This is a genomic window from Bradyrhizobium sp. IC3195 (assembly GCF_020193585.1).
GTDB lineage: Bacteria > Pseudomonadota > Alphaproteobacteria > Rhizobiales > Xanthobacteraceae > Bradyrhizobium > Bradyrhizobium yuanmingense.
In genome coordinates this window covers 1-55893 of sequence record NZ_JADYVG010000009.1, presented here as the reverse complement: position 1 = coordinate 55893, position 55893 = coordinate 1, and the positions used below count along the sequence as shown (strand labels likewise).

Here is a 55893-nt window from a genome sequence, read left to right as displayed (position 1 = left end):
ACCAAAGTCCCCCGGTTGATGTCGTTCGATTCCGACACGATGAAGCCGGCACTAAGCCGCTACATCCTCGAAACAAATCATGAACGGACACTATATGTTCGATATGTGTTCCGCAACTGCTTAATTTATGGTGAACGCGGCCAAGCTCGCGGAATGCGTGTGGCTGGGCGGCTCAGACGGGCAGCCGGAGCACCTCGCAAGGCGTGCCGGCCTCGGCCTTCGGCGCGAACGGTGCGCGCACCAGAAGTACCTGTGCCGCAGCGAGATTCGCAAGAAGGGAGGAGTCCTGATGGCTGACCGGAAGGGCGACGCGCGTGCCGTCGTCGCGCTCCTCCAGCCGCGCGCGCAGATAGTCCTCGCGCTGGTCGTTGGCGGCGAGATCGCGGCCCAGCACGGCGCGCTCGCGCCGATGATGAATCGCTGAACGGCCCGACAGGGCGCGAATCAAGGGGACCATGAACAGGAAGGCGCACACGTAGGACGACACGGGATTGCCGGGCAGGCCAATCACGCGCATCGCGCCTATCCGACCGTGCATCATCGGCTTGCCCGGCCGGATCGCGATCTTCCAGAACGCCATCGCGATGCCTTCGCCCTTGAGCGCCTGCTGGACCAGGTCGTGGTCGCCGACCGAGGCACCGCCGGTCGTGATCAGGATGTCGGCGCCGCTCTCGCGCGCGCGGCGGATGCCGGCGGACGTCGCCTCCAGTGTATCGGCGGCAATTCCGAGGTCGATGGTCTCGGCGCCCTCGCTGCGGGCGAGCGCATGCAGGGCATAGCCGTTGGAATAGACGATCTGGCCGCGACCAGGCGTGGTGCCCGGCATCACGAGCTCGTCGCCGGTGGCGAGAACGGCAACCCTCGGGCGGCGGATGATGGCGAGATGCGGATGATTCATTCCGGCGGCAAGGGCGAGATCGCGCTCGGTGAGGCGGATTCCCTTGCGCAGCAGCACGTCGCCTTCGCGGAAGTCGACGCCTGCAGGGCGGATGTGCCGGCCGAAAATGGCGGCTTCCTTGATCGTCACATGTTTGCCGTCGGCAGCCGTGTCCTCCTGGATCACGACGGCATCGGCGCCGTCGGGAACGACGCCGCCGGTGAAGATCCGCACGGCTTCGCCGGGGCCGACGCTTCCCGCGAGCGGCCGGCCCGCCGCGACCTCGCCGACGACGGTCAACCTCGAATCGTTTGCCGCGTCGGCCGTGCGCACGGCATAGCCGTCCATCGCCGACATCGCCTCCGGCGGCTGCGTGCGCCGCGCCGCGACATCGCGGGCGAGCACACGATGGTAGGCCTCGTCGAGGCAAACCATCTGTTCAGCCAGCGGCTCGACGCCGGCCAACACCGCAGCAAGCGCGTCAGAAACCGGCATCAGGGCCACGGGCGAACTCCGCAACAAATCAGGACTGGGTCGGCAAGTTCTAGCCGAGCGGAGGAGCTGAAGCAAAAGGCCTCCCTTGCCAGCCAGGAACCACACTTCCTTTTGGTCTCGAACCGGCTTATCTTCTGCCAATGACAGAACTGCTCGAAAAGGCGCTGAAGGCCGTGCGGCGGCTTCCTGCGGATAGCCAGGACGAGATTGCACGCGCCATGTTGGCGTTGAGCGACGCCGGAGAGGAGGCTGAGGAAGTCGATCCCGGTCATCTTGCGGCGGTCCTCGAGGGGCTCACGCAGGCGAACCTCCGGCAATTTGCGTCTGACGCCGAGATCGAAGCCGCCTTTCGCCGCTTCGAGCGATGAAGCTCAGATTTACGCAACGCGCGGCCAAGGATCTGATTGAGATTGCCGATTATGTTAGGGAGCACAGCCCCAAAGGCGCATTGCGCGTGCGCGCTGCGATCCTTGAATCCCTTCGAGATCTTGTTCGCTTTCCGCAACTTGGACGACGGCAGGAGGTCGAGGGCGTGCGCAAGCTGGTAACGCGGCGGTACCGTTACCTGGTTTACTACCGGCTGGAGGTAGAGGCCGGCGAAATCGTCGTTCTTGCGATCAAGCATCCCGCACAGGAACGCGAGCACTCTGACGTCTGAGCGGGCTCAACTCCGCCGCGGCATGATGCGGAAGGCGAGACAGACCGGAACGAGGATTGCCATGGCAAGGACGAGAATGACGAGTGCCACGGCCAACATCGGTCAACGCCCCGTCGGATCGCCCGGACTGATGTCCGCGACGTCGGGCGCCTTGGGACCCTGATCCTTGTCCGGCAGCGGGTCCGCCTGGGATTTCAGGTCGGCGGCCTTGCTGATCAGCTTGGCGGAGAGGTCAGAATCCGAGGTGGTTCTGGCGAATTCGAGCAGGAGAGAGGCTTGCTTGGTGAGATAGGTCTTGCCCAGCACGTCGATCAGTCCAATGTAGAAGTCCCAACGGACTCATGAGTCCGAAGGGTGGTATTCCGTTCCCGGAACTCTGTATAAAAATGCACAAAGTGATCAGGTTCCACATTTTCAGCAGTTTTTGTTCCGGCAAGTGAGCGCGCTCCGGGCTTTCCCGCGGCTCAGATCCCCAGTGCTTTCAATGCGTTCCCGACATCACGCGGCGAGGTGACATGCACGGCGGTCAAGCCGCGCGCCCGTGCTCCCTCGATGTTCTCGGCGAGGTCATCGAAGAACACGATGCGCTCGGCCGGCACGCCGATCGCCGCCACGACATGGTCGAAGGCCTCGGCATCCGGTTTGCGCAGGCCGATGCTGGAGGACAGATACAGCTCGCGGAAATGGCCGAGCAGACCGGCATATTCCTTCGAGAAATGGTCGACGTGCGGCCGATTGGTGTTGGAGAAGGCGTAGAGCGGCATCTGCTTCGCCGCGCGCGGCAGCAGCTCGGCGATATCAGGCATCTCGCCGGCGAAAATCGCGTTCCAGCCTTCCAGGAATTGCGCATCCGAGATGCCGATCCCGAGCGAGGACCGCAGCGAGGCGAAATAGTCCGCATCGCTGATCTTGCCCATCTCATGCAACCGGTAGGCCTCGTCGCGCACATAGCGCGCGATGATGGCCTCGGGCTGGCAGCCGGCATGTCCCGCCCAGCAGGCGATCGCCTTGGAGAAGTCGATGTCGAGCACAACGCGCCCGAGGTCGAACAGCAGCGCATCCGCGCTGCCGGGAGAGAGCGATGTCATTGCGTCCTTTTCACTTCGGTATGGCGCGTCAGTAACGATAGGGCTCGTGGTCGAACAGCGGGAACGCGCTGAACACGCTGGGCGCGTTGGTGGCGTCCGCCGGATGCAGGCAGGATTTGTCGAGCTCGGCGAATGAGGTGGCGCCCAGGAGGCCGAGGCAGCGCAGCACCTCGTCTTCGAGCAACTCCAGCATCCGCGCGACGCCGGCTTCGCCGGCTGCCGCCAGCGCCCAGCATTGCAGCCGGCCGATGCCGACGAGGTCGGCGCCCGCCGCGATCGCCTTGACGATGTCGGTGCCGCGGCAAAAGCCGCCGTCGACCATGATCCTGGCGCGGCCCTTCACGGCGTCGACGATCTCCGGCAGCACGTGCATGGCGCCGCGGCCGTGGTCGAGCTGGCGTCCGCCATGGTTGGAGACGTAGATCCACTCGACGCCGTGATCGAGCGCGATCTGCGCATCCTCGGCCGTGGCGATACCCTTGAGGATCAGCGGAATTTTGAACGTGTCCTTGATCATCTTCACGGTCCGCCACTCCAGGCCCTTCTGGAAATCGCCGCCGGTCGCGCGCAGGCGGCTCTCGCGAACGTAGCGCTTGGCGATGTCACGTTCACGACGGCTGTAATGGGCGGTGTCGACGGTCAGGCAGAAGGCGGCATAGGCGTTCTTCTCGGCCCGGTCGACCACGTCGGCGACGAAGGCATCGTCGCCGCGGACATAGAGTTGATAGAGACGCAGTGCATCGGGGGCAGCCTCGGCGGTCGTCTCGAGGCCGGGCTCGGACACCGAGCTCAGCATGTGCGCCGCGCCGAACCTGCCCGCAGCGCGCGCGACGCTCGCCGCGCCATCCGGATCGAAGATCTCGAGTGCGCCGACGGGAGCCAGCACCACCGGCAGACGCAGCTTGCGGCCGAACTGCTCGACGCTGCCATCGATCCTGCGCACGTCGCGCAGCACGCGCGGGCGGAAGGCGATCTCGTCGAGCGCCATGCGGTTGCGCCGCATCGTGGTCTCGGTCTCGGCGGCGCCGATGATGTAGTCCCAGGCATTCTGGTTGAGGTTGGCGCGCGCCTTCCGGATGAACTCGTGCAGGTTCTGGAACGGCTCGTCGCTGGCGCCGAGCTCGACGTTCCGTTCCGGCCGGATGCGGGGCGCTTCATTCATTGTTGTCCTCCCGAGAATTTGAAGTCTTGTCGCCATCGCCTATCGCGTCCGGCCCTCCAAAACCATCCTAAAATCGCATAGCTGCGAAGCGTGGGCGGCCCGGACCGGTGTCGTGTTGCTTCGAAACAGTTTCGGAACGTTGCCAAAAGTTTAGGCCAAGGCGAAGGGATTTCTTCGGTGTACCCGCCAGCGCGGCATCCCGGCCTTGAAGAAACCAGAATGGTATTGTGAGAGATGGACTGGATCGCCATTTGCATGGCGTCTCCCAGCCTCAAGAGAAACGCCAAGCACAAAAGGCACCTTCATGCGGAAAACCCTGCTGTTCCCCCTGGGCGCGCTCACGGGAGCGTGCCTGACCCTTCTGGTAGCGAGCCCGCAGGGCGGCGTATGGGCAGCACGGGCGGCAGTGAGTGCGGGTGATGCTTATTCCCAGCTCAATCTGTTCGGCGCGGTGTTCGAGCGGGTCAAGGCCAGCTATGTCGAGAAGCCGGACAATGCCAAGCTGATCGAGGGGGCGATCACCGGCATGGTGACCTCGCTCGACCCGCATTCGCGCTACATGAACGCCAAGGCCTGGACCGAGATGCAGGAGACCACCTCCGGCGAGTTCGGCGGGCTCGGCATCGAGGTCACGATGGAGGATGGCCTCGTCAAGGTCGTCTCGCCGATCGACGACACGCCGGCTTCGAAGGCCGGCATCATGTCCGGCGACCTCATCGGCAAGATCGACGGCGAGGCCGTGCAGGGCATGACGCTCGAGCAGGCGGTCAACAAGATGAAGGGACCGGTCGACACCAAGACCAAGCTGACCATCATCCGCAAGGGTGCGGATGCGCCGCTCGAGGTTGCGATCACGCGCGAGATCATCCATGTGCGTCCGGTGCGCTTCCGCGTCGAGAACGGCGACATCGGCTATATCCGCATCACCTCGTTCAACGAGCAGACCGCCGACGGCCTGAAGAAGGCGATCGCCTCGGTCTCCAAGCAGGTCCCGCCGGAGAAGCTCGCCGGCTACGTGGTTGATCTGCGCAACAATCCGGGCGGCCTGCTCGACCAGGCCGTGTCGGTGTCGAGCGCCTTCTTGCAGCGCGGCGAGGTCGTTTCGACCCGCGGCCGCAGTCCGGAAGAAACCCAGCGCTTCACCGCCCATGGCGGCGACCTCACCAAAGGCAAGCCGATCGTGGTGCTGATCAACGGCGGCTCGGCCTCGGCCTCGGAGATCGTTGCCGGTGCGCTGCACGACCACAAGCGCGCGACGTTGATCGGCACGCGATCGTTTGGTAAGGGCTCGGTGCAGACCATCATTCCGCTCGGCTCCGGCAATGGCGCGCTGGCGCTGACCACGGCGCGCTACTACACGCCGTCGGGCCGCTCGATTCAGGCCCAAGGCATCGCGCCCGACATCGAGATCCTCCAGGACGTGCCGCCCGAGCTGAAGGGGCGGATGGACACCATGGCGGAATCCCAGATGCGCGGGCATCTGTCGGCCGACGGCACCGAGCAGACCGGATCGCAGTCCTACGTTCCGCCGGAAGAGAAGGACGATAAGGCTCTGCACGCAGCCTACGACTTCCTCCACGGCGTTACGGCAAATGCCGTCGCTGCCAAGCGCGCGACGAAGGCTGCAGTGCCGAACTAGATCTTACGACGTTCCGGATCATGTTTCGCCCGGGAGCGGAGGACCGCTTCCGGGCGATTTCGTTTCCAGCGCCGTTTCGACCTAACCGACCTCGCGGCGGCGGCTCTCGCTGCCTTCGCGCCGGGCGCGCCGGCTGCGGTGCAGCGCGAACAGCTCCAGCATCTTGTCGGCGGGCTTGGCGGCGCTGAACAAATAGCCCTGCATCTCGGAGCAGCCGAGCGTACGCAACAGGCGCTGCTGCTCCTCGGTCTCGACACCCTCGGCCGTCGTTGTCATGCGACGGGCGGCCGCCAGGTTGACGACGGCTTGAACGATGCTGGCGGAGCCGTCGGGACGGGCGATGTCCTCGACGAAGCAGCGGTCGATCTTGATCTTGTCGAACGGGAAGCGGTGCAGATAGCTCAGTGACGAGTAGCCGGTGCCGAAATCGTCGAGCGCGATGCGCACGCCGATGGCGCGGAGCTGGTGCAGGATGGCAAGCGCGGCATCGTCGTCGCGGATCAGGACCGCCTCGGTGATCTCGAGCTCGAGTCGGCTCGCCGGCAGGTTCGACGTGGCGAGCGCCGTCATGATCTTCAGCGCCAGCGTGCCGCTCTTGAACTGCACCGGCGAGACGTTGACGGCGAGACGGATGTCGTCGGGCCAGCTTGCCGCGTCCCGGCACGCGGTCGCCAGCACCCATTCGCCGATCTCGTTGATCAGGCCGGTGTCCTCGGCGATCGGGATGAAATCGGCGGGAGAGACCCAGCCGCGCTCGGGATGGCGCCAGCGCACCAAAGCCTCGCAGCCGGTGATGCGGTCGTCCTTCAGGCCGAGGCAGGGCTGGTAATACACCTCGAGCCCGCCTTCGCGATCTCCTTGCGCGATGGCGTGGCGCAGGTCGCCCTCGAGCTGGCGGCGTTCGCGGACCTTGGCGTCCATGTCCGGCTCGAAGAAGCGGTAGGTGTGGCGTCCGGCGGACTTGGCCGCGTACATTGCCATGTCCGCGTTCTTCAGGATCTGGTCGAGCGCCGTGCCGTGCTCCGGCGCGAGCGCGATACCGATGCTGGCGTCGCTGGTGAGATGATGGCCCATGCAGTCGACCGGCGTGCGGATGGTTTCGAAGACGCGCGCGACGAGCTCGTTGACCTGATCCAACGACGTTACCGCGCCCTGCACGATGGCGAATTCGTCGCCGCCGAGGCGCGCCACGAAATCTGCGGGACCCGCACAGCGGCGGAGGTTGGTCGCGATCGATTTCAACAGCTCGTCGCCGATGAGATGGCCCAGCGCGTCGTTGACGCCCTTGAACTCGTCGATGTCGATGTAGTGCACCGCGGTCTGCTCGCCGTCGCGGGCCGCGGCCAGCTCCTGCCGCAGATGCTCGTGGAACATGGCGCGGTTGGGCAGGTCCGTCAGCGCGTCGTAATGGGCGAGGTGGGTGATGCGCTCCTCGATGCGCCGGCGCTCCGTGATGTCCTCGTGGGTCGCCACCCAGCCGCCATCCGCGAGCGGCTCGTTGAGGATGTGGATCGAGCGGCCGTCGGCGGTATCGACCACCATGGAGTTGCGGAGATGGATGTCCTTCAGGACGCGCGCGGCGTAGGCATCGACGTCGCCGGTAAACGAGCCGGTCGTCTTGCGATGGGCGATGATGTCGCGAAAGCTGCAGCCGGGCTTCACGACATCGGCCGACAAGCCGTACATCTCGATGTAGCGCTGATTGCAGACCACGAGCCGCTGCTCGGAATCGAACAGCAACAGGCCCTGCGTCATGTTGTTGACGGCGCGGTCGAGCCGCTGCTTCTCCAGCGTCAGCTGTTCGCGCGAAAGGCGGTGCTGCTCCAGCAGCTTGCGCACGACGGCAATCAGCACGCCTGCGATCGCGAGCGCGGAAGAGGCTGCGATCGAGATCAGAATGCCGATCTGCTCGCGCCAGTCCGCCAAGGCCGCTGCGCGCGTCGTGGTGGCCATCACCAGGATCGGGAAGTGGGGCAGGGCGCGGGAGGAGATCAGCCGGTCCTGGCCGTCGACGGGGCTGTTGAAGCGGCCGGCGAAATGATCGAGCCCGAACACCCTTTGATGCTCGAACGGTCCGGTCTTGAAGTTTCGCCCCATCAATTCGCCGGACTGCGGATAGCGGGCGAGCAGTGTGCCGTCGCGATGCAGCATCGAGATCGTCGCGCCTTCGCCGAGCACCACGGAGGCGAAGAATTTCTCGAAATTGGCGGGCTCGATCCCGCGTCCGACCACGCCGAGGAACTCGCCGCGTGGCCCGACGACCCTCCGGGCCACCAGAATGGTCCACGCGCCGGAGATGCGGCTGTGCAGCGGCTCGATCAGGACATCAGGCGCATAGGGATCGTACTTGAAGGTGCGGAAGTAGGCGCGATCGGCGACATTCACCTTGGGCGTCGGCCATGCGGTCGACGAATTGATCAGATTGCCTTCGGCATCGATGATGTTGAGGCCGCCCATATAGGGCAGCGCCTCGATCTTCGACCGCAGCATCCGGTGCACGTCCTCGCCCGAGAGGCGCTTGCGATACTCCTCTCCGGAGGTAATTCCGGTGGTGCGGACGTAGTCGACGAAACCCTTCTGGATGACGGCGAAGTCCTGCAATTGCTGATCGAAATGATGAGCAAGCAGCAGCACGGTGTTTTCCAGCTCGCGGCCGGAATTGCGCAGCGCCCGCTCCCGGAAGTTCTGCGCCATCAGGACCGAGCCTATGGCGATGGCCGCGATCAGCAGCGTGCCGCCAACCACAAGCCAGCGGATCGGGCCGCTGCGCACGAAGACCTGGTCAAAGAGACGACTGCCGAATTTCATCTTCATGCTGGATTCGCTGCCGCGCACACGTCAGGATCAATTCAGGACCCTGAGAACATCCGTTGGTTTACGGTGACGGTGTGGAAGTAAAGTTAGGAAGCGCGGTTAACGAGACGTGAATACTCGCGCGCAAAAGCAAACCATGCGCGCGGCGCGAAAGTGGGGCGCTAACGCAAGCCCGCTTCAGGCGCGGTAATGGCCGGATTTGCCGCCGAGCTTCTCGACCAGATGGATGCCCTCGATGCGCACGCCGCGCTCGACGGCCTTGATCATGTCGTAGATGGTGAGGCAGGCGACCGACACCGCCGTGAGCGCCTCCATCTCGACGCCGGTCGGTCCCGTCACCTTCACGGTGGCCCGTATCACGCAGCCCGGCAGCTTGGCGTCAGGCTCGATATCGACAATGACCTTCGACAGGGCGAGCGGATGGCAGAGCGGGATCAGTTCCGAGGTGCGCTTGGCGGCCATGATGCCGGCGATGCGCGCGGTGCCGAGCACGTCGCCTTTCTTGGCGTTGCCGGACACGATCAGATCGAGCGTCGTCTTGGTCATGACGACGCGGCCCTCGGCGACCGCCAGCCGCTCCGTCGCTGGCTTGTCCGAGACGTCGACCATCCGCGCCTCGCCGGAGGCGCCGATATGGGTAAGGGCGGGGCCGGCCTTTGCTTTGGCCTGCTTCGTCTTGGCTGAAATGGTCTTCGCCGGCTTGCGCGCCATGTCAGCGCGTGCCCGCCGCGCGCGCCGTCGCCTCGCGCGCGAGCAGCGCGCGCGTCGCCGCCGTGACGTCGGCCTGCCGCATCAGGCTCTCGCCGACCAGGAACGTCGACATACCGACGCGCTCGAGCCGGGCGAGGTCGGCGGGCGTGAAGATGCCGCTCTCGCCGACCATCAGCCGGTCCGAAGGGATCAGCGGCGCCAAGGCCTCGCTGGTCGCGAGCGTGGTTTCGAAGGTCCGAAGATTACGGTTGTTGACCCCGATCATCGGCGAGCGAAGTCTCAGCGCCCGGTCGAGCTCGGCGCGGTCATGGATCTCGATCAAGACGTCCATGCCGTAGGCGAGGGCGGCGTCTTCGAGGTCTCTTGCCGCGGCGTCATCGAGCGCCGCCATGATGATCAGGATGCAGTCGGCGCCGTGTGCGCGGGCCTCGACCACCTGATAGGGATCGAACAGGAAATCCTTGCGCAGCACGGGGAGCGAGGTTGCTTCGCGCGCGGCTACCATGAAGTCGAGATGGCCCTGGAACGAGGGCGTGTCGGTCAGCACCGACAGGCAGGCAGCGCCGCCGGTTTCATAGGCCTTTGCGAGTGCCGGCGGGTCGAAATCGGCGCGAATGAGTCCCTTGGAGGGCGAGGCCTTCTTGATCTCGGCAATCAGCGCGTAGCCGCCGTTGGCGTGCTTTGCCTTGATCGCGCGCAGGAAGCCGCGCGGCGCGGAGGCGGCCTTGGCCTGCGCCTCGACGGTGGAGAGCGGACGCGCTCGCTTCGCCGCCGCGATCTCCTCTCGCTTGTAGGTCTCGATCTTGGTCAGGATGTCGGACATGCGGGAGTTCAGCTCTTGGAGATCGTGACCAGGTGCTTCAGCTTCGCGTTGGCCGCGCCGCTGTCGATCGAGCGGACGCCGATCGCGACGCCCTCCTTGAGGTCCTTGGCGCGGCCGGCCACGACCAGCGCGGCGGCTGCGTTGAGCAGCGCCACGTCGCGATAGGGGCTCGGCTTGCCGTCGAGCACGCTCTGCAACGCGATCGCGTTGGCATCGGCGTCACCGCCTTTGAGCGCACCGGCCTCGCAACGCGGGAGCCCGGCTTCCTCCGGCGTCACCTCGAAATTCCGGATCTCGCCGTTGTGGAGCGCGGAGACGAAGGTCGGGCCGGTGAGGGTGATCTCGTCGAGACCATCGGACCCGTGCACCACCCAGGCGGAGTCGGAGCCGAGATTCTTCAGCACCTGCGCCAGCGGCTGCACCCATTGCCTGGAGAATACGCCGACCATCTGCCGCTTCACGCCGGCCGGATTGGACAGGGGACCGAGCAGATTGAAGATCGTGCGCGTGGCGAGCTCGACCCGGGTCGGGCCGACGTTCTTCATGGCGGGATGGTGGGCGGGGGCGAACATGAAGCCGATGCCGCATTCGCGCACGCAGCGGCCGACCTGCTCCGGCTTGAGATCGATCTTCACCCCGAGCGAGGCCAGCACGTCGGCGGCGCCCGAGCGCGACGACAGCGCGCGGTTGCCGTGCTTGGCCACGGGCACGCCGGCGCCCGCGACGATGAAGGACGCGCAAGTCGAGACGTTGACCGAGCCGGAGCCGTCGCCGCCGGTGCCGACGATGTCGACCGCCTCCGGCGGCGCCTGTACGGTCAGCATCTTCGCGCGCATCGCCGCGACCGCGCCGGTGATCTCGTCCACGGTCTCGCCGCGCACCCGCAGCGCCATCAAGAGCCCGCCCATCTGCGAGGGCGTGGCCTCGCCGCTCATCATGGCATCGAAGGCGGAAGCGGCTTCGTCACGCGACAGGCTCGCGCCGGTCGCCACTTTTCCAATGATCGATTTCAGGTCGTCCATCGCGTGCTTTCAACTCACTGGTTCGCGCCGGTCACCTGCGCGAAGGCGGCCTGATTAATGGTGGTCCCGATGTCGGTTTCAAGCTTGTTGACGTAGGAAGCGACCTGCTCCTCGGTCTGGGCGCGGTCGAGGCTCTCCTTGAGCTTCTTGACCGCGTCCGAGGCAATGTCGACCGCAGGATCGACGATGTCGGTGACGCGGAAGACGATCACCTCGCTGCCGCCGCTCACGGCCGTCTGTCCGATGCCGTCCTTGGCGGTGCGGAAGGCGGCCGCCACGACGGTGCCGGCCACGCCAGCGGGCGAGTCGTCGCGCTTGAAGCTGGCCGCGGTCTCGACCTTGGCGCCGACAGCGGCGGCCTCGTCGGCGAGCTTGCCGCCCGCATCGAGCTTCTGCACCATCTCGGTCGCCTTGGCCTTCAGCTTGGCCGCGATCTGGTCCTGGCGCCATCGCGCCTCGACCTGATCGCGGACCTCGTCGAGATTGCGGTCCCGCGAGGGGGTGATGGCGAGCACGTCGTACCAGACATAGCCGCCTTTGAACGAGATCGCGTCGTTGTCGACGCCGACATCGGTGGTGAAGGCCTGCGATACCACGTCGAGGCCCTGCGGGATGCTGGCGACCGGCTGGCCGTTCGGGGCGCGACCGGAGCGGTCGACGGCCTCGATGGTCACGGCGGTGAGGCCGAGCTTCTGCGCCGCGTCGATCACGCTGGAGCCGCCGCCACGCTCGTCTTCCATCTTGTCGCGGAGGTCGGCGACCTTGACGCGTGCACGCTCAGTCGCGATCTCGCGCTTGATGTCGCCGGCAAGCTTGGCGTAGTCGGCCTCGGCGCCCGGCTCGATCTTGTCGACCCTGACGATCGCGACGCCGAGCCCGCTCTGGATCGGCTGGCTGATCTCGCCGGCAGGCAGCGCGAACGCGGCATCGCCGACGGCGGGCGCGAGCGAAGACTTAGTCACAAGCCCCAGGTCGACGTCGGAGGCGCTCAGCCCGCGTTCCTTGCCGATGTCCTCGAACGACGTGCCGCCGACGAGGCGCTCGCGAGCGGCCTGCGCTTCGGCAACGTTCGGAAAGACGATCTGCTGGATCTGGCGCTTCTCAGGCGTGCCGAGCCGGTCCTTGCGCTGCTCGAACATCTTCCGGGCATCCTCGTCCGAGACCTCGGTCCATTTGCCGATTTCTTCCGGCGAGACCACGACGAAGGAGATCTTGCGATATTCGGGCGCGCGGAACTGGACCTTGTGATCCTCGAAATAGGCGGCAAGCGCCTCGGGCGAGGGCGGGTCGATCGGACCGGCCTGTCCGGCGTCGAGCCGGACGAATTCAATCGAGCGTTGTTCGTTCTGGTAGCGCGTCAGGACGTCGACCATGGCCTTCGGGGGCTCGAGGCCGGCGCCGACCGTGCCGGTGATCTGCCGGCGCAGCGATACTTTGCGCTGCTCGGCGACATAGCGCTGCTCGGTGTAGCCGAAATTGCGGATCAAGGCTTGGAAGCGATTGGGGTCGAAATTGCCGCCGATACCCTTGAAGTTGGGGTCGTTCATGATGAGCTGGCGGATCTGCTCGTCGGATTGGCCAAGGCCGAGCCGGCGCGCCTCTTCGTCGAGCGCGGCCTCGGCAATGGTCTGCTGCAGCACCTGGCGGTCAAGGCCGAACGCGCGCGCCTGGTCGGGCGTCAACGGACGGCCGAACTGGCGGCTGATCTGTTGCAGGCGGTCGGTGTAGATCTGGCGGAACTCGTTGAGCGAGATCTCGGTGCTGCCGATCTTGGCGACCGTGGACTGGCCGAAGCCCTTGAAGATGTCGGCAATGCCCCAAATGCCGAAACTGATGATCAACACGCCCATCACCACGGCCATAACGATCTTGCCGAGCCAGTTCGATGAGGCCTTGCGTATTCCTCGGAGCATTTGGTCCAACTTGTTTGGTCAGGAGGGGAACGGTGCGCGTCTTAATGCAGATTCCGCAAAAGCGCGTCACCAAATTGATAGATCATCATAAAGTGGTGGCTTTCCCCCCGCAACCTCGCCCCGGGTGACCACTTGAAGCTGCGGCGAAAGGGCCTCTGGTCTCTGGAACTGCGGGAGCACCTCTGCTAGCGCAAGAACAAACCTCTTCTGCTGGACATTGACATGACTGACGCCATCCGACCGCTGATCGCGGGCAATTGGAAAATGAACGGCCTGAAAGCCCAGGCTGCTGAATTCGACGCCATGCTCAACGGCGCGGCAGACGTGGCTGGCAAGGCCGACCTGCTGGTCTGCCCGCCGGCGACCCTGGTTGCGGCGTTCGCCGAGAAGGCGCGCGGCAAGAAGGTCGCGGTCGGGGCCCAGGACTGCCACCCCAAGGCCTTCGGCGCCCACACCGGCGATATCGCCGCCGAAATGCTCGCCGATGCAGGCGCGACCGCCATCATCGTCGGCCATTCCGAGCGCCGCGCCGACCACGGGGAGGGAGACGCGCTGATCCGGCAGAAGGCCGAGGCGGCCTGGCGCGCCGGGGCCGTTGCGATCGTCTGCATCGGCGAAACGCAGGGCCAGCGCGACGCCGGCCAGACCCTGGACATCCTGCGCGGCCAGCTCGACGGCTCGCTGCCAGATGGATCGACGGCGGCCAATCTGGTCGTGGCCTATGAGCCGGTCTGGGCGATCGGCACCGGGCTGACCCCCACAGCCAAGGATGTCGAGCAGATTCATGGGTTTATCCGGGAACTCCTGATCTCCCGGTTCAAGGCTGAGGGCGCCAAGATGCGAATTCTCTACGGCGGCTCGGTCAAGCCCGCGAACGCAGCCGAGCTGATGGCGGTGAAGAACGTCAACGGGGCTCTGGTCGGCGGTGCCAGCCTGAAGGCGACCGATTTCCTTGCGATCGCTAAGGGCTGCCCCTAGCTAAGTCCAAACCGCGGAACCGGGCCCGATCGGGGGTGGCAATGCCACCTCCGATCGTGTAACACCGCGCAACTTCAGGAAAACCCGCGAAGCGCGATCGGCCGCCGTCAGGCGCCGCCCGCTTGTGACGGAAGGATATCATGCAGACCGTTGTCATCGTCATCCACCTCATGATCGTCGCCGTCATGATCGGTGCCGTCCTGCTCCAGAAGTCGGAAGGCGGCGGCCTCGGCATGGGCGGCGGCGCGGGCTTCATGTCGAGCCGCGGCACGGCGAACCTTCTGACGCGGACCACCGCGATCCTGGCCGTCGGCTTCTTCCTCACCAGCCTGTTCCTGTCCTGGTATGCCGGTTACGACCGCAAGCCGTCGTCGATCATCGGCCAGCCCTCGCAGACCCAGCCGGCCGGCGGGTCGCCGATCGCGCCGCCGACCTCGGGCGGCATCCTGGATTCACTGAAGAAGGCCGACGAGCAGCAGCAGGCACCGGCTCCGACCGGTCCTCAGGTGCCGCGCTCGCAATAAAGCAGGGGGGCCATGCAGGGCAGTGGCTACCGTCCTGCATCAACAATCCCCATCAAGGCACTGTCATCACTCTTCGTTTCGGCTCACCCACAGGCCCGCAAAATCTTTGGGGCGGAATACGAATCGCTTTGGCGAATCGTATTTAGGGGATTAGAGGTTAAGTCCCATGGCGCGGTACATATTCATCACCGGCGGCGTGGTTTCTTCGCTCGGCAAGGGTCTGGCTTCGGCGGCACTGGGTGCCCTGCTGCAGGCCCGAGGCTACAAGGTCCGCCTCCGCAAGCTCGACCCCTATCTCAACCTCGATCCCGGAACGATGTCGCCGTATCAGCACGGCGAAGTGTTCGTGACCGATGACGGCGCGGAGACCGATCTCGATCTCGGTCACTACGAGCGCTTCACCGGCCGTCCCGCGACCAAGGCCGACAACATCACCACCGGACGCATCTACCAGGACATCATCTCCAAGGAGCGCCGCGGCGATTATCTCGGCGCGACCATCCAGGTTGTTCCGCACGTCACCAATGCCATCAAGGAATTCGTCCTCGACGGCAATGACGATTACGACTTCGTGCTGGTCGAGATCGGCGGCACCGTCGGCGACATCGAGGGCCTGCCGTTCTTCGAGGCGATCCGCCAGCTCAAGAACGAGCTGCCGCGCGATCACGCCGTCTACATCCATCTGACGCTGCTGCCCTACATTCCCAGCGCCGGCGAATTGAAGACCAAGCCGACGCAGCACTCGGTGAAGGAGCTGCGCTCGATCGGCATCCAGCCGGACATCCTGCTCTGCCGCACCGACCGCGAGATCCCGAAGGAAGAGCGGCGCAAGCTCGGGCTGTTCTGCAACGTGCGCGAAAGCGCCGTGATCGAGGCGCGCGACGTCGACAACATCTACGCGGTCCCCGAGGCCTACCACAATGCGGGCCTCGACGACGAAGTGCTCGCTGCCTTCGGCATCGCCTCGCGGATTCCGCCGGAGCTGCGCAGCTGGCAAGAGATCAACGAGCGCATCCGCAATCCCGAGGGCAACGTCACCATCGCCATCGTCGGCAAGTACACCGGCATGAAGGATGCGTATAAGTCGCTGATCGAGGCGCTCTCGCATGGCGGCATCGCCAACAAGGTGAAGGTCAATCTCGACTGGATCGAGAGCGAGATCTTCGAGAAGGAGGATCCGGCGCCGTTCCTCGAGCACGTCAACGGCATCCTGGTGCCCGGCGGATTCGGCCAGCGCGGCGCAGAGGGCAAGATCAGGGCGGCGCAGTTCGCGCGCGAGCGCGACGTGCCGTATTTCGGCATCTGCTTCGGCATGCAGATGGCGGTGATCGAGGCCGCGCGAAACCTCGTCGGCATCGAGGACGCCAACTCCACCGAGTTCGGCCCGACCAAGGAGCCGCTGGTCGGCCTGATGACGGAATGGCTGCGCGGCAACGAGCTCGAGAAGCGCTCGCAGGCAGGCGACCTCGGCGGCACGATGCGGCTTGGCGCCTATCCTGCAACGCTCAATCGCGGCAGCCGCGTCTCGCAGGTCTATGGCGGCGCGACCGAAATCTCCGAGCGTCACCGCCATCGCTACGAGGTCAACACCGCCTACAAGGACCGCCTCGAGCAGCACGGCTTGAAGTTCTCAGGCCTCTCGCCCGACGGCGTGCTGCCTGAAATCGTCGAGTACGAGGATCACCCCTGGTTCATCGGCGTCCAGTTCCACCCCGAGCTGAAGTCGCGCCCCTTTGAGCCGCATCCGCTGTTCGCTTCGTTCATCGAGGCGGCGGCGAAGCAGAGCCGGCTGGTGTAGCCGGCTCGGTCTGCCCTGACAAAGTCTTGCTCGCACCTCCGGCTACGCGGCCGCGATGTCCATCCTGCGGCAGAAGCAAGATGCCTTGATCGGCACCTCCGCGCGCGACTGGGCGAGGTCAAGTCGCTGCTTGATCAGCGGCCTCTCGGCGCTGTCGCCACGCCGCATGAGACATTCGTGCAAGCCGTGAAGCGACCACAGATTGTCGGGATGCTGGCAGGCCCGGCTCAGCTTTCCATCGAGGCCGAGATCGGAACGGTACACTGCCTCGGCTTCCTCGATCCGTCCCTGCTCCAGCAGCAGCGCGCCGAGTGCGTGACGCGGTGGCTGCATCCATCCCCACGGCTCGTCATAGGGCAAGGCGTCGCTGAGTGCGACCGATCTGCGCAGCTCAGCGAACGCGAAGTCGTAATTGGCTTTGCGATATTCCAGTTCGCCATTCAACATCGCTTCGGCCACGCCGAGCAGGGCGACGACCTTGTTGTTGTGCACGAGCCGGCTCTCCGGCACGCGTGTCTTCGCCTGAGCGAACAACGCTTTCTCGGTTTCGGCCTCAGTGACGTGGCCAAGCGCTGAATGAGCCACCGCCTTGGCGTAGTGGATCATTGCCGTCACGGAGCAGTATAGCTCGCGATCCTCCGGCAGCTGTTGGGCAATGATGTCGTGCCATTTGCCGAAACGCACGAGAACGTGCTGCTTCATCGTCAAGTAGCCTTCCAGGAAGTCCGCCATGGGGGGCGATTGAATGCGCAGCACTGGCTCGGGCACGGTGGCAATGAGTTCCTCGGCCGCTGCGATAGCGGGGGCGTATTGACCCAGGAACATCGCGCCGTAGATGGCGAAGTGGAAGTTGTGGATGACATAGACCAGGTAGACACCCGGATCGTCCGAATAAGCGAGGAATCTGCGGTCGGTCGCCAGCGCCTTCTGATTGTAGAGCAGGACGTCGTTGTACTGCCCGCACAGCACGTCGAGATGCGTCGGCATGTGGATCAGATGGCCGCTATCGGGGGCGATCCCGCGCAGCCGGTCCCCAGCCCGCATCGCCTTTTGCGGGAAGGGCGACATCTCCATGAGGTGGACGTAGAGATGGAGCAGCCCCGGATGATTCCACGCAGCCGGCCATCGATCGAAAGCTTGTTCGAGCACGGCCCTGCATTCCTCGGTGCCAGCGCCCTTGGTGGGTTCTCCAGACTCAAGGTCCCACATCAGCCACGGCGTCTCGTTCATGATCGATTCGGCAAAGATGGCTCGGACCTCGAGATCTTCGGGATACGTGGCGAAGACCTTTCGCATCTCTCGCGTGAAGGCCTTGTCCCACGGCGCCATGTCCTCGATCGCGTCACGCTGCGGATAGCGCGCCGACAAGGCGCGGATCAGCGCTTGCTCGACCGGGCTCGCCCTCTCCGCCTGCGCGAGGGCGTCCTGCGTCGCATCGTATGATCCCGCCAGCGCCAATTGACGGCCTTGTGCGTCATAGCGGACCCAGGGCAGGTTGTAGTTGGGACCCGCGGCGTAGCCGATGCCCCAATGCGCCATCGCGCAGCTGCTATCGAACTCGAGCGCCTTGCGAAAACATTTGATCGCCTCGCCGTGGTTGAATCCGAACACCCAGTTGAGCCCTCGGTCAAACCAGAGCTGCGCATCGGGCGAAGTCGTGGTGATTTTGCGGCTGTAGGGTCCGAGATCAAAATAGGTCATTGCCTTCGCCCCCTTTGATCGCTTCGGTCGTTTTGCCGATTGCTCTCGGGCCGTCGGCGGCTGATGCGCCCTGACCGAGCCTGCACATTATCAAGAGCGCCGGCCCCGCGCTATCGAGCTATGCACGGAACGCCATGAGGGGGCCCCGGGTGAGGCTCAAGACAGAGTTGTGGCCAGCGGGTATAACCGCCGCTCCTGTCAGGGAGGGAGCAAGAATGATCTACGAAATGCGCGTCTATCGTTGCGTGCCCGGCCGCCTACCGGCATTGCTCAAGCGGTTCGAGACCGCCACGCTGAAGATCTGGGAGAAGCATGGCATCAAGCAGGCCGGGTTCTTCACCACCCTGATCGGCGAATCCAACCAGGAGCTGACCTATTTCCTCGCCTGGGACTCGCTTGCCGAGCGCGAGAAGAAGTGGGGCGCGTTCATGACCGATCCGGACTGGATGAAGGCGCGCGCCGAGAGCGAAGCCGACGGCCAGATCGTCGCCAACATCGTCAGCCAGATCCTGGCGCCGACCGCCTTCTCGGCGGTGAAGTAGCAGGCGGCGGGCAGGGAACCCTGGCGCAACCCTGATATTCGGACCGTCCGGGCGGAAGAGGGTTGATCCAACCCTCATGCCGGCTATGGTCGCGCCGAAACGAGGGATGTGCCTTGAGCTCTTCGAATTCAGCGGCGCCGGTCGTCACCATCGGCAGGGTCAAGTTCGGCAATGATTTGCCGATCGCGGTCATTGCCGGGCCCTGCCAGCTCGAGAGCCGCCAGCATGCGCTGGAGGTCGCCTCCGCGCTGAAGGAGATCGCGGAGCGGCTGAACATCGGCCTCGTCTACAAGACCTCGTTCGACAAGGCCAATCGCACCAGCGCGGCGGCGGCGCGCGGGCTGGGTCTTGCGCAGTCGCTGCCGATCTTCGCGGAAATCCGATCCTCGCTCGGCTTGCCTGTTCTGACCGACGTGCACGAAGCCACGCAATGCGCCGAGGTGGCGCAGGCTGTGGACATCCTGCAGATTCCAGCCTTTCTGTGCCGGCAGACCGATCTGCTGCTGGCGGCGGCCGCGACCGGCAAGGTCGTCAACGTCAAGAAAGGTCAGTTCCTGGCACCCTGGGACATGGCCAATGTCGTGACCAAGATCACGAGCGCTGGCAATCCCAACGTGCTCGTCACCGAGCGCGGTGCGTCCTTCGGCTACAACACGCTCGTCTCCGACATGCGCGCGCTGCCGATCCTGGCGCGCACCACCGGCGCGCCCGTGATCTTCGACGCCACCCATTCGGTGCAGCAGCCGGGCGGGAAGGGGATGTCCTCGGGCGGCGAGCGCGAATTCGTCCCGGTGCTGGCGCGTGCAGCTGTCGCGGTCGGCGTTGCCGGCGTCTTCATCGAGACCCATCCCGATCCCGATCGCGCGCCGTCCGACGGTCCCAACATGGTACCGCTGCGCGACTTCGAGGGGCTCATCGCCCGGCTGATGGCGTTCGACGCGCTGGCAAAGAATCCGCGCTGATGCAGCAGAGCGAGGCGCGGCCGCAAGATCACGGCTTGCCGACGGCGCTTTACGTCATCTCAGGCGCAAGCTTCGCCGCTGCCTTATCGGCCCGTGCACTCGATCCGGTGCTGCCGCACGTCGCCGAGGATTTTGGCGTCAGCATCGCGACCGCCGCGGGCTTTGCCGCGGTGTTCGCCTTCACCTTCTCGATCATCCAGCCGATCATCGGGGCCGCCGCCGACCTGTTCGGCAAGACCCGGCTGATGATCGGCTGCCTCGCGCTGCTCGGCTTCGCGAACATCCTAGGCGCATTCTCGCCGTCGTTCTCGGTTCTGTTCGCAACTCGCATCCTCGCGGGCATCGGCTCCGGCGGCGTATTTCCGGTGGCGCTCAGCCTGACCAGCGATCTCGTCGGTCCCGAGAAACGTCAGGTTGCGATCAGCCGCACGCTCGCCGGCGCCATGACGGGCAATCTGCTCGGCGCCTCGGCCTCAGGCCTGATCGGTGATTTCCTCGGCTGGCGCGGCGTGCTGGCGGTGCTCGGTGTCCTCGTGATCATCGCATCGATCGCGGTCGCGGCCGGCTTTCGCGGCGCCAAGGTCAAGCATCCGCCGAAGACGAGCCTCTCGGCGCTGAAGGCCGGCTATCGCACCATCTTCACCAACCCGAATGCCTATGTCTGCTATTCGGCTGTGTTCATCGAAGGCTGCTGCGTGCTCGGGCTGTTTCCCTACATCGCTTCGTTCCTGTTCGAGCTCGGCCAGACCTCGCTGTCGATCGCCGGCATCGTCATCGCCGGCTTTGCGGTCGGCGGCCTGTTCTACACGCTCACGGTGTCGCGCCTGCTGCCTTGGCTCGGCGTGAAGGGCATGATGATCGCAGGGATGACGCTGGTGGCGTCACAGCTCATCGCCGTCGCCTTCGGTCCACGCTGGGAAGTGCAGGCGCTGAATCTTGTCGTGATGGGCTGGGGCTTCTACATCGCCCATGGCTGTCTCCAGGTCTTCGCCAGCGAGCTCTCGGTCGAGGCGCGCGCCACCGCAATGTCGCTGCATTCGTTCTTCTTCTTCATGGGGCAGACGGTGGGGCCGCTCGCCTACGGCTTCGGGCTCCAGCATGCCGGCAAGATGGCGACCCTGTCGGCGAGCGCCGCGATCATGGTGCTGCTCGGCCTCGTCTGCGCGCGGCTGCTCAAGCAGCGGGCGCCGTCAGATGCGCGCGTCTGAGGGCGCGTCCGGACGAAGCGCCCTCTCTAAAAGCTTCGCAAGCAGTCCTTGTGGCGCTCAGGCGCTCGCGTAGGCCTCCTGCCAGAGGTCAAGCACCTCGTGACGCGTAATGCCACGGGTGATGAACACGATGCGCGAACGGCGGTCGGCAGCATGGGGCCATTTTGCAAGCGCCACCGGCGGATGGAAGACGTGGTGGACGCCATGAACCGCGACCGGCGTCTCTTCATCGCGAAGATTCAAGATGCCCTTGACCCGCAAGAGGTCCTCGCCCCGGGTGGCGCGCAGATGCGCGAGCCAGCGCGATACGGCCATCCAGTCAAGGGGATCGTCGAATGCGATCATGAAGTTAAGGATCGATGCATCGTGGCTATGATGCTCGTGATGGGCATGACCGCCATCGTGATGGTGGCCGCTCTCATGTGCAGCCTTGGCGACGTCGGCGAACGCCTGCTCGTTGAGCCAGCGCTCGATATCGGCTGTCTTCTTTTCGGGGTCAATGAGGGCGGCGCCGAACAGTTGAGCCGGATCGACCTCGCCATGCGCCACGTTCTCGATCCTGGCGCTGGGATTGAGCCGACGAAGCCGCAAGTCCAGTGCGTCAGTATCATTGACCAAATCGCGCTTGGTGATCAGCAGCCGGTCAGCGAGCGCGACCTGCTTCACCGCCTCGTATTGGCGGTCGAGCTGCCGCGCTGCATTGACCGCGTCGACGGTGGTCACCACGGTGTCTAGCCGAAGGAAATGCGAGACCAAAGGGTTGTTCAGCAGCAGCTGAGCGATGGGGGCGGGGTCAGCCAACCCCGTTGTCTCAACCAGAATCCTGCGGAACGGCGGGACCTCGCCACGATCGCGGCGCACCAGCAGCGCGCGCAGGGTCTCTTCCAGATCGCTGCGAATAGTGCAGCAAATACAACCACTCGCAAGCACGGCGACTTCGCCGTCCACGCGTTCCACGAGGAGGTGGTCGAGGCTGACCTCGCCATATTCGTTGATGATGACGGCGCTGTCCTTCATCGCGCCGTGGCGCAGCAGGCGGTTGAGCAGTGTGGTCTTGCCGCTGCCAAGAAAGCCGGTGATCAGTGACACCGGAGTCCGCTCGGCGGATTTGTCGCTCTCGAAAAGGCTCATCGGCGTCCTCAACCCTGGTCTTATTTTTGTCGCTGGACAACAGCCTAATGGAGGACGAGCATTCCGAAAACAGGATCTTAAGCCCGATCTCAGCGGGCACAACCCGGGAGGAAACGATGGACGATGCCAAAGGCGATGAAGAGAGGGGCGGTGCCGCGACCGATCGGCGGACCTTGCTGCGCACGGCAGGCCTTGCTGGTGCGGCTGGGGCGGCATTCGCAGGTGCGATGCACGGCAAGTTCTCACTCGCACCGATCACCGCGGCCCAGGCCCAAACGCCGGCGATGCCAAAGGGCGTGGACAAGCCTTGGTGGCCCTCGAAATGGGGCAAGGACGACGAGGCTGGCGCGTCGAACCACATCACGCCGGCGAAGGTTCTCGATGCCGTGAAGTGGATCAAGGATGGCAAGATCTACAAGATCGGCCGCGTTTACGAGCAAGGCATGCCGTTGTTCGGCGCCCGCGCATTTTCGTTGCGCATTCCCGGCGGGCCGACTGGCGGCCCGTTCGGCGACAACAAGCTCGTCTATCACGACGAGTTTCTCGCCACCGAAATCGGCCAGACCGGCACACAATTCGACGGGCTCGGCCATATCGGTATCCAGTTGGGCAAGGACGGCGACAAGAGCGAGATGCGCTTCTACAACGGCTTCACTGCCGCTGAGATCGGCGACGCCTACGGCCTGAAGAAGCTTGGCACCGAGAAGCTCAAGCCGCTGTTCACACGCGCCCACCTGATCGATATGGTCGCGCTGAAGGGCGGCATGATGGATGCGGGCCAGGAGATCACCTCGGCCGATATCAAGGCGGCGCTGGCGAAGCAAAGCATCGCGGAGAGCGACATCAAGCCGGGCGATGCGATCATGTTCCACACCGGCTGGGGCTCCCTGTGGATGAAGAACAATGATCGCTACAATAGCGGCGAGCCTGGGATCGGCCTCGATGCCGCGAAGTGGATCATCGAGAAGGATCTCGCGCTGACTGCGGCCGACACCTGGGCGGTCGAAGTGGTGCCCAATCCCGACAAGTCGCTCGCTTTCGCGGTTCATTCCGAATTGCAGACCAAGCACGGCATTCTCAACCACGAGAACCTGATCTTCGACGAGTTGATTGCCGACAAGAAGTACCAGTTCGTCTACTGCTTCACGCCATCGCCGATCAAAGGCGCGACCGGCAGCAATGGCTGCCCGATCGCGATCACCTGAGGCGGATGAAAAAGCGTGTGGGCGGGACGTCCCCGCCCACCGCGCGAGCTGCGGAGCGGCGTGCGGCTCGCCTCGCATGGTCCCGGCATGGAATTCGGCGAGATGGCGATCCTGGAGCACAGCCGCAGCGCCGACGTCTTCGCCGACACGCCCGTCACCTGCCTCGAACTGCCGCTCGACAGCTTTGCCGATTACCGCCGGCTGCACCCGGAAACGTCGTTGAAGATCATGCGCAATCTTGCCGCCATCCTGGCGCGGCGGCTGGTGCTGGCGAATGCCAAGGTGGATTTGCTGAGCGCCTACTGACTATACCGAGACATTGTTTTTCGTTCCCCTGATGCGACGCAGCGCGCCGCACTTGCGGCGTGGTGCGTTGCTGATCCGGGGTCCGGAATTCGTGGCGCTCGGTCCCGGCTGTGCGGGGGCGCAGCGTTTCGCGCTGCACCTTGCGCGGAACACGGGTGGGGGCTGTCTCACTTCGTCCACGTCACACTGGGCGGAGGAGGCTAGCTCGCGCAGCTCTTGCGATACTCAGCCGGCGTGACGTTCATGTGTCTGCGGAAAATCCGATTGAGATGGCTTTGATCGGAAAATCCGCTCAAGAGCGCAATTTCCTTCAGGGCGAGCCGATCCTTGCGCAGATGTTGGCGGGCGCGCTCCACCTTGCGGCTCAGGACATAGGCATGCGGCCGCATGCCATAGTGCACCTGGAACTTGCGCGCGAACTGCACCGGCGAGCAGTTGCAGATGTTGGCTAGCTCCTCGAGCGTGATGTTCCTGGAGATGTTCTGTTCGACATAGTCCTCGATCAGCCTTGCATGCGCTGGCCTGAAGCGCCCCTGCGGACAGGGCAGCTTGAATTCCACCGAGGCGTATTTTCGCAAGATGTGCACGCTCGCCTGAAGTGCCAGCGCATCGTAGCAGAGCCGGCCGCCCGGGCCGCCTTCGGACACTTCCTGCACCATCCGGTCACCGATCCAGGTCAGCACCGGATCTTCGATCCTGAGCAGATCGTGAAGTTCGACGCCGTCTGACTCGCGGTCGAATGCCTCGCTCGCGGTCTTCGTCATCAGGCTCGGCGAGATGTAGAAATGGCTGACTTCGAGGTCATTGCTCCAGCGCCAGTTCGAAGGCTCCGCACGTGTCAGCAGGGTTGTGACACCGCGTCCGACGTGATCCTGCTTCCACGCGCCGGTCACACGGCGGTTCATTGACGTGGTGCCTTCGCGATAGACGACGATCAGGAAATTCTCGGACGGCGGCACCCAGATGTCGGACGGCGCATAGCGGAAGACGCGCAACCGAAAGTCAGCCTTGCCCACGGCGGAACTGTCCAGCATCAATTGGCCGGGAGCGTAGCGGGGGAGCTCCTCAACCGTGATTAATTGGCCCATCGCGCGCGACTCCTTCCCTGATTCTAAGGCGCGGTTGACCGCTTCTGCTTCTCATTGGCCGAACGGCGGAGACGAGCATAAGCCGGTTTTGCCATTTGCCAAGCGAGCCGCGTTGCCGAACTGCAGAACCGGCAACGGACGTCCGGCTTCGTTCAAAGAATTGTCCGATTTGTTCAAGCTCCAGCCGCCGGAATACTCATAGCTTCCCCCGTCCCGCACTGATGGGATCAACAATGACGCGCTGCACCACCATCCGATCGTATGACGGATGGGGAAGGTCGTGCGCACTCAAAAATCACCGAGGAGGAAGAAATGGCGGAAGCCCTGACCAAATCCAATGGAAGCAACGGTTCGCATGGACCAGCGAGATTCGATGCCGTGGTTGTCGGAGCCGGCGTCGCCGGGCTCTATCAACTCTATCGTCTGCGCGAGCAGGGATTGAGCGTCAGGGGGATCGACGCCGCGTCAGGCGTAGGCGGCACGTGGTATTGGAATCGATATCCCGGCGCGCGCTTCGACTCCGAGGCCTACATCTATCAGTATCTTTTCTCCGAGGAGCTCTACAAGGATTGGAGCTGGAGCGAGAAGTTTCCGGGCCAGCCCGAAATCGAGCGCTGGATGAACTACGTCGCCGACCGTCTCGATCTGCGCAAGGACATCCAGTTCAGTACGACGGTCAAGAGCGCGCACTTCAACGAGGCCACGCAGCGCTGGCTGGTCACGACCGACCGGGCCGACGTGATCGACACCCAGTTTCTGGTCACCTGCTGCGGCATGCTGTCGGCTCCCTACGTATCCTTTCCGGGGCAGGAGACTTTCAAGGGACGGTTGTTCCATACGGCGCGCTGGCCGGAGCAGCCTGTCGACCTCGCAGGCAAGCGCGTCGGAGTCATCGGCAACGGTGCGACCGGCATCCAGGTCATCCAGACGATCGCCGGCGATGTCGGCCATCTCAAGGTGTTCATCCGGACGCCGCAATACATCATCCCGATGAAGAATCCGAAATTTGGGGCCGCGGAGGTCGAGGACTACAAGTCGAGATTCAAGTCACTCACCGAACGCCTGCCGCGCACATTCACCGGCTTTGAATACGACTTCGAGCACGCCTGGGCAGACCTCACGCCGGAGCGCCGCCGCGCGGTGATCGAGGCCTGCTGGAATGACGGTTCCCTGAAGCTATGGATATCCTCGTTCGCCGAGCTGTTCTTCGACCCAGAGGTCAATGCCGAGATCTCCGAATTCGTGCGCGGGAAGATGCGCGAGCGGCTCGGGGATCCGAAACTGTGCGATGCGTTGATTCCTGCCGATTATGGCTTCGGAACGCACCGTGTGCCGCTCGAGCAGAACTTCCTCGAGGCCTTCCATCGCCCCAACGTCGAGATCGTCAGCGTCAAGAGCAATCCCATCGATCGCGTCACGCCCACTGGTATTCAGACCGCTGACGGTACGGTCCATGAGCTGGATGTCATTATCCTAGCAACCGGCTTCGACGCCGGCACCGGTGCCTTGACGCGCATCGATATCAGGGGCCGCGACGGCCGATCGCTGAGGGAGGACTGGGGCAGGGACATCCGCACCACGATGGGCCTGCAGGTTCACGGCTATCCCAACCTGTTCACGACCGCCGTTCCGCTCGCTCCGTCCGCCGCGCTGTGCAACATGACCACGTGCCTGCAGCAGCAGGTCGAATGGATCGATGACTGCATCAAGTACATGCGCAGCAAGGATCTGAAGGTGGTCGAGCCGACAAAGGACGCCCAGGACAGCTGGGTGGCCCATCACGATGAGATCGCAAACGCGACGCTGATCGCGAAAACCAATTCCTGGTACCTGGGCTCGAACGTCGAAGGCAAGCCGCGCCGTGTCCTGTCGTACTGCGGCGGCGTCGGCGCGTATCGACAGAAGTGCGACGAGGTCGCGGTGAACGGTTACGAGGGCTTCGCGATGCAATGAGCGCTCGCGACGCGAGCGTCGACCACATCAAACAATCCAGCACGGGAGGACGATCATGATCATGAATTTTGGCGCGACGGCAGATGCCGTTCTCGACGGCGTCGTCACATCCACGCCGCGCGTGCCCGGCGTTGTCGCGATGGTGACGGACCGCCGGCGCAACATCTATGAAGGCGCAGCCGGCAAACGCCGTCTCGATCGGCCGGCGGACATGACCACCGACAGCGTCTTTGCCCTTTTCTCCACCACCAAGGCGATTACCGGCACGGCCGTTCTGCAACTCGTCGAGGAGGGCAAGCTCGATCTCGATGCGCCCGCGAAGCGTTACGCGAACGAGATCGGAAAGCTGCAGGTGATCGAGGGCTTCGATGCAGCGGGCGAGCCGATCCTGCGTGCACCGAAGCGCGATATCACCACGCGCATGCTGATGACCCACACGGCGGGCCTGAGCTACGATTTCATCAACCACACCTACAACCGGCTGGCGCAGGAGAAGGGGCAGCCCAGCGTGATCACCGCGACCAAGGCCTCCCTGATGACCCCGCTGCTGTTCGATCCCGGCGAGCGCTGGGACTATGGGACGAATCTCGACTGGTGCGGCCAGATCGTCGAGGCCATCACGGGCAAGCGACTCGGTGAAGTCTTCAAAACACGCATCTTCGAACCGCTCGGGATCGAGGACATGACCTTCGAGCTGACCGATGCGATGCGCCAGAAACTGGCCGGCATCCACGCGCGGAATGCCGACGGGTCGCTGACGCCGATGGATTTCGAGCTTCCGGCAAAGCCCGAAGTCCATATGGGCGGCCACGGCCTGTACGGCACGGTCGGCGACTACATGCGTTTCATCCGCATGTGGCTGAATGATGGGGTTGGCGAACACGGCCGCGTGCTGAAAGCCGAAACCGTTCGGATGGCGGAAAGGAACCACCTGGGCGACAGGAAGGTAACGCCGATCACGGGGGTCATCCCGTCACTGTGCAACGACGCGGAATTCTTTCCGGGCCAATCCAAATCCTGGGCGTTGAGCTTCATGGTCAACGACGAGGAAGCCCCGACAGGACGTCCCGCCGGCGCGCTGGGCTGGGCCGGGCTTGCCAACCTGTTCTACTGGATCGATCGGCAGAACAACGTCGGCGGGTTCTGGGCCACCCAGATTCTGCCCTTCGGTGATCCGACATCATTCATCGGCTATATGAACTTCGAGACGGCGCTCTACCAGAGCCTGAGGCAGCGCTTGGCAAGCTAGGACCGTGCTGCGAGAGCGGCCTCGTCGCTGTCGACCGAGGCCGTTTTCTCTTGATGGTCACACGTGACCGAGCATGCCCTAGCCCCGCCCGCGATAGGGCGCCACGCCTTGCTCCGGCACCCAGAGTCCCTTCGGCACGCGGCCGGTCTGCCAGAACACGTCGATGGGGATGCCGCCGCGCGGATACCAATAGCCGCCGATGCGCAGGAATTTCGGCTTGATCTCGGACGCGATACGCTTGCCGATCATCACGGTGCAGTCCTCGTGGAAGGCGCCGTGATTGCGGAAGCTCGCGATGTAGAGCTTGAGCGATTTCGACTCCAGGAGCCACGCCCCCGGCGCGTAGTCGATCATCAGATGCGCGAAATCCGGCTGGCCCGTAACCGGGCAGAGCGAGGTGAATTCCGGCACGGTGAAGCGCACCAGATAATCCGTGCCTTTCTGCGGATTGGGCACGCGGTCGAGTTGGGCCTCTTCCGGCGTGTGCGACCATTCGACCGCGCGGCCGAGCTGGAGGGACTTTTTCGCCATCGTCGTCAACATCCTGTGGAGCATGATCCGGAAAAGTGGGCACCGGGTTTCCGAAAGATCATGCTCAGTTAAGCAATAGGAGCGCGATAAGATCGCGCTCCAGAGGATGCCGGGATGGACGCAAACGGGCTCGTCGTCAACCGGCGGCGATTGTCTGGATCATGACGATGCGGTCGTTGCCGGACTCGCAGCCCCAAAGCTCGCCCGGCCGCCCGTCGAGCTGGCGGACATTGGCGTTGGCCTTGTCGCTGGCGAAGACGTTGAACTTCTCGGTGGCGGGATCGAAGCGCACGATGGCGTTGGCGGAGAAATCGGTCAGCCAGACCTTGTCCTTGTCGTCGACATAAACGGCATAGGCGCGGGGACGTTCGCCTGGCAGCTTCCAGGTCTTCCACGAGCCGTCCGCGGGATCATGCACCGAGACGTGGCCGCTGTTCCACTCGCTGACCCAGATCCGGCCCCTCGAATCCGACCAGACGCGCCGTGAACCCTGGTTCGGGGTCGGCGGCTCGACCACGGTCGCATTGCCGCCCGCGCGGTCGATCTTCGCGATATGGCTGCCGCCGAGGGAGGCGTACCAGACATCGCCCATGGGTGTGACCGTGATGCCGTAGGGGCCGACCCCCTTCGGCGCCTTGAACACGTTCATCTCGCCGGTCTTCGGAGACAGCCGGCCGTAATAGCCGGACTGGCCGGTGAACCAGTAGGTGCCATCCCTGTCGAACACGCCGGTGTTGAGATTGGCGGAGGCTAACTTTTCCGGCAGGCGGAACAGCGTCACCTTGAGATCGGCAGGGTCGACCCGCGCAATCGCGTTCTGGCCGCCTTCGGTGATCCAGGGCGCGCCATCGGGCCCGATGGTCACGCCGTGTGGGGCCGCGCCCTGGCCGAGGCTGACCGTCTTGAAACGGCCATCGCGTGGATCGAGGCTGCCGAGCAGGCCCTTGCCCTGCGCCGTGAACCAGATCGTGCCGTCAGGGGCGGGCGTGAGATCGTGCAGGCCGATGCCTGGGCTGATCGGGTAGTATCTCGTCCGGAACGGGCCTTCCTGCGCAAAACCTGGACGGGCGGCAAGCAGCGCGGCGCTCGAAGCAAGAAATTGGCGGCGATTCATGGCGTTACCCCGACTGTTTGAGATTGAGGTTGGGCACGCGGACCAGACGTGGTCGAGCATATTCTGAGGCGCCTTTCGCGTCAGTCGGAGCCGTGCGTCCAAGCGTTCACATTTGCTTGCGGCCCGTGTAAGACCCGCGGCACCGATCAGCCCCAACGAACGGAAGTGGACATCATGACCGCCATCATCGACATCATCGGCCGCGAAATTCTCGATAGCCGGGGCAATCCCACCGTCGAGGTCGATGTCGTGCTGGAGGACGGGGCGCTCGGCCGCGCCGCGGTTCCGTCCGGCGCCTCCACCGGCGCCCATGAGGCCGTGGAACTGCGCGACGGCGACAAGGCGCGCTATCTCGGCAAGGGCGTGACCAAGGCGGTCGGCGCCGTCAATGGCGAGATCTTCGAGGCCCTGAGCGGCCTCGATGTCGAGCAGCAGGCCCAGATCGACCAGATCATGATCGACCTCGACGGCACGCCGAACAAGAGCCGGCTGGGCGCCAACGCCATCCTCGGCGTCTCGCTGGCCTGCGCCAAGGCGGCCGCGAATTCGCTCGACATGCCGCTCTATCGCTACGTCGGCGGCACCTCCGCGCGCCTGCTGCCGGTGCCGATGATGAACATCATCAATGGCGGCGTGCACGCCGACAACCCGATCGACTTCCAGGAATTCATGATCCTGCCGGTCGGCGCCTCGAGCTTTGCCGAGGGCCTGCGCTACGGCGCGGAAGTCTTCCATACGCTGAAGTCCGAATTGAAGAAGGCCGGCCACAACACCAATGTCGGCGACGAGGGCGGTTTCGCTCCGAACCTGCCGTCGGCGGACGCCGCGCTCGACTTCGTCATGAACGCGATCGGCAAGGCCGGCTTCAAGGCGGGCACCGACATCATGCTCGGCCTCGACTGCGCCTCGACCGAGTTCTTCAAGGACGGCAAATACGTCTATGAAGGCGAGGGCAAGACCCGCTCGATCTCCGAGCAGGCGAAGTATCTTGCCGACCTCGTCGCGCGCTATCCGATCGTGACCATCGAGGACGGCATGTCGGAAGACGACATGGACGGCTGGAAGGAGCTCACCGACCTGATCGGCAAGAAGTGCCAGCTGGTCGGCGACGACCTCTTCGTCACCAACGTCAAGCGCCTTGCCGAAGGCATCAAGACCGGCCGCGCCAACTCGATCCTGATCAAGGTCAACCAGATCGGCACGCTGACCGAGACGCTCGCCGCGGTCGAGATGGCGCACAAGGCCGGCTACACCTCGGTGATGTCGCACCGCTCCGGCGAGACCGAGGATTCCACCATCGCCGACCTCGCGGTCGCCACCAATTGCGGTCAGATCAAGACCGGCTCCCTTGCAAGGTCCGACCGGACCGCCAAATACAACCAGCTCTTGCGCATCGAGCAGCAGCTCGGCAAGCAGGCGCTCTATGGCGGCAGGGCGGCACTGAAGGCGCTGGCGTAAGCCGGCGTCTCGATCCGCGCGAACAGAAGGACAGGGGAGGATCGACATGAGTGACGGCAAGACCGGACTGGAATTGCGTTCGCTGCTCAAGAAGAGCGGCGAGCTGGAATTGTCTCTCGTGACGGTCCCGACCCCGGAGCCGGCCGACGATGAGGTCGTGGTTCGCGTCGAGGCCACCCCGATCAACCCGTCCGACCTCGGGCTCCTGATCGGTCCCGCCGACATGTCGGCCGCCAAGGTCTCCGGCAGCAAGGAGATGCCGGTCATCACCGCCACGATGCCGGAGGCGGCGATGCGGATGATGGCGGCGAGATTCGATCAGTCGCTGCCGGTCGGCAACGAGGGCGCCGGCACGGTGATACGGACCGGATCGTCGGATGCGGCCAGGGCCCTGATGGGCAAGACGGTGTCGATGATCGGCGGCGCGATGTACACGCAGTACCGCGTGCTGAAGGTCCGCGACGTCATGGAGCTGCCGCCGGGCACCACGGCGGCGGACGGCGCCTCCTGGTTCGTCAATCCGCTGACCGCACTCGGCATGACCGAGACGATGCGGCGGGAGAACCACAAGGCGCTCGTGCACACGGCCGCCGCCTCCAATCTCGGTCAGATGCTCAACAAGATCTGCATCAAGGACGGCATCGGCCTCGTCAACATCGTCAGGAACAAGGAGCAGGCCGACATCCTGCACAAGATCGGCGCAAAGTACGTCGTGGATTCCAGCGCGCCCAGCTTCATGGACGATCTGACCAACGCGCTGGTCGAGACCGGCGCCACCATCGCCTTCGACGCCATCGGCGGCGGCAAGCTGGCGAGCCAGATCCTGACCGCGATGGAGATCGCAGCCAACAAGACCGCGAAGGAATACAGCCGCTACGGCTCCAACGTGTACAAGCAGGTCTACATCTATGGCAGCCTCGACACGCGGCCGACGGAGCTGAACCGCTCGTTCGGGCTCAGCTGGGGCGTCGGCGGCTGGCTGCTCACGCCATTCCTTCAGAACATCGGTCCGGCCGAGATCGGCCGCCTGCGCCAGCGCGTGGCGTCCGAGCTCAAGACCACCTTCGCCAGCCATTACACCAAGGTTGTCTCGCTCGCCGAGGCGCTCGATCCCGCCAATATCGCAGTCTACGCCAAGCGGGCCACCGGCGAAAAATTCCTCATCAACCCGAACAAGTGATCGCTTCGGTCGGTTATCGACACGCATCAGGCCGCCGCTTGGCGGCCTGATTGCTTTTGATCGTGGCCTGGACGGATCGCAACCGGACCCATTTCCAGAAACGCAGCGTTTCCAAATCGGACCGGTTCATGCACTTGCATCTATTGGCCCGGATGGCTTAAGTGCCGTCCCGGCATTTCCGCTCGAGCCTTCAAGGACACCCAATGGCCTACAACATCGTCACGATCGCTGGCAGCGTGCGCAAGGACAGCTTCTCGCTCAAGATCGCCAATGCGCTCGCCAAGCTTGCGCCTGCCTCGCTCAAGCTCGAGGTGATCACGCCGGCGGGCATCTCGTACTTCAACCAGGACCTAGAGGGCGCGCCGCCCGCGGACTGGCTCGCCTTCCGCGAGAAGCTCAAGACGTCAAATGGCGTCCTGTTCGTCACGCCCGAATACAACCGCTCGATCCCGGGCGTCCTGAAGAACGCCATCGACGTCGCCTCGCGCCCCTATGGCAAGAGCTCGTTCCTCGGCAAACCGGTCGGCATCATCTCCAATTCGCCGGGGCTGCTCGGCGGCGTCAGCGCGGCCAAGCATCTGCAGAACATCCTGCCGGGCATTTCCGGTCCGGTCCTCCAGCAGCCGGAAATCTATCTCAGTAGCGTCGGCGATGCCTTCGATGCGGACGGCAACCTGACCAAGGACTCCCTCAAGACGGTGCTGCAGCAATACATCGACGCCTTCGCCGCGCATGTGGCGAAGAATCAGGGCTGAGCTTCCGGCCAAGCCGACGCTCCGTCATGCCCGGGCTTGTCCCGGGCATCCACGTTCTTCGTTATCGCCGGCAAAGCACGTGGATGGCCGGGACAAGCCCGGCCATGACGCGTCATGGGGATAGTGCCTCGTTCTGGCAATTAGCACTCCCTTAACCAACATGTCCCATCTTCCAAAGATGGTCTCCCGCGCGCGCCTGAAATCGATCCTGACCGGTCTTGCCCTCTATGCGATGGCGGCGGCGATCGTCGGCTATTTCGGCGTCAACGCCTACACCGGCAAATACGGTCTCAACGCCCGCCAGGAGCTCGACCAGGAGATCATCGCGCTGACCAGCGAGCTGGCTCAGCTCAAGCGCGAGCGCGCCAGAAGCGAACAACGGGTGTCGCTGCTGCGGTCCGAGAAGATCGACCCGGACATGCTGGACGAGCGGGCGCGCTTCCAGCTCGACTATGTCCATCCGCGCGATCTCGTTCGAATGATCCCGGCGAACTAGCGGCATCCGCAGCTTTCGAACGCCGCAGGGAAAGTCGCTGCTGACATCCGACCACCACAACTTCGCCTCCTCCTGCGAAGGTCGTAACCCCCGAACCGGGCGGTTCCCTTGACGGCGGCGCCGCGGCGGGCTCATGCCTTTGCTGGCGCGCGCTGAAGTTGACGCAGATCAACCGGGGAGCACCGGCGCGTCCTACAATCGATATCCGGAGGAAACTGTGATGAATGGGACAATGCCCCGGCATCACGCGGCCCGCGTCGAGGCCGCCATCGCGTCAGGCCAGGCGGCCCGGTCCGCGCTCGTGGCCTCGTGGCGCCGTTCCTCCCGATTGCACCATCTCGATCCCGGCGGCCACGCCGCGCCGATGCGGCTGACCGAGGCCGAGCTGCAGCAGGCGCGCGAGCGCATCGCGCCGCTTCTGGCGGCCGCCCAGGGCGCCATGGACCGGCTTTATCAGGCTGTCGGCGCTGCGGGCTGCTGCGTGCTGCTCGCCGATCGCGAGGGCGTGCCGGTCGATCGCCGCGGCACGGTGGCGGACGATGCGACGTTTCAGTCCTGGGGCCTTTGGACCGGTGCACTCTGGAGCGAGGAGCACGAGGGCACCAACGGTATCGGCACCTGCCTCGTCGAGCAGCGTCCGCTGACGATCGATCGCGACCAGCACTTCTTTGCGCGCAACACGCTTCTGAGCTGCACCGCCGTTCCGATCTACGATCACGAGGCGGCGCTCGCGGGCGTGCTCGACGTCTCCTCCTGCCGCGCCGACCGCACCGACGCCTTTGCCAGCCTGATCGCGCTCGCGGCAGGCGAGGCGGCCAGGCGGATCGAGGCCGACCTATTTCGCAAGGTCTTCGCCCATGCCCGCATCGTGCTGACACAGGCGGCGGATGGAAGCTGCGGCGGCCTCGTTGCGGTCGATGCGGACGATCTCGTGATCGGCGCAACGCGCTCCGCCCGGCTGGCGCTCGGCATCGCGCCCGGCGGTGCGTTGCGGCCGGTGCCCGCGGCCGATCTTCTCGGCGGCGATGCCGCGCGCGATCATCTTGCCGGCGGCCAGCGCGCGGTGCTGCAGCGGGCGCTGCTCCGCGCCGGCGGCAATGTCTCCGCCGCCGCCAAGGCCCTCGGCGTCAGCCGCGCCACGCTCCATCGGAAGCTGAAGCGGTTCGAGCTGAACCACTGAGCTCAGCCGTCATTGCGAGCGCAGCGAAGCAATCCAGAATCTTTCCGCGGAGGGACTCTGGATTGCTTCGCTGCGCTCGCAATGACGGTAGGGTGGCCGTGAGCGCTCCATCTCACGCTTACCTCGTCCACGACTGTCGCAGTTCTGCGACAGGTCCGCCCCACCATCGCTTCCGCCCGGGCTGACAGAAAACACCTCCCGCATCATCGTCGGCGCAAGTCGCGAACAGGCGACGACAAGCGCAAACAGCAACATCGGGAGTGATCAATGAACAAGGTGGAATTCCTCAGCGTCACCAAAGTGCCCTTTGCCGAACGCTACGACAATTTCATCGGCGGCAAGTTCGTCGCGCCGATCTCCGGGAAATATTTCGACAATGCCTCTCCCCTGACCGGCCGGGTGGTCTGCAAGATCGCGCGGTCCGACGCGCAGGACATCGAGGCAGCGCTCGACGCGGCGCATGCCGCCAAGTCCGCCTGGGGCCGCACCAGCGTCGCCGAGCGCGCCGCGGTCCTGAACCGGATCGCCGACCGCATGGAAGAGAACCTCGAGCGCCTCGCGATTGCCGAGACCTGGGACAACGGCAAGCCGATCCGCGAGACGCGCGCCGCCGACCTGCCGCTCGCGATCGACCATTTCCGCTATTTCGCCGGTGTCGTCCGCGCCCAGGAAGGCTCGATCGGCGAGATCGACCACGACACCATCGCCTATCATTTCCACGAGCCGCTCGGCGTGGTCGGCCAGATCATTCCCTGGAACTTCCCGCTTCTGATGGCCTGCTGGAAGCTCGCGCCGGCGCTGGCCGCCGGTAATTGCGTGGTGCTCAAGCCCGCCGAGCAGACCCCGGCCTCGATCATGGTCTTCGCCGAGGTCATCGCCGACCTGCTGCCGGCAGGCGTGCTCAACATCGTCAATGGCTTTGGCCTCGAGGCCGGCAAGCCGCTGGCGTCGAGCCCGCGCATTGCCAAGATCGCCTTCACCGGCGAGACCACGACGGGCCGGCTGATCATGCAATATGCCAGCCAGAATCTGATTCCTGTCACGCTCGAGCTCGGCGGCAAGTCGCCGAACATCTTCTTCAAGGACGTCACCGCCGAGGACGACGATTTCTTCGACAAGGCGATCGAGGGATTCGTCATGTTCGCGCTGAACCAGGGCGAGGTCTGCACCTGTCCGAGCCGGGCGCTGGTCCACGCCGACATCTATGACCGCTTCATGGAGCGGGCGCTCAAGCGCGTCGCCGCGATCAAGCAGGGCGATCCGCGCGATCCCACCACCATGATCGGCGCACAGGCCTCCAGCGAGCAACTCAGCAAGATCCTCTCCTATATCGACATCGGCAAGCAGGAGGGCGCCAAGGTGCTGGCCGGCGGCGGACGCGCCGATCTCGGCGGCGATCTCACCGGCGGCTTCTACGTCCAGCCGACCGTGTTCGAGGGCCACAACAAGATGCGAATCTTCCAGGAGGAGATTTTCGGCCCCGTCGTCTCGGTCACGACCTTCAAGACCGACGAAGAGGCGCTCGCGATCGCCAACGACACGCTCTACGGCCTAGGTGCCGGCGTTTGGAGCCGCGACGCCAATCGCTGCTACCGCTTCGGCCGGGCGATCCAGGCCGGCCGGGTCTGGACCAATTGCTACCACGCCTATCCCGCCCATGCGGCGTTCGGCGGCTACAAGCAGTCGGGCGTCGGTCGCGAGACCCACAAGATGATGCTCGATCATTACCAGCAGACCAAGAACCTCCTGGTCAGCTACAGTCCGAAGAAGCTCGGCTTCTTCTGATCGGATCGGAGAGGGCGGCGCCGCTTCGGCGCCGTCCGCTCCGCATGTCGGGATTGGCGTCGTGCACTGTTCTTGATCCGCTCACGAATCTGCGCGCGCGATGGCGCTCATAGATTTGTTGCCCGATCAGCGCCAAAGATTTTGCAATATTTCGATCACGTTGCAGTGCGGCATAATGAAAGTCGTGCCATGCCGCCGCGGTGCTTTCCAAGGGCGTTTGACTTGGGTTAGAGAGGGCGAAAGTTTTCTCTGACCCGGAATTCCCATGGCCGCACCCAAGAAAGCCGCCGCAAGCGCTCCACAGGACAAGACCGACGGCGGTTCGCCCCCGGAATTCACGAAGGAGCAGGAACTCAAGGCGCTCCGCGACATGCTCCTGATCCGGCGCTTCGAGGAAAAGGCAGGCCAGCTCTACGGCATGGGTGCCATCGGCGGCTTCTGCCACCTCTATATCGGCCAGGAGGCCGTGGTGGTCGGCATGCAGATGGCCCTCAAAGAGGGCGATCAGGTCATCACCGGTTATCGCGACCACGGTCACATGCTCGCGACCGGCATGGATGCCAACGGTGTCATGGCCGAGCTGACGGGACGCCGCGGCGGCTATTCCAAGGGCAAGGGCGGCTCCATGCACATGTTCAGCAAGGAGAAGCACTTCTACGGCGGTCACGGCATCGTCGGCGCCCAGGTCTCGCTTGGCACCGGCCTTGCCTTTGCCAACCACTATCGCGGCAACGACAATGTCAGCGTCACCTATTTCGGCGACGGCGCGGCCAATCAGGGCCAGGTCTATGAGAGCTTCAACATGGCGGAGCTCTGGAAGCTGCCGGTGATCTACGTCATCGAGAACAACCGCTACGCCATGGGCACCTCGGTCTCGCGCGCCTCGGCACAGCAGGATTTTTCCAAGCGCGGTGCGTCCTTCAACATCCCGGGCAAGCAGGTCGACGGCATGGACGTCCGCGCCGTGAAGGCGGCGGGCGAGGAGGCGGCGGCCTGGTGCCGTGGCGGCAAGGGTCCTTTCATCCTGGAGATGCAGACCTACCGCTATCGCGGCCACTCGATGTCCGATCCCGCAAAATATCGCACACGCGAGGAGGTCGAGAAGGTTCGCCACGACCAGGATCCGATCGAGCAGGTTCGCAATCGGCTGCTCGCTGCCAAGGTCAGCGAAGCCGATCTCAAGGCGATCGACGCCGAGGTGCGCGACATCGTCAACGCCTCCGCCGATTTCGCCCAGCATGATCCCGAGCCGGATGCCGCCGAGCTCTGGACCGACGTGTACCGCTGAACGCGCGCAAGCTTTCTTTGGAGAAGATATGCCAATTCAAGTGCTGATGCCCGCGTTGTCGCCCACGATGGAGAAGGGCAACCTCGCCAAATGGCTGAAGAAAGAGGGCGAGACGATCAAGTCCGGCGACGTCATCGCCGAGATCGAGACCGACAAGGCGACCATGGAGGTTGAGGCGACCGACGAGGGCACGCTCGGCAAGATCCTGATCCCCGAGGGCACCGCCGACGTCGCGGTGAACACCCCGATCGCGACCATCCTCGCAGACGGCGAGAGCGCGGCTGATCTCGCCAAGGCACCCGCAGCGGCGGCGAAGGCTGCGGAGTCCGCGCCGCCGGCCGCAGCAAAGGCCGAGGCGCCCGCGCCGAAAGCCGCGCCTGCTCCCCAGGCCGTCGCCGAGCCGGATCCGGAAGTCCCCGCTGGCACCGAAATGGTGACGCAGACCATCCGCGAAGCGCTGCGCGATGCCATGGCCGAAGAGATGCGCCGCGACGCGGACGTGTTCGTGATGGGCGAAGAAGTTGCCGAATATCAGGGCGCCTACAAGGTGACCCAGGGCCTGCTCCAGGAGTTCGGTGCCAAGCGCGTGATCGACACGCCGATCACCGAGCACGGCTTTGCCGGGGTCGGCGTCGGTGCCGCGATGACCGGTCTCAAGCCGATCGTCGAGTTCATGACCTTCAACTTCGCCATGCAGGCGATCGACCAGATCATCAACTCCGCGGCCAAGACGCTCTACATGTCCGGTGGCCAGATGGGCTGCTCGATCGTGTTCCGCGGTCCGAACGGTGCGGCCGCGCGCGTTGCCGCCCAGCACAGCCAGGACTATTCGGCGTGGTATTCGCACGTCCCGGGCCTCAAGGTGGTCGCGCCGTATTCCGCCGCGGACGCCAAGGGCCTGCTCAAGGCTGCGATCCGCGATCCCAACCCGGTGATCTTCCTCGAGAACGAGGTGCTGTACGGCCACACTGGCGAAGTCCCGAAGCTCGACGACTTCATCATTCCGATCGGCAAGGCGCGCATCGTGCGCGCCGGCAGTCACGTCACCATCATCTCCTGGTCGAACGGCATGACCTATGCGCTGAAGGCTGCGGACGAGCTCGCCAAGGACGGCATCGAGGCCGAGGTGATCGACCTGCGCACGCTGCGCCCGATGGACACGGAGACCATCATCAACTCCGTGAAGAAAACGGGACGTGCGGTTACGGTGGAAGAGGGGTGGGCCCAGAGCGGCGTCGGCGCCGAGATCGCCGCGCGCATCATGGAGAACGCCTTCGACTATCTTGATGCGCCGGTGACGCGCGTGTCTGGCAAGGACGTGCCGATGCCCTATGCCGCGAACCTGGAGAAGCTCGCGCTGCCCTCGGCGGCGGACGTCGTCGAGGCCGCTAAAGCCGTCTGCTACAGGTAGACCATGGCAGGCCCTAAGGAGCAGCCACTGCCGCCAGACGTCATGACCCGCGACGACGCGGTCGAGATCCTGCGCGTGTTCGTCCTGGACGGTGGGCTGTCGATGGCGTTCCAGCGCGCCTTCGAGGAGCCGGACATGTGGGGCCTCCTGCTCGTCGATCTCGCACGTCATGCCGCGCGCGCCTATGCGCGCGAGAGCGAATATACCGAGGAGGACGCGCTGAACCGGATCCTCGACATGTTCCAGGCCGAGATCGAGCGCCCCACCGACACGGGCACCACCACGCCACGCGGCAAGGGGCACTGACCATGGCGATCGAAGCCTATCATTACGATTTCATGCTGGAGGCGATCCGCGAGGCGGAAGCCTCGATCGCGCAGGGCGGCTTGCCGATCGGCGCGGTGCTGACGCGCGACAACAAGATCATCGCCCGCGGCCACAACAACCGCGTGCAGGAGAACAATCCGATCCTGCATGGCGAGATGAGCTGCCTGCGCGAGGCCGGCGCGATCTCGTTCCACGACACCGTCATGTACACCACGCTGTCGCCTTGCTCGATGTGCGCCGGCGCGCTCGCGCTGTTCAAGGTCAAGCTGGTGGTGATCGGGGAATCCGTCACCTTCGAAGGCTCCAAGGACATTCTCGACAAGTTCGGGATTCCGTGGATCGACCTTGCCGACGACCGCTCCATCACCATGATGAAGAATTGGCGTTCCATCCCAACCAATGAGCGCCTGTGGCAGGGCGACATCGGCAACTAAACCTGGTCTGTTCGTCGCCGCTGTCGGATGACGACGTTTTGCAAAGTTCTTCTTGAGGTCAGCATGCCCATCAACATCCTGATGCCCGCTCTCTCGCCGACGATGGAGAAGGGCAACCTCGCCAAGTGGCTGAAGAAGGAGGGCGACAAGGTCAAGTCCGGCGACGTCATCGCCGAGATCGAGACCGACAAGGCGACCATGGAGGTCGAGGCGATCGACGAAGGCACGATCGCCAAGATCCTGGTGCCAGAGGGTACGCAGGATGTCCCGGTCAACGACGTGATCGCCGTGCTCGCCGGCGAGGGCGAGGACGTGAAGGCTGCGGGTAGCGCCAAGCCCAGCGCCTCGGCCGCGCCGCCAAAGGCCGCTGAGGCTCCCGCTGCGCCGGCTCCCGCGCCTGCGCCCGCCGCACCGAAAGCTGCTGCGCCCGCCGCGGCACCCGCGCAGCAGGCTGCAGCTCCGGCAGCGCAAGCCAATGGTCATGGCGGCCGTGTATTCTCGTCGCCGCTGGCGCGCCGTCTCGCCAAGGAGGCCGGCATCGATGTCGCCATGGTCGCCGGCACCGGTCCGCACGGCCGCGTGGTCGCCCGCGACGTCGAGCAGGCCAAGTCCGGCAAGGGTCTGAAAGCGCCCGCCGCGGCACCGTCAGGCGCGCCTGCGATCGCGCCGACCATGTCGGACAAGCAGATCTTGTCGCTGTTCGAGCCCGGCTCCTACGACATCGTCCCGCATGACGGCATGCGCCGCACCATCGCCCAGCGCCTGACCGCATCGATCCAGAACGTCCCGCACTTCTACCTCACCATCGACTGCGACATCGGCAAGCTGCTCACTGCCCGCGAGGAGATCAACGCCGCCGCGCCGAAGGACAAGGAGAAGAAGCCGCTCTACAAGATCTCGGTCAACGATTTCGTCATCAAGGCGATGGCGGTCGCGCTGCAGAAGATCCCGAACTGCAACGTCAGCTGGACCGAAAGCGGCATGGTCAAGCATCACCATTCCGACGTCGGCGTCGCCGTCGCGATGCCCGGCGGCCTGATCACGCCGATCATCCGGAAAGCGGAGACCAAGACGCTCTCGACCATCTCCAACGAGATGAAGGATTTTGCCGCGCGCGCCCGCTCGCGCAAGCTCAAGCCGGAGGAATACCAGGGCGGCACCACGGCCGTTTCCAACCTCGGCATGTACGGCATCAGCCACTTCACTGCGGTGATCAATCCGCCTCATGCCACGATCCTTGCGGTTGGCACCAGCGAGGAGCGTCCCGTGGTGCGCGGCGGCAAGGTCGAGATCGCGCACATGATGAGCGTGACCTTGTCCTGCGATCACCGCGCCATCGACGGCGCGCTCGGCGCCGAGCTGATCGGCGCGTTCAAGCAGCTGATCGAAAACCCCGTGATGATGATGGTCTGAAGCGGCGGCAGAGAGGGCAACCTTGCATGTCCGGACCCGCTGGCCATGGATATCGCTATTGCTCGGAGTCATCGTCGCGCTCAACCCCGTCGGGCTCGATTTTCTTCACTCTGCGTTCTTTGCCGGCGAGCAGCTGGCACGGAACATCGCCCAGCCGATCGTGCTCACTGCGCTTGCCATCATAGTCCTGGTGGTGCTGCTCGAATGGCTGGTGAGGTCTTTTCTGGTCAAGCGCCGCGCCCGCGGCGCTTCTTGAGTTGAACGGGAGCCGCTATGGCCGACACATCCTTCGACGTCATCATCATCGGCTCCGGCCCCGGCGGCTATGTCACCGCCATCCGCGCCGCGCAGCTCGGCTTCAAGACCGCGATCGTCGAAAAATCCTATCTCGGCGGCATCTGCCTCAACTGGGGCTGCATTCCGACCAAGGCGCTGCTGCGTTCGGCCGAGATCTACCACTACATGCAGCACGCGAAGGACTACGGGCTCTCCGCCGAGAAGGTCTCGTTCGATCCGAAGGCGGTGGTGCAGCGTTCGCGCGGCGTCTCCAAGCGCCTCAACGACGGCGTCGGCTTCCTGATGAAGAAGAACAAGGTCAGCGTGATCTGGGGCGCGGCCTCGATCGATGCGCCCGGCAAGGTCACCGTGAAGAAGTCCGACGTCGAGGGCCCGAAGGGCGCGCTAGGCGAGGGGACCTACCAGGCCAAGCACATCATCGTCGCCACCGGCGCGCGGCCGCGCGTGCTGCCCGGCCTCGAGCCGGACAAGAAGCTGGTCTGGACCTATTTCGAGGCGATGGTGCCGGAGCGGATGCCGAAGTCGCTGCTGGTGGTCGGCTCCGGCGCGATCGGCATCGAGTTCGCCTCGTTCTTCCACACCATGGGAAGCGACGTCACCGTGGTCGAGGTGCTGCCGCAGATTCTGCCCGTCGAGGACGCCGAGATCGCGGGCCTCGCCCGCAAGCGGCTGGAGAAGCAGGGCATCAAGATCATGTCCTCGACCAAGGTCACGAAGCTGGAGAAGAAGGCCGACAGCGTCCTCGCCACCATCGACGACGGCAAGGGCAAGCCCGTCACATCAGAGTTCGAGCGCGTGATCTCGGCGGTCGGCGTCGTCGGCAACATCGAGAATCTCGGCCTGGAAAAAGTCGGCGTGAAGACCGACCGCGGCATCATCGTGGTCGACGGTCTCGGCAAGACCAACGTCCCCGGCATCTACGCGATCGGCGACGTCGCCGGCCCCCCGATGCTGGCGCACAAGGCCGAACATGAGGGCGTGATCTGCGTCGAAGCGATCAAGGGCCTCAATCCGCATCCCCTGGACAAGAACCTGATCCCGGGCTGCACCTACTGCCAGCCGCAAGTGGCCTCGGTCGGTTTGACGGAAGCCAAGGCGAAAGAGAGCGGCCGCGAGATCCGCGTCGGCCGTTTTCCCTTCGTCGGCAACGGCAAGGCGATCGCTCTCGGCGAGGACCAGGGCCTGGTCAAGGTGATCTTCGACAAGAAGACCGGCCAGCTGTTAGGGGCCCACATGGTCGGCGCCGAGGTCACCGAGCTGATCCAGGGCTACGTCGTCGCCATGAACCTGGAGACCACGGAGGAAGAGCTGATGCACACCGTCTTCCCGCATCCGACGCTGTCGGAGATGATGAAGGAGGCCGTGCTGGATGCGTATGGAAGGGTGTTGAACATTTGAGGGGCGAGCGCGTCGCCCGCCGCCGTCATTGCGAGCGAAGCGAAGCAATCCAGACTGCTGCTGCGGAAAGATTCTGGATTGCTTCGCTTCGCTCGCAATGACGAGCAGAGAGAGCTGTTTGCAGAACAAGAAGGAAATCATCCCATGCACGACAACGACAATCTCACCATCGAACGTCCGACCTTCGTCACCCATCTCGAATGCGCGATGGAGGGCGATCATTACGCGGCCGACGAGGTTCACAACCTCTCCAAGGCCGGCAAGCCGCTTCTGGTCCGCTACGACCTCGCGGGCGTGAAGAAGGCGCTGACCAAGGATGCGCTCGCCCAGCGCCCCGGCGACATGTGGCGCTACCGCGAGCTCTTGCCCGTGCGCAAATGCAAGGACATCGTCTCGCTCGGCGAAGTCACGACGCCCCTGATCCGGCTGCCGAAGCTCGGCGCAAAACTCGGCGGCGGCGAGATCATCGTCAAGGACGAGGGACGGCTGCCGACCGGCTCATTCAAGGCGCGCGGCCTCGTGATGGCGGTGTCGATGGGCAAGGCGCTCGGCATCAAGCACATGGCGATGCCGACCAACGGCAATGCCGGCGCGGCGCTGGCGGCCTATGCCACGTCCTGCGGCATCAAGACCACGATCTTCTGCCCGGCCGATACGCCCGAAGTGAACGTCAGCGAGATCGAGCTGCAGGGCGCGACCGTCTACCGCGTCAACGGCTATATCGACGATTGCGGCAAGATCGTCGGCGAGGGCAAGGCGAAAGTCGGCTGGTTCGACACCTCGACCTTGAAGGAGCCGTACCGCATCGAGGGCAAGAAGACGATGGGCCTCGAGCTCGCCGAGCAGCTCGGCTGGGACGTGCCTGACGTGATCTTCTATCCGACCGGCGGCGGCACCGGCCTGATCGGGATGTGGAAGGCGTTCGACGAGCTGGAGAAGATCGGCTTCATCGGCTCAAAGCGCCCGCGCATGGTCGCGGTGCAGGCCTCCGGCTGCGCGCCGATGGTGCGCGCCTATGAGGCCGGGACCGAGCATGCGACGCGCTGGGAGGACGCACACACCATCGCCTCGGGCATCCGCGTGCCGCAGGCAATCGGCGATTTCCTCATCCTGCGTGCCGTGCGCGAGAGCAAAGGTTTTGCCATTGCCGTCGATGACGACAAGATCTCGGCGGCGCTGAACGAGGTCGCGCGCGAGGAGGGGCTCTTGCTCTGCCCCGAGGGTGCCGCGACCTACGCCGCCTGCAAGGAAAGTCTCGCCGACGGCCGGGTCAGCAAGACCGATCGCGTCATGCTGTTCAACTGCGCGACCGGGCTGAAATATCCGCTGCCGCCGGTCACCCGCACGCTCGATCGCCACAAGCCGATTGACTATTCGAAGTTCTAACTGGCTTCTCCCTCTCCCCGTTCTTACGGGGAGAGGGTCGGGGTGAGGGGCTGCTTCCGCAAACACAGTGAAAGTTGAGTTCGCGGAGACTCCCCCTCACCCGAATTGCTTCGCAATTCGACCTCTCCCCGCAAGCGGGGCGAGGTGAAGAAAAAGACATCACTGGGGAGAAGACAATGAAGAAGGCCTTCTGGGCTGCGCTGATTGCTGTTCTCGCTGTTGCAGGCGCCGCGCGCGCCGACGATTTTCCCTCGCGTCCCATTACCATCATCGTGCCGTTCGCGGCCGGGGGCCCTTCGGACGCAATGGCGCGGGTGCTCGCCGAGCGCATGCGGGTGCCGCTCGGCCAGCCGGTCGTGGTCGAGAACGTGACCGGAGCCGGCGGCTCGATCGGTGTCGGCCGCGCCGTGCAATCGCCGCCCGACGGCTACACCATCTCGTTTGGCCATCTCGGCACCCATGTCGCCAATGGCGCCGTCTACAAGCTCAAATTCGACCTCGTCGCCGACCTCGAGCCGGTGGTGCTGCTGCCGAGCAACCCGATGATCGTGGTCAGCAAGAATGCGGTGCCCGCGACCTCGCTGAAGGAGCTGATCGACTGGCTGAAGTCGCGGCCGTCGCCGCCGACCGCCGGCACGGCCGGCGCAGGCTCCGGCAGCCACATCGCCGGCGTCTATTTCGAGAGCGTCTCCGGCATCAAGCTGCAATACGTGCCGTATCGCGGCACTGCACCGGCATTGAACGATCTCATCGCCGGCCAGATCGACATCATCGTCGACCAGACCTCCAATTCCATCAGCCAGGTCCGCGCCGGCACCATCCGCGCCTACGCCGTGACCGACGACAAGCGCCTCGCCTCCGCACCCGAGATCCCAACCGCGGAGGAGGCGGGCCTGAAAGGCTTCAACATGACGCTGTGGTCGGGCATGTGGGTGCCGAAGGGCACACCGAAGGAGATCGTCGCAAAGCTCAACGCCGCGGCCGTGGAGGCGCTGAACGATCCTGCGGTGAGGAAGCAACTCGAAAGCCAGGGTCTCGAGATGACACCGAAGGATCAGCTCACGCCCGAAGCGCTCGGCACGCGGCAAAAGGCCGAGATCGCCAAATGGTGGCCGATCATCAAGGCGGCCAACATCAAGGTGGATTGAACCGGCGGCGCACTCCTCGCGGCGTCACCGCCGCGTTTGCTGGCGGCGGGGCGCTCACGACGTGGTTTGGTGACCTGGTGCCAGCGCACGGTCCAGGCATTGCATCAGATCCGAGGCGGCGAACGGCTTACCGAGAAAACAGATTGCGCCCGCATCGAGCGCCCGCACACGCACGCCCTCATCCGGGAAAGCTGTGATGAATATGAACGGCGTAGCCGACCCCTGCGCCCGCATCTTTGTCAACAGATCGATTCCGCTCATCAGCGGCATCTGCACGTCGGCGATCACGCACGAGGTATCGCTCGAATCGGTCGAGCTCAGGAACTCTTCCGCCGAGGCGAATGTGTGGACGTTGTATCCGCGCGATTCCAGGAGATTGTTGATCGCGGCCCGAACGTAGGGGTCGTCGTCAAGCACCGAGATGACCGAAGCCACTGACAAGACGTCCGCTCCTCGCCGGGAATTACGCTTGCCGTCGCCACGGCTAGAACATAAGGGCGCAAGGTGGACCTGCCGGTCACGATTGGAAACTCATACTTAGGTTTGTGCATCGGGCTTGTTCGGGCCAATCCCGAGCGCCTCGCTCATTCTCACCAGATCGGCCAGCGACTTCGCGCCCATCTTCCGCATGATCTGGCCGCGGTAGATCTTGACGGTGATTTCGGCCAATCCGAGCTGGGCGGCGACCTGCTTGTTCATCAGGCCGGACGTCACCAGTGACAATACGTCTCGCTCCCGCGAGGACAGTGACTCGAAGCGTGATCTGACCGTCGAGACCATCCTGTTGAGGTCGCGGCGCTTGCGGTCTCGCTCGATCGCGGCCTGAACTGCGTCGAGAATGTCCTGATCGCGGACCGGCTTGGTCAAAAAATCGATCGCCCCGCTCTTCATGGCCCGAACCGTCATGGGGATATCGCCATGACCGGTAATGAAGATGATAGGCGTGTGGATATTTGCCTTTGCAAGGTCGGCCTGCAGCTCGAGGCCGCTCGTTCCGGGCAGGCGGATGTCGAGCACCAGGCAGCTCGGGACGTCTGGCGGCTTGGCCTGGAGGAGCTGCGGCGCCGAGCCGAATGCTTCGACCTTGAGACCGACCGACTCGAACAGATTGGTGAGCGCACGGCGCATGGACGCGTCGTCGTCGACGATGAGGACAAGGGGCTGATCGCCGTCCTTCTGCGGTGGCGAAGATTCCGCGCGCTCGGTCACGATGCTTCCTCTCGGTGGAGAGGCAAGGTGATCTGAAAAGTCGCGCCGCACTCCTGATTTGGTATGGCCGAAAGTCGCCCGCCATGGGCCTCGATGATCGATCGACAGATCGACAGGCCCATGCCCATGCCGGAGGACTTCGTGGTGAAGAACGGCGTGAACAGGCGGTCTATCGCCTGTTCGCTGATGCCGGTTCCGCAGTCGGAAACGCTCACCTGCATCGCGCTATCGCCGCTCGCCTGTGAGCGAATCGCCAGCTCGCGCGGGCGATCGTGGACGTCTGCCATGGCCTCGATCCCGTTCATGATCAGGTTGATCAGGACCTGCTGCAATTGGATGCGATCGCCAAAGATCCTCGGCAGTGCCGACGACAGCTCCATGCGGACGGACACGGCGTGGCTGGCCATCTCGCGTTGAACCAGCGCGACGGCCTCCCGCACGACCGCATTGGCGTCGAGCGGAACCATCTCGATGTCAGAACGCTTGGCGAGCGCCCGAACGTGACGGATCACGTCGCCGGCACGCCTGCCGTCCTCGATGATCCACTCGACCGAGCGGCGGGCCGCTTTGAGATCCGGCGGACTGCGCTGCAGCCAGGCGAGGCAGGCGTCGGCGTTTGCGATCACTGCAGCGAGCGGCTGATTGATTTCGTGCGCAATCGAAGCGGTCAGCTCACCCAGTGTCGTGACACGTGTCACATGGGCGAGCTCGGCCTGGGCCTTGCGCAGCGCGTCTTCGGCTTGGTTGGCCCGGATGGCGGCGGTTACGTCCGTGCAAACGCCACGGTAGCCCAGGAAAGTGCCGTCCGCGTCGAAGAAGGGCTTGCCGCTGGTCCGGACGTAGATCGGCTGCCCACTACGGTCTTTGCTGCGGTACACCAAGTCGCGGAACGGGACGTGGGCGTCGAGCGCCGCTCGATGTTGTCGCCATTTTTCGGGCTCGAGAGCGGCGTCGGGCGCAATGTCCCAACGCGTGAGCCCGATCAGGCCGGCGGGGGCGGTGTTGGTATCGGAGTGCTCGGATATCTGGGTGACCCGGTGGTCCGGCCCGGTTTCCCAGAACCAGTCAGACGCAGTTTCGGCATAATCGCGAAAGCGCTGCTCGCTGTCACGAAGCCTGCGTTCTGCCTCCTTGGTAGCGGTGATGTCGGTTACCGATCCGACGAACTCAACGCGACCGCTCGCATCTCGCGTTGCCCGTGCCACCGCTCGGACGTATTTGATGGAACCGTCGGGCATCACCAGCCGGTATTCGTGATCATAGTCCTTGCCCTCGCGCGCCGCCCGGCCCGTCGTCTGCTGCACGGCGAGCCGGTCCTCCGGATGGATCCGCTGGAGCATGAAGGGGATCGCGGGCTTCGTCCCTTCCTCGCATTCGAAGATGCGATAGGTCTCCTTGGACCAGGTGATCTCGCGGGTTGCGGCCTTCCAGCCAAAACTACCAGTGTGGCTCAATTCCTGCGCCTGGGCGAGATAAGCCTCGCTCTGTCGCAGCGCGTTCTCGGCCTCCTTCCGCTCAGTGATGTTCTCGCAGGCGACCAGCACGATCGGCCCGCCATTGGCTCGCAGCATGGCCTTGGCGTTCTCGCGCACCCATAACATCGAGCCGTCCTTGCGAACCTTCCGGATCTCCCAGGTGTGTGACTGATCAAGGGTCTTGAGGCACAACGCGACACAGGCGCGGACAGTGGCGCGATCTTCCGCGAGGAAGACATCCAGCACGGATCGGCCGATCAACTCCGCCGGCGTGTAGCCCAGCTGCTCGGCGCCGAATGTGTTCACGTTGATCACGGTACCGGCCGGATCGACCATGAAGTACATGACCGGCGTGTGCTCGAAGACCTGCTGCCACTGCTTGACGGCCTCGAGCAAGTCGGCAGCATTAGGATCAGTGCGCTGCTTGGCGGGAACAGCTTGCCTCAGGCAGCCTACGAGGAATTGCGCGGCTGACTTCCCGAACGTCGCTGCCCGGCCAGGCTTCATCGCTGGCGCTCCCGGCGCTCTCTGCGTGAACAGAAGTAGAGCACGTTGCGGCGAGAGGAGCAATTCCAGCCAAAGTCGGGTCGGCTATCATGACGTTCGCCTTTGGCTGTCCGCTCGCCGCCGGGTCCCTTGCGGCGCATCAAGGACACCATGCCGGCCAAGGTTTCACGGTGACCGTGCAGCCGGTGCGTCGTGCGCCGTCTCGTTGAACTCGGGCCGCGTGGGCCCGGGCGAATACGGGACAAACTTAGGTATAGCTCCTCCATGCCTAGTCATGTCGGCCATTTTACCTCCGTACAATTGAGCGTTTCGTGCCCGGCGGACTAGCCTCTCGACCATCGGGAGTGTCGAAGCGAACAGCCGAGAAAAGCGCAAGCAACAGAGGGAGACAGCAATGTGCGATATGTCGGTACTTCCTGAGCGTCGCCCATCGGCGTCCGAAAGTTGCTCCTCAGTCAAGGGCTGTGCGGTGTGCGGCGGCAAGTTTGGCCTGATCCGCTACTATTCCTGGCGCACGGCGCTCTGCTCCAAGAAGTGCGTTGATCGTTTCCGCACGCGGAGCGAACGCGACCGCCGGTGGTTGTTTCGGGCCCAGGTCGCATAAGGCTGGATTGGAGAGTTGATCCGGGAGGCCGTGCGTTGAACCGCTCATGCAAGCTCTTCTGCTGGATCGTTCTCATCGCCCCCATCGCGGCCGGCCAGGCACAGGAGACGGGACACGGTGCCGTTCATCGCAAGCACCCACCCCAGGACCAGGCGCTGCACGAAAAGTTCTATTCCACCTGGCACATGCCTGATAACCCGAGCCTCAGTTGTTGCAACAGCGCCGACTGTTATCCGACCGACATCAAGTACATCGACGGCCAGATCTATGCGCGGCGCCGGGAGGACGGGAGATACATTCTGATCCCACCGCAAAAGGTGGAGCGAAACAGGGATAATCCGGACGGCCGGAACCATCTGTGCGCTCCACCGCCCGCACTGTCTCCGCTCGACAGCGTTTACTGCTTCGCTTTGGGAGGTGCCACATGAGATTCGCTTTCGTGCTGGTCAACGGCCGGACCCCGTTCCGGCAGACCTCGTGCATGCAGTGCTGCGAGCCGATCAGCGGCAGCTATTTGCGCGAGATTGCGACCCGTCTGCCTTACTGCGATCATCAGTGCTACGCGCTGTTCTGCGAGACGCTCGCCAAAGATGGCGTGAGAGCGGCTTCATGAAATTCGTGGTGGTCAATCACGAGCCGCCGTTGCACGCGGCCGCGTGCAGCACATGCTCGCGGTCGCTCCGCTCCGGCTATGTCCGCCATGCGCGGACGCAGCGCCGTTACTGTGACGACGATTGTTACCGGCGCGGCGAATTCTCCACGCTGTTCATGCACTGGCCGGTGCCTGGGCGGACGGAACCAATTGCCGGCAAGGTCGAGCTCGCCGCTAGCAGCATGATCCAGACGTTGACGGTGATGAGTGCCGTCTGGTGCTGGGGCTGCACGATCACTGCCTGGACCTTCGCGAGAGCTTTGACCGGCGCCTATTTGGACAGTCGCGACCCGATCACGATGGAAGGAGGTGACACCTAGAGCATGATCCGGAAAAGTGTGAAGCGGTTTTCCGAAACGATCATGCTCAAACAATAACCTAAAGCGCGATGACGATTCATCCTAATCGCATCGCGCTTTAGCTGCGCGGCTGCACGCGCGTAGAAGCCGCAGCACCGTATTCTTGCAGGCGCCGCGTCCAGCCCCGGCGGCGTTGATCAGGGAATGGGTGCTGCGGCCGCCGCTGGCTCCGTTGCGCTGGCCTCGTGCGTCACCACGCGCTGGTCGCTCTTGCCGGCGATCATGCTGCTGCCCTCGAACCTTGCCCGGTAGACCAGCACGTTCTCCATCACGCGCTGGACGTAGTTGCGCGTCTCGGACAGCGGGATGCGCTCGACCCAGTCGACCGGATCGATGTTGGGGTCCCGGGGATCACCGCGCTTCTGCACCCATTCACGCACGCGGCCGCGGCCGGCATTGTATCCGGCGAAGGTCATGATCTGGTTACCGCGATATTCCGAGAACAGCGCGCTGAGCTCGGCGGCGCCCATCTGCGTGTTGTAGACGGGGTCGGAGACCATCCTGTCCCAGTCGTAAGTCAGGCCGAAGCGCTTCGCGGTGTCGCGTCCCGCTTCCGGCGTCACCTGCATCAGCCCGACCGCGTTGGCATGCGACTTGTCGCGCTGCTCGAACGAGCTCTCGGTGCGTGCCACCGAATAGATCACGCTGGTCTCGATCGCCGGTGCGACCTGCTTGTGCTCGGGGATGCCGATGGTCGGGAAGGCGTAATGGTCGAGCGCGAGCCCGCGCGCCAGCGCGGTCTTGCCGACCTCCAGCATCACGCGCGCATCGTTGCGCCGGCCCGCAAGCTCGCCGAGCGCTTCCAGCGCGGCGACGTCGGTGCTCTCTTTGGCGAAATCCTCGGCGTAATAGAACACCATGTCGCGCTCGCCGATGCCGTAGAGCATGTCGGCGGCGCGCACGCGCTCGTCCGCAAGCTGCGCATCGGCCGAGGCCAGCACCGGCGAGGGCGGACGCAGTTCGATGCCGTCGAGGCCAAGCCTGGCGCGGGCGAGCTGGCCGTAATAGGCGGTGTGATAGCGCGCCGCCGCCCGGTAGCTCATGCGCGCGTCGGCCGCCGCGCCCATGGCTTCGGCCGCGCGGCCGCGCCAGTAATGCGCCCGCGACAGCGCGATCGGATTGGACGAGCCAGCGTCGATCGAGGCGAAATGCACCATCGCCGTCTTGGGATCGTCGAGATAGCGTAGCGCGATCCAGCCGCACATGAAGTGATAGTCGACGCGGTAGACCTCCTTTTCCGGCACCGCGGCCGTGTGCACCACGTCATAGGCGATCCTGGCCTTGCCCTGATCGAGCAGCTTGCGCGCCAGCATGCGGCGCTCGCGCCACCAGGCATCGGTGTCCTGCGCGGCCATCATGTCGGGCTTGGCAGCGAGGATCACCTCGGCCGCGTCGTCGATGCGGTCGTTCTGAAGATGCCACTGCGCGCGGCACAGCACGTAACCGAGATCGCGTCGCTCCTCGGCCGCGACGTCCTCGAGCAGATCCTTGGCCTTGCTCGCCTTGCCGGTGACGGCGGCGCAGGCCTTCACGATCGCGAGCGCGTCCTCGCCGAGCCGCTTCGCCGCGCGCCGCGCACCTGCATAATCCTTGGCGCCGAGGCGCTTGTCCATGCGCGCGCGGTGATCGTCGGCGGACAGAAGGTCGCCGAACGCCGCATAGGAATCCTCTTCGCTCCGCTCGGACAGTTCCTCCGCGCGCCAGGTTTCCCGGACGAGCCGCGCAGCCCTGTCGGTCTCGCCTTCGGCGAGCAGGACGCGCGCGAGTGCGAACTTGCCCTTGGCGCTGGTCGGGCGATCCATCGTGAACTTGTGCACGATGGCCGCGTCGGCCTTCTCCTGCCACAGCCGTGCCTCGGCACGGCGGCGAAACAGGGCGCTGCTCGGCCAACCGGGATTGGCGGCGAGGAAGGCGGCGTAGCGCTTGAAATTCGCGGTACTGTCGGGATGGCGCAGCATGAACCAGTCGGCGAGCTTCTGTCCGGCAGGGTCCGTGATGCGGTCGCGCGCAGCGCTCGCGTCTTCGGTCTTGCCCTTGCGCGTCAGGTCGATGGCGTCCTTGAGCGCGGCAAGATCGCCGGTCAGCGGCGGCTTGGCCGCGGGCTCCTCGACCGCCTTCTTCGATTTGCGCTTGGCCTCGGCGTGCTTGCCGTGCCGCGCTTTGCCGGCGGAGGCGTGGCGGTGCTTGCCCGCTTTCGCCTCATGCGTCTTCTTCGGTGCGGATGATTTTTGACTGCTCTTCGCCGCAAGCTCGGTGGGAAGGAGGGCCATCGCGGCCACGGCAACGACACACGCGAGCGAGCGTAGGCACTGGTTCATTGGATGGTCCCCCCTGCGAAAACCACTACAAACCAAGGTCCGCGACATGCGGCTTGCGAATCAAAGTACCGAACGATGCGTCGGCATCGTGTCGCATCCTCAGGCTGTCGCAACAATGCGGCAAAATACGGATTGGAACTGGGGAACTTCCGAAGTGACGGAAGAGGCAGTGGCTTTAACCTTTGTTAACGATCTGGAACTCGCGCGACGATTGCGCACGGTACAGGACGCCGGAACGGCCAGATTGCGCGTGTTCCCTCGGCGAAATCCGGTGTATGAGTTCCTTCTCTTCATCCTTTCAACCTTTGCCCTGTACCTATGCCGATTTTCAACCAGTCGATCCGGCGCAAGATCGTCGGCATCGCGCTCGGATTGATCGTCCTGATGCTGGTCACCTCGATCCTGTCGATGGTGATGTCCAGCCAGGTCGGCATTTTGCTCGACGAGCTGACCAACCGCTACATCCCCGCCTATAGCCATCTGGCGCGCGCGAACATCCGCTCGCTGGAACGGGCGCTGGCGCAGCGGCGGATGGTGATGACCAGGATGGAGGCGCCGTCGGACGAGGAGGCCTACGCGGCGCGGCTTCGCGACTTCGAGGCCTTGGACCGCAATTTCGAGCGGGAGGCCGAGGCCGCTCGCAAGCTCATCAACGCGATCATCGACGACCCCAGGACGTATTCCGACAACGCCGCGCTGGCACGGCTCGACGTCCGGATCGAAAGCTCCGTCACCGAGCTGCGGCGCGATCTGGACGAGGGCAATGCGAAACTGCTCAAGCAGGTCGACGCCAAGGATATGGCCGCGGCCCGCGGCACGCTGGAACACCTCGACACGCTGCGCGATGCGTTCAACCGGAAGGTCGATGCCATCCGCGCCGACATGCTGGCGCAGGTCTATTTCTCGACGTCTCAGGTGATCGGCCGCCAGCACCAGACCATCATCGTGTCGGGGGTCGTAACCCTGCTCGCGGCGATCGTCGGCTTCGTGTTTGCGCTGCTGGTGAGTAGCGGCATTACGCGACCGGTGCGCCTGCTGCTGGCCGGCGCCCGCGAGGTCGAGGCGGGCCGGTTCGACAAGCCCATCACCGTCTCGACACAGGACGAGATCGGCGAGCTTGCTGCCGCCTTCAACCGCATGATCGAGCAGCTCAGGCACAACGAGCGCATTCGCGAGACCTTCGGCCGTTACATCGACCCGAAGGTGGTGCAGGGCCTGATCGACCGGCCGGAGGTCGCCATCGACGGTGAGCGCCGGGTGATGACCATCTTGTTCTGCGACATGAGCGGCTTCACCTCGATGAGCGAGGGCATGACGCCGCGCGGCCTCGTCAAGGTGATGAACCACTACTTCACCGTGATGTCCGCTCCCATCAGGAACAATCGCGGGATCATCGACAAATATATCGGCGACGCCATCATGTCCTATTGGGGGCCGCCCTTCATCGAGGAGGATGAGCAGGGTCTGCTCGCAGGGCTCGCCGCCGTCGAGATGACCGATCAGGTGCCCGCGCTGCAGAAGCAGCTGCCGGACCTGCTCGGCATCCGCGCCATGCCGGCGCCGTGCGATCTTCGCGTCGGCATCGCCACTGGCGAGGTCCTGACCGGCAGTATCGGTTCCGAGCTGATGATGAGCTTCACCGTGATGGGCGATGCCGTGAATCTCGCCTCGCGGCTGGAGGCCGTCAACAAGGTCTACGGCACCCGCATCCTGATCTCGCAGGCGACCGCGGACGGGATCGGATCGCGCCTGGAATTGCGCGAGATCGATCGTCTGGCGGTCGCGGGCCAAAGCGCGCCGCAGGCGATCTTCGAGCTGATGGCGAGACCGGGCGCGCTCAGCGATGCGCAAGTGAGCTTGCGCACGCATTATGCCGATGGTCTCGCCGCCTATCGTGCGCGGCGCTTCGACGAGGCCCGCGCCGCCTTCAACGCGGCGCTCGAGGCGGTCCCCGGCGACGGCCCCTCGCGCACGATGCTCGGCCGCATCGCTCAATTTGCGGCCAATCCGCCGGATCCCGATTGGGACGGCGTCTGGCGGCTGGAGCAGAAATAGCCGTGCTTTGCGGTCGGGCACGCCGCGCCGGAAAAAAAGATGCTACTCCATAACGATGTTCGCCGTGACCTATTTCCCGGGCTTAGGTTGGATGTCCATGAGGCGTCTGATGGGGACACGCCGATGACACATCTCGAAGACAGGTTGGAACGGTTCGAGACGCTCACCGCCGAATGCGAGCTGATCGCCAAGCTCGCCACCGACAGCAGCAAGCGCGAGTTCTATTTGAAGCTCGGGGAACAGTACCGTCAGCTGGCCGTCGATATCCGGCAGGCGATCGCGACGACGGCTGCGGCCTGAGCCGGCTGAAATCCGTTCTTAACGTTTGGCGCGCATCCTTGGAGCAAGCGAGCATCGCCGGTCGGTGACACTCGTTGGTGGGAAGGCCGGGGTTCGCTGCAATGCAGCGCGCCTCGTGAGTGTGATTTGCCATGTCTGACAGGGCAATCCCATGCGCCTCGTTGCAGTGATCATATTCGCGCTCATGACGGCGGCCTGCGATCAGGAGCAGGACATCACCGGCTCGACGAATCCGGCCTGTCCGTTGCGCAACTACAGCTACAATCCACGCGACATGAACCAGTGCGTCAGCGCCTGCAAAACGTGCGACCGCGGCACGACGGTCACTTGCACGACCTCCTGCACCCTCAAGGGCGCCCGCTGAGCACTTTGCGGATGCGCGGAACCGGTAGGGCCCTCGAGCCAATGCCGGCGGTGCTGGAGCACCGGAACGATTCACATGCATTAATCATTGAAGGAGGCGGCAGGACGCGGAGTCCAATGGAATGGGTATGCTCGATCCCGGTCGATTTCTGGTGTCGTGCTCGCATTGCGATGCCTGGCCGATGGCGGCCAATGTGAAACGGTCGAGCTGGTCGGCGTCGCCGCACGAGGTCCGCTTCGTCTGCACGCGTTGCCGCCGCGAAGAAACGGCGATCGTCTCGGCCTCCGGCGAATTGACCCCCATCAAGCGCGTGGATGCCCCGCCACGCGATGTCGCTGTCGCCTGGGCCCAGGCGCAACGCTCGCGCGGGCGGTCCTGATGTTCGGCGTCGCCGTCTCGTCGGTGTGTCGCTTCTCTGTCAATCCATCTGCGCGAAAATATTCCGCTTTACCGAAATTCGGAAATATCGTATGTGTCGCCCATCCCGGCTCAATCTCGAGGGGCGATCATGAGGTCGTCATTGTCGCGAGCCGGGCTTGCGGTGGACGCGGCAGCGTCGTGTACGAGAGCTGAGGGCAGGGCGGATTGCTCTCCGTGAGCCC

Annotated in this window: 53 protein-coding genes; 35 read left to right on the top strand and 18 right to left on the bottom strand. The window is 64.4% G+C overall.

Going from position 1 to position 55893, the window contains the following annotated elements; genetic code table 11:
- Positions 1-172: 172 nt before the first annotated feature.
- Positions 173-1381 carry a gephyrin-like molybdotransferase Glp gene (glp, locus tag I6F09_RS18985; RefSeq protein ID WP_225140021.1) on the bottom strand — a complete coding sequence of 403 codons (1209 nt, stop codon included), beginning with the start codon at positions 1379-1381 and terminating at the stop codon, positions 173-175.
- A gap of 131 nt (positions 1382-1512) precedes the next feature.
- On the opposite strand from glp, the gene I6F09_RS18980 reads away from it, so the two are divergent.
- Together I6F09_RS18980 and I6F09_RS18975 are read left to right on the top strand one after the other, a co-directional pair.
- Positions 1513-1740: a hypothetical protein gene (locus I6F09_RS18980; protein ID WP_109143629.1), complete on the top strand. Its 228-nt coding sequence runs from the start codon at positions 1513-1515 to the stop codon at positions 1738-1740.
- Positions 1737-2030 carry a type II toxin-antitoxin system RelE/ParE family toxin gene (locus tag I6F09_RS18975; protein ID WP_109143630.1) on the top strand — a complete coding sequence of 98 codons (294 nt, stop codon included), beginning with the start codon at positions 1737-1739 and terminating at the stop codon, positions 2028-2030. Before I6F09_RS18980 ends, I6F09_RS18975 begins: the two co-directional genes overlap by 4 nt.
- A gap of 102 nt (positions 2031-2132) precedes the next feature.
- On the opposite strand, the gene I6F09_RS18970 is transcribed toward I6F09_RS18975, so the two are convergent.
- The 3 genes from I6F09_RS18970 to I6F09_RS18960 all read right to left on the bottom strand — a co-directional run bounded on the left by I6F09_RS18970 (position 2133) and on the right by I6F09_RS18960 (position 4280).
- Positions 2133-2336 carry a hypothetical protein gene (locus tag I6F09_RS18970; protein ID WP_225188763.1) on the bottom strand — a complete coding sequence of 68 codons (204 nt, stop codon included), beginning with the start codon at positions 2334-2336 and terminating at the stop codon, positions 2133-2135.
- A gap of 158 nt (positions 2337-2494) precedes the next feature.
- Complete coding sequence (locus I6F09_RS18965; RefSeq protein WP_036044305.1) at positions 2495-3118, bottom strand: HAD family phosphatase; 624 nt, start codon at positions 3116-3118, stop codon at positions 2495-2497.
- Positions 3119-3146: 28 nt separating this feature from the next.
- Positions 3147-4280: an alpha-hydroxy acid oxidase gene (locus I6F09_RS18960; protein ID WP_225188762.1), complete on the bottom strand. Its 1134-nt coding sequence runs from the start codon at positions 4278-4280 to the stop codon at positions 3147-3149.
- 304 nt (positions 4281-4584) lie between these two features.
- Here I6F09_RS18960 and I6F09_RS18955 point away from each other — a divergent pair, with 304 nt between their 5' ends.
- Positions 4585-5919 carry a S41 family peptidase gene (locus I6F09_RS18955; RefSeq protein WP_036009952.1) on the top strand — a complete coding sequence of 445 codons (1335 nt, stop codon included), beginning with the start codon at positions 4585-4587 and terminating at the stop codon, positions 5917-5919.
- A gap of 81 nt (positions 5920-6000) precedes the next feature.
- On the opposite strand, the gene I6F09_RS18950 is transcribed toward I6F09_RS18955, so the two are convergent.
- The 5 genes from I6F09_RS18950 to I6F09_RS18930 form a co-directional block, all read right to left on the bottom strand.
- Positions 6001-8733: an EAL domain-containing protein gene (locus I6F09_RS18950; protein WP_225188761.1), complete on the bottom strand. Its 2733-nt coding sequence runs from the start codon at positions 8731-8733 to the stop codon at positions 6001-6003.
- Between the two features lie 177 nt (positions 8734-8910).
- On the bottom strand, positions 8911-9444 hold the full coding sequence (moaC, locus tag I6F09_RS18945) for a cyclic pyranopterin monophosphate synthase MoaC (protein WP_225188760.1): 534 nt from the start codon (positions 9442-9444) through the stop codon (positions 8911-8913).
- Position 9445: 1 nt separating this feature from the next.
- A complete protein-coding gene (gene trpC / locus I6F09_RS18940; protein WP_225188759.1) occupies positions 9446-10267 on the bottom strand; it encodes an indole-3-glycerol phosphate synthase TrpC in 822 nt (273 codons plus the stop codon).
- An 8-nt stretch (positions 10268-10275) separates the two neighbouring features.
- Positions 10276-11289 carry an anthranilate phosphoribosyltransferase gene (trpD, locus tag I6F09_RS18935; protein WP_036044310.1) on the bottom strand — a complete coding sequence of 338 codons (1014 nt, stop codon included), beginning with the start codon at positions 11287-11289 and terminating at the stop codon, positions 10276-10278.
- 14 nt (positions 11290-11303) lie between these two features.
- Positions 11304-13202, bottom strand: a complete 1899-nt coding sequence (locus tag I6F09_RS18930; RefSeq protein WP_225188758.1) for a SurA N-terminal domain-containing protein — start codon at positions 13200-13202, stop codon at positions 11304-11306.
- 222 nt (positions 13203-13424) lie between these two features.
- Between I6F09_RS18930 and tpiA the strand changes: the two genes are divergently transcribed.
- From tpiA to I6F09_RS18915, 3 genes are all read left to right on the top strand, one after another.
- Complete coding sequence (tpiA, locus tag I6F09_RS18925) at positions 13425-14180, top strand: triose-phosphate isomerase (protein ID WP_225188757.1); 756 nt, start codon at positions 13425-13427, stop codon at positions 14178-14180.
- 140 nt (positions 14181-14320) lie between these two features.
- Positions 14321-14704, top strand: a complete 384-nt coding sequence (secG, locus tag I6F09_RS18920; RefSeq protein WP_036009912.1) for a preprotein translocase subunit SecG — start codon at positions 14321-14323, stop codon at positions 14702-14704.
- A gap of 166 nt (positions 14705-14870) precedes the next feature.
- On the top strand, positions 14871-16502 hold the full coding sequence (locus I6F09_RS18915; protein ID WP_057030501.1) for a CTP synthase: 1632 nt from the start codon (positions 14871-14873) through the stop codon (positions 16500-16502).
- A 42-nt stretch (positions 16503-16544) separates the two neighbouring features.
- Here I6F09_RS18915 and I6F09_RS18910 read toward each other — a convergent pair whose 3' ends face one another.
- Positions 16545-18203, bottom strand: coding sequence for a hypothetical protein (locus I6F09_RS18910; RefSeq protein ID WP_225188756.1), 1659 nt, complete (start codon positions 18201-18203; stop codon positions 16545-16547).
- Between the two features lie 215 nt (positions 18204-18418).
- On the opposite strand from I6F09_RS18910, the gene I6F09_RS18905 reads away from it, so the two are divergent.
- The 3 genes from I6F09_RS18905 to I6F09_RS18895 all read left to right on the top strand — a co-directional run bounded on the left by I6F09_RS18905 (position 18419) and on the right by I6F09_RS18895 (position 20915).
- Complete coding sequence (locus tag I6F09_RS18905) at positions 18419-18745, top strand: NIPSNAP family protein (RefSeq protein WP_057030503.1); 327 nt, start codon at positions 18419-18421, stop codon at positions 18743-18745.
- A 113-nt stretch (positions 18746-18858) separates the two neighbouring features.
- Entirely contained in the window at positions 18859-19707 is an 849-nt protein-coding gene (gene kdsA, locus I6F09_RS18900; protein WP_225188755.1) for a 3-deoxy-8-phosphooctulonate synthase, read from the top strand.
- On the top strand, positions 19707-20915 hold the full coding sequence (locus I6F09_RS18895) for an MFS transporter (RefSeq protein WP_036009897.1): 1209 nt from the start codon (positions 19707-19709) through the stop codon (positions 20913-20915). Before kdsA ends, I6F09_RS18895 begins: the two co-directional genes overlap by 1 nt.
- 57 nt (positions 20916-20972) lie before the next feature.
- On the opposite strand, the gene I6F09_RS18890 is transcribed toward I6F09_RS18895, so the two are convergent.
- Positions 20973-22046 (bottom strand): GTP-binding protein, encoded by a 1074-nt coding sequence (locus I6F09_RS18890; RefSeq protein ID WP_225150027.1) that lies wholly within the window; start codon positions 22044-22046, stop codon positions 20973-20975.
- Between the two features lie 116 nt (positions 22047-22162).
- Here I6F09_RS18890 and I6F09_RS18885 point away from each other — a divergent pair, with 116 nt between their 5' ends.
- Together I6F09_RS18885 and I6F09_RS18880 are read left to right on the top strand one after the other, a co-directional pair.
- Entirely contained in the window at positions 22163-23251 is a 1089-nt protein-coding gene (locus I6F09_RS18885; protein ID WP_036009893.1) for a cyclase family protein, read from the top strand.
- A 15-nt stretch (positions 23252-23266) separates the two neighbouring features.
- Entirely contained in the window at positions 23267-23557 is a 291-nt protein-coding gene (locus tag I6F09_RS18880; RefSeq protein ID WP_225143385.1) for a cyclic nucleotide-binding domain-containing protein, read from the top strand.
- Positions 23558-23757: 200 nt separating this feature from the next.
- Here I6F09_RS18880 and I6F09_RS18875 read toward each other — a convergent pair whose 3' ends face one another.
- Complete coding sequence (locus I6F09_RS18875) at positions 23758-24645, bottom strand: AraC family transcriptional regulator (protein WP_036009887.1); 888 nt, start codon at positions 24643-24645, stop codon at positions 23758-23760.
- Positions 24646-24957: 312 nt separating this feature from the next.
- On the opposite strand from I6F09_RS18875, the gene I6F09_RS18870 reads away from it, so the two are divergent.
- Positions 24958-26598 carry an NAD(P)/FAD-dependent oxidoreductase gene (locus I6F09_RS18870; RefSeq protein WP_225188754.1) on the top strand — a complete coding sequence of 547 codons (1641 nt, stop codon included), beginning with the start codon at positions 24958-24960 and terminating at the stop codon, positions 26596-26598.
- Between the two features lie 55 nt (positions 26599-26653).
- Positions 26654-27847, top strand: coding sequence for a serine hydrolase domain-containing protein (locus I6F09_RS18865; protein WP_225188753.1), 1194 nt, complete (start codon positions 26654-26656; stop codon positions 27845-27847).
- Between the two features lie 78 nt (positions 27848-27925).
- On the opposite strand, the gene queF is transcribed toward I6F09_RS18865, so the two are convergent.
- Positions 27926-28402 carry a preQ(1) synthase gene (gene queF, locus I6F09_RS18860; protein ID WP_225188752.1) on the bottom strand — a complete coding sequence of 159 codons (477 nt, stop codon included), beginning with the start codon at positions 28400-28402 and terminating at the stop codon, positions 27926-27928.
- A gap of 112 nt (positions 28403-28514) precedes the next feature.
- Positions 28515-29492: a lyase gene (locus tag I6F09_RS18855; protein ID WP_225188751.1), complete on the bottom strand. Its 978-nt coding sequence runs from the start codon at positions 29490-29492 to the stop codon at positions 28515-28517.
- A gap of 174 nt (positions 29493-29666) precedes the next feature.
- Here I6F09_RS18855 and eno point away from each other — a divergent pair, with 174 nt between their 5' ends.
- From eno to I6F09_RS18780, 15 genes are all read left to right on the top strand, one after another.
- Positions 29667-30950: a phosphopyruvate hydratase gene (eno, locus tag I6F09_RS18850; RefSeq protein WP_036009930.1), complete on the top strand. Its 1284-nt coding sequence runs from the start codon at positions 29667-29669 to the stop codon at positions 30948-30950.
- Positions 30951-30996: 46 nt separating this feature from the next.
- Positions 30997-32130: a zinc-binding dehydrogenase gene (locus I6F09_RS18845; protein WP_225188750.1), complete on the top strand. Its 1134-nt coding sequence runs from the start codon at positions 30997-30999 to the stop codon at positions 32128-32130.
- A 203-nt stretch (positions 32131-32333) separates the two neighbouring features.
- Positions 32334-32885: an NAD(P)H-dependent oxidoreductase gene (locus I6F09_RS18840; protein WP_225188749.1), complete on the top strand. Its 552-nt coding sequence runs from the start codon at positions 32334-32336 to the stop codon at positions 32883-32885.
- Positions 32886-33063: 178 nt separating this feature from the next.
- Positions 33064-33381: a septum formation initiator family protein gene (locus I6F09_RS18835; protein ID WP_025036496.1), complete on the top strand. Its 318-nt coding sequence runs from the start codon at positions 33064-33066 to the stop codon at positions 33379-33381.
- Positions 33382-33601: 220 nt separating this feature from the next.
- Complete coding sequence (locus I6F09_RS18830; RefSeq protein ID WP_036009867.1) at positions 33602-34561, top strand: GAF domain-containing protein; 960 nt, start codon at positions 33602-33604, stop codon at positions 34559-34561.
- Positions 34562-34828: 267 nt separating this feature from the next.
- Entirely contained in the window at positions 34829-36346 is a 1518-nt protein-coding gene (gene adh / locus I6F09_RS18825) for an aldehyde dehydrogenase (RefSeq protein ID WP_225188748.1), read from the top strand.
- A gap of 265 nt (positions 36347-36611) precedes the next feature.
- Positions 36612-37634 carry a pyruvate dehydrogenase (acetyl-transferring) E1 component subunit alpha gene (gene pdhA, locus I6F09_RS18820; protein ID WP_036025165.1) on the top strand — a complete coding sequence of 341 codons (1023 nt, stop codon included), beginning with the start codon at positions 36612-36614 and terminating at the stop codon, positions 37632-37634.
- Between the two features lie 28 nt (positions 37635-37662).
- Entirely contained in the window at positions 37663-39045 is a 1383-nt protein-coding gene (locus I6F09_RS18815; RefSeq protein WP_074447972.1) for a pyruvate dehydrogenase complex E1 component subunit beta, read from the top strand.
- 3 nt (positions 39046-39048) lie between these two features.
- Complete coding sequence (locus I6F09_RS18810) at positions 39049-39351, top strand: DUF5076 domain-containing protein (RefSeq protein WP_008547332.1); 303 nt, start codon at positions 39049-39051, stop codon at positions 39349-39351.
- A 2-nt stretch (positions 39352-39353) separates the two neighbouring features.
- The gene (locus I6F09_RS18805) at positions 39354-39806 is read left to right on the top strand and encodes a nucleoside deaminase (RefSeq protein ID WP_057030140.1); all 453 of its coding nucleotides are present in this window, start codon (positions 39354-39356) and stop codon (positions 39804-39806) included.
- Positions 39807-39869: 63 nt separating this feature from the next.
- Positions 39870-41219 (top strand): pyruvate dehydrogenase complex dihydrolipoamide acetyltransferase, encoded by a 1350-nt coding sequence (locus tag I6F09_RS18800; RefSeq protein ID WP_225188747.1) that lies wholly within the window; start codon positions 39870-39872, stop codon positions 41217-41219.
- 49 nt (positions 41220-41268) lie between these two features.
- Positions 41269-41475 (top strand): hypothetical protein, encoded by a 207-nt coding sequence (locus tag I6F09_RS18795; protein ID WP_225124159.1) that lies wholly within the window; start codon positions 41269-41271, stop codon positions 41473-41475.
- A 17-nt stretch (positions 41476-41492) separates the two neighbouring features.
- Entirely contained in the window at positions 41493-42914 is a 1422-nt protein-coding gene (lpdA, locus tag I6F09_RS18790; RefSeq protein ID WP_225188746.1) for a dihydrolipoyl dehydrogenase, read from the top strand.
- A 144-nt stretch (positions 42915-43058) separates the two neighbouring features.
- Positions 43059-44300 carry a threonine synthase gene (locus I6F09_RS18785; protein WP_225188745.1) on the top strand — a complete coding sequence of 414 codons (1242 nt, stop codon included), beginning with the start codon at positions 43059-43061 and terminating at the stop codon, positions 44298-44300.
- Between the two features lie 176 nt (positions 44301-44476).
- Entirely contained in the window at positions 44477-45448 is a 972-nt protein-coding gene (locus I6F09_RS18780) for a tripartite tricarboxylate transporter substrate binding protein BugD (RefSeq protein WP_109143648.1), read from the top strand.
- A gap of 54 nt (positions 45449-45502) precedes the next feature.
- On the opposite strand, the gene I6F09_RS18775 is transcribed toward I6F09_RS18780, so the two are convergent.
- From I6F09_RS18775 to I6F09_RS18765, 3 genes are all read right to left on the bottom strand, one after another.
- Positions 45503-45889, bottom strand: a complete 387-nt coding sequence (locus I6F09_RS18775) for a response regulator (protein WP_036031653.1) — start codon at positions 45887-45889, stop codon at positions 45503-45505.
- 96 nt (positions 45890-45985) lie between these two features.
- The gene (locus I6F09_RS18770; RefSeq protein ID WP_036031655.1) at positions 45986-46657 is read right to left on the bottom strand and encodes a response regulator transcription factor; all 672 of its coding nucleotides are present in this window, start codon (positions 46655-46657) and stop codon (positions 45986-45988) included.
- Complete coding sequence (locus tag I6F09_RS18765; protein WP_225188744.1) at positions 46654-48639, bottom strand: PAS domain S-box protein; 1986 nt, start codon at positions 48637-48639, stop codon at positions 46654-46656. Before I6F09_RS18765 ends, I6F09_RS18770 begins: the two co-directional genes overlap by 4 nt.
- 639 nt (positions 48640-49278) lie before the next feature.
- Here I6F09_RS18765 and I6F09_RS18760 point away from each other — a divergent pair.
- From I6F09_RS18760 to I6F09_RS18750, 3 genes are read left to right on the top strand one after another with little or no spacing between them, the layout of a single operon-like run.
- Entirely contained in the window at positions 49279-49671 is a 393-nt protein-coding gene (locus I6F09_RS18760; protein WP_036031659.1) for a hypothetical protein, read from the top strand.
- Positions 49668-49856, top strand: a complete 189-nt coding sequence (locus I6F09_RS18755) for a hypothetical protein (protein ID WP_036009825.1) — start codon at positions 49668-49670, stop codon at positions 49854-49856. Before I6F09_RS18760 ends, I6F09_RS18755 begins: the two co-directional genes overlap by 4 nt.
- Entirely contained in the window at positions 49853-50215 is a 363-nt protein-coding gene (locus I6F09_RS18750; protein ID WP_225112495.1) for a hypothetical protein, read from the top strand. The genes I6F09_RS18755 and I6F09_RS18750 overlap by 4 nt, the downstream gene beginning before the upstream one ends.
- Positions 50216-50391: 176 nt before the next feature.
- Here I6F09_RS18750 and I6F09_RS18745 read toward each other — a convergent pair whose 3' ends face one another.
- On the bottom strand, positions 50392-52572 hold the full coding sequence (locus tag I6F09_RS18745; RefSeq protein WP_225188743.1) for a lytic transglycosylase domain-containing protein: 2181 nt from the start codon (positions 52570-52572) through the stop codon (positions 50392-50394).
- Positions 52573-52890: 318 nt separating this feature from the next.
- Between I6F09_RS18745 and I6F09_RS18740 the strand changes: the two genes are divergently transcribed.
- From I6F09_RS18740 to I6F09_RS18725, 4 genes are all read left to right on the top strand, one after another.
- Positions 52891-54627 carry an adenylate/guanylate cyclase domain-containing protein gene (locus I6F09_RS18740; RefSeq protein ID WP_225188742.1) on the top strand — a complete coding sequence of 579 codons (1737 nt, stop codon included), beginning with the start codon at positions 52891-52893 and terminating at the stop codon, positions 54625-54627.
- Positions 54628-54750: 123 nt separating this feature from the next.
- On the top strand, positions 54751-54927 hold the full coding sequence (locus I6F09_RS18735) for a hypothetical protein (RefSeq protein ID WP_167361664.1): 177 nt from the start codon (positions 54751-54753) through the stop codon (positions 54925-54927).
- Between the two features lie 151 nt (positions 54928-55078).
- The gene (locus tag I6F09_RS18730; protein WP_109143656.1) at positions 55079-55291 is read left to right on the top strand and encodes a hypothetical protein; all 213 of its coding nucleotides are present in this window, start codon (positions 55079-55081) and stop codon (positions 55289-55291) included.
- 121 nt (positions 55292-55412) lie between these two features.
- Positions 55413-55670 carry a hypothetical protein gene (locus I6F09_RS18725; RefSeq protein ID WP_036009816.1) on the top strand — a complete coding sequence of 86 codons (258 nt, stop codon included), beginning with the start codon at positions 55413-55415 and terminating at the stop codon, positions 55668-55670.
- Positions 55671-55893 lie beyond the last annotated feature (223 nt).

What these genes read in the sequence shown, in the direction of transcription:
- I6F09_RS18980 (WP_109143629.1), top strand. Translation starts at nt 1,513, where the DNA reads ATGACAGAACTGCTCGAAAAGGCGCTGAAGGCCGTGCGGCGGCTTCCT.
- I6F09_RS18975 (WP_109143630.1), top strand. Translation starts at nt 1,737, where the DNA reads ATGAAGCTCAGATTTACGCAACGCGCGGCCAAGGATCTGATTGAGATT.
- I6F09_RS18965 (WP_036044305.1), bottom strand. Translation starts at nt 3,118, where the DNA reads ATGACATCGCTCTCTCCCGGCAGCGCGGATGCGCTGCTGTTCGACCTC.
- I6F09_RS18960 (WP_225188762.1), bottom strand. Translation starts at nt 4,280, where the DNA reads ATGAATGAAGCGCCCCGCATCCGGCCGGAACGGAACGTCGAGCTCGGC.
- I6F09_RS18955 (WP_036009952.1), top strand. Translation starts at nt 4,585, where the DNA reads ATGCGGAAAACCCTGCTGTTCCCCCTGGGCGCGCTCACGGGAGCGTGC.
- I6F09_RS18950 (WP_225188761.1), bottom strand. Translation starts at nt 8,733, where the DNA reads ATGAAGATGAAATTCGGCAGTCGTCTCTTTGACCAGGTCTTCGTGCGC.
- moaC (WP_225188760.1), bottom strand. Translation starts at nt 9,444, where the DNA reads ATGGCGCGCAAGCCGGCGAAGACCATTTCAGCCAAGACGAAGCAGGCC.
- trpC (WP_225188759.1), bottom strand. Translation starts at nt 10,267, where the DNA reads ATGTCCGACATCCTGACCAAGATCGAGACCTACAAGCGAGAGGAGATC.
- trpD (WP_036044310.1), bottom strand. Translation starts at nt 11,289, where the DNA reads ATGGACGACCTGAAATCGATCATTGGAAAAGTGGCGACCGGCGCGAGC.
- I6F09_RS18930 (WP_225188758.1), bottom strand. Translation starts at nt 13,202, where the DNA reads ATGCTCCGAGGAATACGCAAGGCCTCATCGAACTGGCTCGGCAAGATC.
- tpiA (WP_225188757.1), top strand. Translation starts at nt 13,425, where the DNA reads ATGACTGACGCCATCCGACCGCTGATCGCGGGCAATTGGAAAATGAAC.
- secG (WP_036009912.1), top strand. Translation starts at nt 14,321, where the DNA reads ATGCAGACCGTTGTCATCGTCATCCACCTCATGATCGTCGCCGTCATG.
- I6F09_RS18915 (WP_057030501.1), top strand. Translation starts at nt 14,871, where the DNA reads ATGGCGCGGTACATATTCATCACCGGCGGCGTGGTTTCTTCGCTCGGC.
- I6F09_RS18910 (WP_225188756.1), bottom strand. Translation starts at nt 18,203, where the DNA reads ATGACCTATTTTGATCTCGGACCCTACAGCCGCAAAATCACCACGACT.
- I6F09_RS18905 (WP_057030503.1), top strand. Translation starts at nt 18,419, where the DNA reads ATGATCTACGAAATGCGCGTCTATCGTTGCGTGCCCGGCCGCCTACCG.
- I6F09_RS18895 (WP_036009897.1), top strand. Translation starts at nt 19,707, where the DNA reads ATGCAGCAGAGCGAGGCGCGGCCGCAAGATCACGGCTTGCCGACGGCG.
- I6F09_RS18890 (WP_225150027.1), bottom strand. Translation starts at nt 22,046, where the DNA reads ATGAGCCTTTTCGAGAGCGACAAATCCGCCGAGCGGACTCCGGTGTCA.
- I6F09_RS18885 (WP_036009893.1), top strand. Translation starts at nt 22,163, where the DNA reads ATGGACGATGCCAAAGGCGATGAAGAGAGGGGCGGTGCCGCGACCGAT.
- I6F09_RS18875 (WP_036009887.1), bottom strand. Translation starts at nt 24,645, where the DNA reads ATGGGCCAATTAATCACGGTTGAGGAGCTCCCCCGCTACGCTCCCGGC.
- I6F09_RS18870 (WP_225188754.1), top strand. Translation starts at nt 24,958, where the DNA reads ATGGCGGAAGCCCTGACCAAATCCAATGGAAGCAACGGTTCGCATGGA.
- I6F09_RS18865 (WP_225188753.1), top strand. Translation starts at nt 26,654, where the DNA reads ATGATCATGAATTTTGGCGCGACGGCAGATGCCGTTCTCGACGGCGTC.
- queF (WP_225188752.1), bottom strand. Translation starts at nt 28,402, where the DNA reads ATGCTCCACAGGATGTTGACGACGATGGCGAAAAAGTCCCTCCAGCTC.
- I6F09_RS18855 (WP_225188751.1), bottom strand. Translation starts at nt 29,492, where the DNA reads ATGAATCGCCGCCAATTTCTTGCTTCGAGCGCCGCGCTGCTTGCCGCC.
- eno (WP_036009930.1), top strand. Translation starts at nt 29,667, where the DNA reads ATGACCGCCATCATCGACATCATCGGCCGCGAAATTCTCGATAGCCGG.
- I6F09_RS18845 (WP_225188750.1), top strand. Translation starts at nt 30,997, where the DNA reads ATGAGTGACGGCAAGACCGGACTGGAATTGCGTTCGCTGCTCAAGAAG.
- I6F09_RS18840 (WP_225188749.1), top strand. Translation starts at nt 32,334, where the DNA reads ATGGCCTACAACATCGTCACGATCGCTGGCAGCGTGCGCAAGGACAGC.
- I6F09_RS18835 (WP_025036496.1), top strand. Translation starts at nt 33,064, where the DNA reads ATGGTCTCCCGCGCGCGCCTGAAATCGATCCTGACCGGTCTTGCCCTC.
- I6F09_RS18830 (WP_036009867.1), top strand. Translation starts at nt 33,602, where the DNA reads ATGAATGGGACAATGCCCCGGCATCACGCGGCCCGCGTCGAGGCCGCC.
- adh (WP_225188748.1), top strand. Translation starts at nt 34,829, where the DNA reads ATGAACAAGGTGGAATTCCTCAGCGTCACCAAAGTGCCCTTTGCCGAA.
- pdhA (WP_036025165.1), top strand. Translation starts at nt 36,612, where the DNA reads ATGGCCGCACCCAAGAAAGCCGCCGCAAGCGCTCCACAGGACAAGACC.
- I6F09_RS18815 (WP_074447972.1), top strand. Translation starts at nt 37,663, where the DNA reads ATGCCAATTCAAGTGCTGATGCCCGCGTTGTCGCCCACGATGGAGAAG.
- I6F09_RS18810 (WP_008547332.1), top strand. Translation starts at nt 39,049, where the DNA reads ATGGCAGGCCCTAAGGAGCAGCCACTGCCGCCAGACGTCATGACCCGC.
- I6F09_RS18805 (WP_057030140.1), top strand. Translation starts at nt 39,354, where the DNA reads ATGGCGATCGAAGCCTATCATTACGATTTCATGCTGGAGGCGATCCGC.
- I6F09_RS18800 (WP_225188747.1), top strand. Translation starts at nt 39,870, where the DNA reads ATGCCCATCAACATCCTGATGCCCGCTCTCTCGCCGACGATGGAGAAG.
- lpdA (WP_225188746.1), top strand. Translation starts at nt 41,493, where the DNA reads ATGGCCGACACATCCTTCGACGTCATCATCATCGGCTCCGGCCCCGGC.
- I6F09_RS18785 (WP_225188745.1), top strand. Translation starts at nt 43,059, where the DNA reads ATGCACGACAACGACAATCTCACCATCGAACGTCCGACCTTCGTCACC.
- I6F09_RS18780 (WP_109143648.1), top strand. Translation starts at nt 44,477, where the DNA reads ATGAAGAAGGCCTTCTGGGCTGCGCTGATTGCTGTTCTCGCTGTTGCA.
- I6F09_RS18765 (WP_225188744.1), bottom strand. Translation starts at nt 48,639, where the DNA reads ATGAAGCCTGGCCGGGCAGCGACGTTCGGGAAGTCAGCCGCGCAATTC.
- I6F09_RS18755 (WP_036009825.1), top strand. Translation starts at nt 49,668, where the DNA reads ATGAGATTCGCTTTCGTGCTGGTCAACGGCCGGACCCCGTTCCGGCAG.
- I6F09_RS18750 (WP_225112495.1), top strand. Translation starts at nt 49,853, where the DNA reads ATGAAATTCGTGGTGGTCAATCACGAGCCGCCGTTGCACGCGGCCGCG.
- I6F09_RS18745 (WP_225188743.1), bottom strand. Translation starts at nt 52,572, where the DNA reads ATGAACCAGTGCCTACGCTCGCTCGCGTGTGTCGTTGCCGTGGCCGCG.
- I6F09_RS18740 (WP_225188742.1), top strand. Translation starts at nt 52,891, where the DNA reads ATGCCGATTTTCAACCAGTCGATCCGGCGCAAGATCGTCGGCATCGCG.
- I6F09_RS18735 (WP_167361664.1), top strand. Translation starts at nt 54,751, where the DNA reads ATGACACATCTCGAAGACAGGTTGGAACGGTTCGAGACGCTCACCGCC.
- I6F09_RS18730 (WP_109143656.1), top strand. Translation starts at nt 55,079, where the DNA reads ATGCGCCTCGTTGCAGTGATCATATTCGCGCTCATGACGGCGGCCTGC.
- I6F09_RS18725 (WP_036009816.1), top strand. Translation starts at nt 55,413, where the DNA reads ATGGGTATGCTCGATCCCGGTCGATTTCTGGTGTCGTGCTCGCATTGC.